At 64.3% G+C, this 57,084-nt stretch carries 57 protein-coding genes (2 of these 57 only partly in view); 37 read left to right on the forward strand and 20 right to left on the reverse strand.

Going from position 1 to position 57,084, the window contains the following annotated elements; genetic code table 11:
* Positions 1-423 carry the 5' portion of an SRPBCC family protein gene (locus CH251_RS15575; protein WP_094614082.1) on the reverse strand. Its footprint begins 42 nt before the window's first position, so only the first 423 of its 465 coding nucleotides appear in the window; the start codon lies at positions 421-423; its stop codon lies beyond the left edge, outside the window.
* A gap of 161 nt (positions 424-584) precedes the next feature.
* Entirely contained in the window at positions 585-1,361 is a 777-nt protein-coding gene (locus CH251_RS15580; RefSeq protein WP_256979095.1) for a DUF1206 domain-containing protein, read from the reverse strand.
* A 445-nt stretch (positions 1,362-1,806) separates the two neighbouring features.
* Between CH251_RS15580 and CH251_RS15585 the strand changes: the two genes are divergently transcribed.
* Genes CH251_RS15585 through CH251_RS15610 form a run of 6 tightly spaced genes read left to right on the forward strand, consistent with a single transcriptional unit; the run spans position 1,807 to position 6,951 of the window.
* Complete coding sequence (locus CH251_RS15585) at positions 1,807-3,462, forward strand: FAD-dependent oxidoreductase (protein ID WP_094613943.1); 1,656 nt, start codon at positions 1,807-1,809, stop codon at positions 3,460-3,462.
* Entirely contained in the window at positions 3,459-4,904 is a 1,446-nt protein-coding gene (locus CH251_RS28145; RefSeq protein ID WP_094613944.1) for an ATP-binding protein, read from the forward strand. The genes CH251_RS15585 and CH251_RS28145 overlap by 4 nt, the downstream gene beginning before the upstream one ends.
* Positions 4,901-5,245 (forward strand): UBP-type zinc finger domain-containing protein, encoded by a 345-nt coding sequence (locus tag CH251_RS15595; protein WP_045198761.1) that lies wholly within the window; start codon positions 4,901-4,903, stop codon positions 5,243-5,245. Before CH251_RS28145 ends, CH251_RS15595 begins: the two co-directional genes overlap by 4 nt.
* On the forward strand, positions 5,242-5,661 hold the full coding sequence (locus CH251_RS15600) for a DUF1801 domain-containing protein (RefSeq protein ID WP_094613945.1): 420 nt from the start codon (positions 5,242-5,244) through the stop codon (positions 5,659-5,661). The genes CH251_RS15595 and CH251_RS15600 overlap by 4 nt, the downstream gene beginning before the upstream one ends.
* A complete protein-coding gene (locus CH251_RS15605) occupies positions 5,658-6,335 on the forward strand; it encodes a GPP34 family phosphoprotein (protein ID WP_094613946.1) in 678 nt (225 codons plus the stop codon). Before CH251_RS15600 ends, CH251_RS15605 begins: the two co-directional genes overlap by 4 nt.
* 10 nt (positions 6,336-6,345) lie before the next feature.
* Positions 6,346-6,951, forward strand: a complete 606-nt coding sequence (locus CH251_RS15610; protein WP_094613947.1) for a DJ-1/PfpI family protein — start codon at positions 6,346-6,348, stop codon at positions 6,949-6,951.
* On the opposite strand, the gene CH251_RS15615 is transcribed toward CH251_RS15610, so the two are convergent.
* Positions 6,931-7,278, reverse strand: coding sequence for a DoxX family protein (locus CH251_RS15615; RefSeq protein ID WP_094613948.1), 348 nt, complete (start codon positions 7,276-7,278; stop codon positions 6,931-6,933). The genes CH251_RS15610 and CH251_RS15615 overlap by 21 nt on opposite strands.
* Before the next feature lie 79 nt (positions 7,279-7,357).
* Between CH251_RS15615 and CH251_RS15620 the strand changes: the two genes are divergently transcribed.
* The gene (locus tag CH251_RS15620) at positions 7,358-7,687 is read left to right on the forward strand and encodes a helix-turn-helix domain-containing protein (RefSeq protein ID WP_094613949.1); all 330 of its coding nucleotides are present in this window, start codon (positions 7,358-7,360) and stop codon (positions 7,685-7,687) included.
* A gap of 42 nt (positions 7,688-7,729) precedes the next feature.
* Here the strand turns inward: CH251_RS15620 and CH251_RS15625 are convergent, their stop codons facing one another.
* On the reverse strand, positions 7,730-9,595 hold the full coding sequence (locus tag CH251_RS15625; protein ID WP_179273314.1) for a BCCT family transporter: 1,866 nt from the start codon (positions 9,593-9,595) through the stop codon (positions 7,730-7,732).
* Between the two features lie 242 nt (positions 9,596-9,837).
* Here CH251_RS15625 and CH251_RS15630 point away from each other — a divergent pair, with 242 nt between their 5' ends.
* From CH251_RS15630 to CH251_RS15640, 3 genes are read left to right on the forward strand one after another with little or no spacing between them, the layout of a single operon-like run.
* The gene (locus tag CH251_RS15630) at positions 9,838-10,752 is read left to right on the forward strand and encodes a serine/threonine-protein kinase (protein WP_094613950.1); all 915 of its coding nucleotides are present in this window, start codon (positions 9,838-9,840) and stop codon (positions 10,750-10,752) included.
* 46 nt (positions 10,753-10,798) lie between these two features.
* Positions 10,799-11,173, forward strand: a complete 375-nt coding sequence (locus CH251_RS15635) for a TetR/AcrR family transcriptional regulator (protein WP_094613951.1) — start codon at positions 10,799-10,801, stop codon at positions 11,171-11,173.
* Positions 11,170-11,523 carry a PH domain-containing protein gene (locus CH251_RS15640; RefSeq protein WP_094613952.1) on the forward strand — a complete coding sequence of 118 codons (354 nt, stop codon included), beginning with the start codon at positions 11,170-11,172 and terminating at the stop codon, positions 11,521-11,523. The genes CH251_RS15635 and CH251_RS15640 overlap by 4 nt, the downstream gene beginning before the upstream one ends.
* 37 nt (positions 11,524-11,560) lie before the next feature.
* Here CH251_RS15640 and CH251_RS15645 read toward each other — a convergent pair whose 3' ends face one another.
* Complete coding sequence (locus CH251_RS15645; protein WP_094613953.1) at positions 11,561-13,042, reverse strand: amino acid permease; 1,482 nt, start codon at positions 13,040-13,042, stop codon at positions 11,561-11,563.
* A 407-nt stretch (positions 13,043-13,449) separates the two neighbouring features.
* On the opposite strand from CH251_RS15645, the gene groL reads away from it, so the two are divergent.
* The 3 genes from groL to CH251_RS15660 all read left to right on the forward strand — a co-directional run bounded on the left by groL (position 13,450) and on the right by CH251_RS15660 (position 16,962).
* Positions 13,450-15,075: a chaperonin GroEL gene (gene groL, locus CH251_RS15650; RefSeq protein WP_008713461.1), complete on the forward strand. Its 1,626-nt coding sequence runs from the start codon at positions 13,450-13,452 to the stop codon at positions 15,073-15,075.
* Between the two features lie 155 nt (positions 15,076-15,230).
* On the forward strand, positions 15,231-16,019 hold the full coding sequence (locus CH251_RS15655) for an RsiV family protein (RefSeq protein WP_094614084.1): 789 nt from the start codon (positions 15,231-15,233) through the stop codon (positions 16,017-16,019).
* A 40-nt stretch (positions 16,020-16,059) separates the two neighbouring features.
* On the forward strand, positions 16,060-16,962 hold the full coding sequence (locus tag CH251_RS15660) for an alpha/beta fold hydrolase (protein WP_094613954.1): 903 nt from the start codon (positions 16,060-16,062) through the stop codon (positions 16,960-16,962).
* Here CH251_RS15660 and CH251_RS15665 read toward each other — a convergent pair.
* The 4 genes from CH251_RS15665 to CH251_RS15680 are packed head-to-tail and all read right to left on the reverse strand — an operon-like array spanning position 16,959 to position 20,185.
* Positions 16,959-17,282 carry a putative quinol monooxygenase gene (locus CH251_RS15665; protein WP_032382260.1) on the reverse strand — a complete coding sequence of 108 codons (324 nt, stop codon included), beginning with the start codon at positions 17,280-17,282 and terminating at the stop codon, positions 16,959-16,961. The genes CH251_RS15660 and CH251_RS15665 overlap by 4 nt on opposite strands.
* Positions 17,283-17,326: 44 nt before the next feature.
* The gene (locus tag CH251_RS15670) at positions 17,327-18,352 is read right to left on the reverse strand and encodes an NAD(P)-dependent alcohol dehydrogenase (RefSeq protein WP_094614085.1); all 1,026 of its coding nucleotides are present in this window, start codon (positions 18,350-18,352) and stop codon (positions 17,327-17,329) included.
* A gap of 5 nt (positions 18,353-18,357) precedes the next feature.
* Entirely contained in the window at positions 18,358-19,140 is a 783-nt protein-coding gene (locus tag CH251_RS15675) for an iron-sulfur cluster assembly protein (RefSeq protein ID WP_094613955.1), read from the reverse strand.
* 1 nt (position 19,141) lies between these two features.
* The gene (locus CH251_RS15680) at positions 19,142-20,185 is read right to left on the reverse strand and encodes an amidohydrolase family protein (RefSeq protein WP_037148819.1); all 1,044 of its coding nucleotides are present in this window, start codon (positions 20,183-20,185) and stop codon (positions 19,142-19,144) included.
* Between the two features lie 155 nt (positions 20,186-20,340).
* Between CH251_RS15680 and CH251_RS15685 the strand changes: the two genes are divergently transcribed.
* Both CH251_RS15685 and ligD read left to right on the forward strand, forming a co-directional pair.
* On the forward strand, positions 20,341-21,801 hold the full coding sequence (locus CH251_RS15685) for a GAF domain-containing protein (RefSeq protein WP_094614086.1): 1,461 nt from the start codon (positions 20,341-20,343) through the stop codon (positions 21,799-21,801).
* An 18-nt stretch (positions 21,802-21,819) separates the two neighbouring features.
* Entirely contained in the window at positions 21,820-22,773 is a 954-nt protein-coding gene (ligD, locus tag CH251_RS15690) for a non-homologous end-joining DNA ligase (RefSeq protein WP_094613956.1), read from the forward strand.
* Positions 22,774-22,908: 135 nt separating this feature from the next.
* Here the strand turns inward: ligD and argG are convergent, their stop codons facing one another.
* Both argG and CH251_RS15700 read right to left on the reverse strand, forming a co-directional pair.
* Positions 22,909-24,324 (reverse strand): argininosuccinate synthase, encoded by a 1,416-nt coding sequence (argG, locus tag CH251_RS15695; protein ID WP_094613957.1) that lies wholly within the window; start codon positions 24,322-24,324, stop codon positions 22,909-22,911.
* A gap of 19 nt (positions 24,325-24,343) precedes the next feature.
* Positions 24,344-25,051, reverse strand: a complete 708-nt coding sequence (locus CH251_RS15700) for a FadR/GntR family transcriptional regulator (RefSeq protein WP_094613958.1) — start codon at positions 25,049-25,051, stop codon at positions 24,344-24,346.
* Positions 25,052-25,151: 100 nt separating this feature from the next.
* Here CH251_RS15700 and aspA point away from each other — a divergent pair, with 100 nt between their 5' ends.
* The 3 genes from aspA to CH251_RS15715 are packed head-to-tail and all read left to right on the forward strand — an operon-like array spanning position 25,152 to position 28,948.
* The gene (aspA, locus tag CH251_RS15705; protein WP_094613959.1) at positions 25,152-26,591 is read left to right on the forward strand and encodes an aspartate ammonia-lyase; all 1,440 of its coding nucleotides are present in this window, start codon (positions 25,152-25,154) and stop codon (positions 26,589-26,591) included.
* A 4-nt stretch (positions 26,592-26,595) separates the two neighbouring features.
* Positions 26,596-28,035 carry an amino acid permease gene (locus CH251_RS15710; RefSeq protein WP_094613960.1) on the forward strand — a complete coding sequence of 480 codons (1,440 nt, stop codon included), beginning with the start codon at positions 26,596-26,598 and terminating at the stop codon, positions 28,033-28,035.
* Positions 28,028-28,948, forward strand: coding sequence for an asparaginase (locus CH251_RS15715; protein WP_256979096.1), 921 nt, complete (start codon positions 28,028-28,030; stop codon positions 28,946-28,948). The genes CH251_RS15710 and CH251_RS15715 overlap by 8 nt, the downstream gene beginning before the upstream one ends.
* A gap of 54 nt (positions 28,949-29,002) precedes the next feature.
* Here the strand turns inward: CH251_RS15715 and CH251_RS15720 are convergent, their stop codons facing one another.
* On the reverse strand, positions 29,003-29,809 hold the full coding sequence (locus tag CH251_RS15720) for an MOSC domain-containing protein (RefSeq protein ID WP_094613961.1): 807 nt from the start codon (positions 29,807-29,809) through the stop codon (positions 29,003-29,005).
* A gap of 21 nt (positions 29,810-29,830) precedes the next feature.
* Here CH251_RS15720 and CH251_RS15725 point away from each other — a divergent pair, with 21 nt between their 5' ends.
* Positions 29,831-30,403 carry an isochorismatase family protein gene (locus CH251_RS15725; protein WP_094613962.1) on the forward strand — a complete coding sequence of 191 codons (573 nt, stop codon included), beginning with the start codon at positions 29,831-29,833 and terminating at the stop codon, positions 30,401-30,403.
* Here CH251_RS15725 and CH251_RS15730 read toward each other — a convergent pair.
* From CH251_RS15730 to CH251_RS15740, 3 genes are all read right to left on the reverse strand, one after another.
* Positions 30,400-30,735: a cupin domain-containing protein gene (locus CH251_RS15730; protein ID WP_094614088.1), complete on the reverse strand. Its 336-nt coding sequence runs from the start codon at positions 30,733-30,735 to the stop codon at positions 30,400-30,402. The genes CH251_RS15725 and CH251_RS15730 overlap by 4 nt on opposite strands.
* Positions 30,732-31,973 (reverse strand): globin domain-containing protein, encoded by a 1,242-nt coding sequence (locus CH251_RS15735; protein ID WP_256979097.1) that lies wholly within the window; start codon positions 31,971-31,973, stop codon positions 30,732-30,734. The genes CH251_RS15730 and CH251_RS15735 overlap by 4 nt, the downstream gene beginning before the upstream one ends.
* Positions 31,974-32,086: 113 nt before the next feature.
* Positions 32,087-32,689 carry a hypothetical protein gene (locus CH251_RS15740; RefSeq protein ID WP_094613964.1) on the reverse strand — a complete coding sequence of 201 codons (603 nt, stop codon included), beginning with the start codon at positions 32,687-32,689 and terminating at the stop codon, positions 32,087-32,089.
* A gap of 60 nt (positions 32,690-32,749) precedes the next feature.
* Here CH251_RS15740 and CH251_RS15745 point away from each other — a divergent pair, with 60 nt between their 5' ends.
* Positions 32,750-34,156: a glucose-6-phosphate dehydrogenase (NADP(+)) gene (locus CH251_RS15745; RefSeq protein ID WP_094614089.1), complete on the forward strand. Its 1,407-nt coding sequence runs from the start codon at positions 32,750-32,752 to the stop codon at positions 34,154-34,156.
* A gap of 158 nt (positions 34,157-34,314) precedes the next feature.
* Complete coding sequence (locus CH251_RS27550; protein ID WP_179273313.1) at positions 34,315-34,467, forward strand: hypothetical protein; 153 nt, start codon at positions 34,315-34,317, stop codon at positions 34,465-34,467.
* A gap of 57 nt (positions 34,468-34,524) precedes the next feature.
* Here CH251_RS27550 and CH251_RS15750 read toward each other — a convergent pair whose 3' ends face one another.
* Complete coding sequence (locus tag CH251_RS15750) at positions 34,525-34,728, reverse strand: PspC domain-containing protein (protein WP_094613965.1); 204 nt, start codon at positions 34,726-34,728, stop codon at positions 34,525-34,527.
* A 297-nt stretch (positions 34,729-35,025) separates the two neighbouring features.
* Here CH251_RS15750 and ppk2 point away from each other — a divergent pair, with 297 nt between their 5' ends.
* The 3 genes from ppk2 (at position 35,026) to CH251_RS15765 (ending at position 38,955) form a co-directional block, all read left to right on the forward strand.
* Complete coding sequence (gene ppk2, locus CH251_RS15755; protein ID WP_094613966.1) at positions 35,026-35,970, forward strand: polyphosphate kinase 2; 945 nt, start codon at positions 35,026-35,028, stop codon at positions 35,968-35,970.
* A gap of 957 nt (positions 35,971-36,927) precedes the next feature.
* Entirely contained in the window at positions 36,928-37,761 is an 834-nt protein-coding gene (locus CH251_RS15760) for an alpha/beta fold hydrolase (RefSeq protein ID WP_094613967.1), read from the forward strand.
* A 198-nt stretch (positions 37,762-37,959) separates the two neighbouring features.
* The gene (locus CH251_RS15765; protein ID WP_094614090.1) at positions 37,960-38,955 is read left to right on the forward strand and encodes an alpha/beta hydrolase family protein; all 996 of its coding nucleotides are present in this window, start codon (positions 37,960-37,962) and stop codon (positions 38,953-38,955) included.
* Between the two features lie 3 nt (positions 38,956-38,958).
* On the opposite strand, the gene CH251_RS15770 is transcribed toward CH251_RS15765, so the two are convergent.
* The gene (locus CH251_RS15770; protein ID WP_094613968.1) at positions 38,959-40,992 is read right to left on the reverse strand and encodes a prolyl oligopeptidase family protein; all 2,034 of its coding nucleotides are present in this window, start codon (positions 40,990-40,992) and stop codon (positions 38,959-38,961) included.
* Positions 40,993-41,107: 115 nt separating this feature from the next.
* Here CH251_RS15770 and lpdA point away from each other — a divergent pair, with 115 nt between their 5' ends.
* Positions 41,108-42,523, forward strand: coding sequence for a dihydrolipoyl dehydrogenase (gene lpdA, locus CH251_RS15775; protein WP_032393809.1), 1,416 nt, complete (start codon positions 41,108-41,110; stop codon positions 42,521-42,523).
* A 78-nt stretch (positions 42,524-42,601) separates the two neighbouring features.
* Here lpdA and CH251_RS15780 read toward each other — a convergent pair whose 3' ends face one another.
* Entirely contained in the window at positions 42,602-43,651 is a 1,050-nt protein-coding gene (locus CH251_RS15780; protein ID WP_094613969.1) for a M48 family metallopeptidase, read from the reverse strand.
* Positions 43,652-43,986: 335 nt separating this feature from the next.
* Here CH251_RS15780 and CH251_RS15785 point away from each other — a divergent pair, with 335 nt between their 5' ends.
* Genes CH251_RS15785 through CH251_RS15825 form a run of 9 tightly spaced genes read left to right on the forward strand, consistent with a single transcriptional unit; the run spans position 43,987 to position 52,289 of the window.
* Positions 43,987-44,727 carry an ABC transporter permease gene (locus CH251_RS15785; RefSeq protein ID WP_094614091.1) on the forward strand — a complete coding sequence of 247 codons (741 nt, stop codon included), beginning with the start codon at positions 43,987-43,989 and terminating at the stop codon, positions 44,725-44,727.
* 1 nt (position 44,728) lies between these two features.
* On the forward strand, positions 44,729-45,601 hold the full coding sequence (locus CH251_RS15790) for an ABC transporter permease (RefSeq protein ID WP_094613970.1): 873 nt from the start codon (positions 44,729-44,731) through the stop codon (positions 45,599-45,601).
* A 2-nt stretch (positions 45,602-45,603) separates the two neighbouring features.
* On the forward strand, positions 45,604-46,641 hold the full coding sequence (locus CH251_RS15795; protein ID WP_094613971.1) for an MlaD family protein: 1,038 nt from the start codon (positions 45,604-45,606) through the stop codon (positions 46,639-46,641).
* Positions 46,638-47,645, forward strand: a complete 1,008-nt coding sequence (locus CH251_RS15800; RefSeq protein ID WP_094613972.1) for an MlaD family protein — start codon at positions 46,638-46,640, stop codon at positions 47,643-47,645. Before CH251_RS15795 ends, CH251_RS15800 begins: the two co-directional genes overlap by 4 nt.
* On the forward strand, positions 47,642-48,652 hold the full coding sequence (locus CH251_RS15805; RefSeq protein ID WP_094614092.1) for an MlaD family protein: 1,011 nt from the start codon (positions 47,642-47,644) through the stop codon (positions 48,650-48,652). The genes CH251_RS15800 and CH251_RS15805 overlap by 4 nt, the downstream gene beginning before the upstream one ends.
* Entirely contained in the window at positions 48,652-49,761 is a 1,110-nt protein-coding gene (locus CH251_RS15810) for an MCE family protein (RefSeq protein ID WP_143537800.1), read from the forward strand. The genes CH251_RS15805 and CH251_RS15810 overlap by 1 nt, the downstream gene beginning before the upstream one ends.
* The gene (locus tag CH251_RS15815; protein WP_179273311.1) at positions 49,758-50,777 is read left to right on the forward strand and encodes an MlaD family protein; all 1,020 of its coding nucleotides are present in this window, start codon (positions 49,758-49,760) and stop codon (positions 50,775-50,777) included. The genes CH251_RS15810 and CH251_RS15815 overlap by 4 nt, the downstream gene beginning before the upstream one ends.
* On the forward strand, positions 50,774-51,718 hold the full coding sequence (locus tag CH251_RS15820) for an MlaD family protein (protein ID WP_094613975.1): 945 nt from the start codon (positions 50,774-50,776) through the stop codon (positions 51,716-51,718). Before CH251_RS15815 ends, CH251_RS15820 begins: the two co-directional genes overlap by 4 nt.
* A 16-nt stretch (positions 51,719-51,734) precedes the next feature.
* Entirely contained in the window at positions 51,735-52,289 is a 555-nt protein-coding gene (locus tag CH251_RS15825) for a hypothetical protein (RefSeq protein ID WP_094613976.1), read from the forward strand.
* 8 nt (positions 52,290-52,297) lie between these two features.
* Here CH251_RS15825 and CH251_RS15830 read toward each other — a convergent pair whose 3' ends face one another.
* Together CH251_RS15830 and CH251_RS15835 are read right to left on the reverse strand one after the other, a co-directional pair.
* Positions 52,298-53,407 carry a DUF4873 domain-containing protein gene (locus CH251_RS15830; protein WP_143537799.1) on the reverse strand — a complete coding sequence of 370 codons (1,110 nt, stop codon included), beginning with the start codon at positions 53,405-53,407 and terminating at the stop codon, positions 52,298-52,300.
* Between the two features lie 4 nt (positions 53,408-53,411).
* On the reverse strand, positions 53,412-54,185 hold the full coding sequence (locus CH251_RS15835) for a TetR/AcrR family transcriptional regulator (RefSeq protein ID WP_094613977.1): 774 nt from the start codon (positions 54,183-54,185) through the stop codon (positions 53,412-53,414).
* A 132-nt stretch (positions 54,186-54,317) separates the two neighbouring features.
* Between CH251_RS15835 and CH251_RS15840 the strand changes: the two genes are divergently transcribed.
* The 3 genes in view from CH251_RS15840 to CH251_RS15850 are tightly spaced (each overlapping or abutting the next) and all read left to right on the forward strand, a layout consistent with a single transcriptional unit that may run on beyond the window.
* A complete protein-coding gene (locus tag CH251_RS15840; protein ID WP_179273321.1) occupies positions 54,318-55,274 on the forward strand; it encodes a diiron oxygenase in 957 nt (318 codons plus the stop codon).
* Positions 55,271-56,134 (forward strand): diiron oxygenase, encoded by an 864-nt coding sequence (locus CH251_RS15845; RefSeq protein ID WP_094613978.1) that lies wholly within the window; start codon positions 55,271-55,273, stop codon positions 56,132-56,134. The genes CH251_RS15840 and CH251_RS15845 overlap by 4 nt, the downstream gene beginning before the upstream one ends.
* Positions 56,131-57,084, forward strand: the 5' portion of a protein-coding gene (locus CH251_RS15850) for an NAD(P)/FAD-dependent oxidoreductase (protein ID WP_094613979.1). 561 nt of this gene lie beyond the right edge of the window; 954 of the gene's 1,515 nt are visible here — the first part of the coding sequence; its start codon is at positions 56,131-56,133; its stop codon lies beyond the right edge, outside the window. Before CH251_RS15845 ends, CH251_RS15850 begins: the two co-directional genes overlap by 4 nt.

Consider the following 57,084-nt stretch of genomic DNA (forward strand, 5'->3'; position numbering starts at 1 on the left):
CAGAGTCTTGTTCATGCCGTCGATCAACTCCACGTCGAATTCGTCGATGCCACCGAGGACGCGTTGCACCAGGAACGACGACACAGCCGACGTGCCCGTCGGCGCTTCGCGCTTCTCGACCACGGTCGTTCCGGTGGCGGTCGGGGTGAGGGTGTAGGACCAGATCGTCTTGTTCTCGGCGACGCGGAACGCGAGTTCACGGTTGGGCTCGAACGTGACGACCTTGGAGGTGGTCGGCCACACGAGCATTCCCTTGCGATTGACGTTGAGCGTCTTGGTGCCCTTGCCGACCGGTCCGCCGAAGACCTTCATCTTCTTGCACTGTGGGCTCCACTCACCCATGCGCTGCAGGTCCGAGACGACGGACCAGACGGTCTCGGGGCTCGCGGCGATGTCGATCGTGGCTTCGAGAGTCTTGCTCAACGTGGGCCTCCAGGTAGTGAAGTAGATGCAACTGAATGTCACACTCAATCGTGCGCATCCTATGTGTCAACGGACACAGTTGGCTACGCAGGTGAGCAGAAGTTCGTAGCCCACTACGAATTACCGCTCACCTGGGGTCGTTCCGCAGGCTCCACTCCCGCTCACATGCGAGCGAAGCGAGCCAGAACGAAGGCATAGAGCCCGTAGAGCGCGATGCCCACCCCGGCGAGGACGAGCAGAACCTGACCGTAGGGCTGCGAGCCGAGGGTCTTGACGGCACCGTCGATGCCGGTGGCCTTTGATGGATCGGATTGCAGAACGGCCACCACGACGAGGAGTCCGGCCCCGACGAGGGCAGTGCCCTTGGCGGCGTAACCGGCGATGCCGAGTTTGACGACTGCCCCGCTCTGGTGCCCTTCGAGGTCGTCGAGGAAGTTCTTCGAGACGCCCTTGTAGACGTGGTATCCGCCGACGCCGATGACGACCAGCGCGACGGCGATGAGCACGAGCTTGCCGCCGCCCGACTCCATCAACCGGGCCGACCAGCCGGCGTTCTGCTGCCCGCTCGACTTGCCCGAGCCGGTAGCGAAGCCGTAGGTCGAGAAAGCGAACGCGATGTAGACGACGGCTAGCGCTGCCGCTTTGAGACGATCCATCGCACTGCCGGCGTCGGCGTCGGATTTCTTGCCGACGATCGCTTCGACGATCCGCCACAGCGCCAGCGCCACGAACGCGACCACCGCCACCCAGAGTGCGATCTTTCCGCCGGGCTTCTCGGCCAATTCGGCGAGTGCACCGGATTGGTCTGCGTTGCCGGCCTGGCCGAACGCCAACCGAACCGCGATGTATCCGATCAGAATGTGCAGCACTCCGCTGACGAAGTGGCCGGCTCGCGCCGCTTTCTCGAATGCTCCGTTGTTCTGTACGGAACTGGCCACAGAATTTCCCGACGTGTTCACTATCGTTCCCCGATCAGTAGATTTGGGCTCCCGTTTACCCCGAGCGAGGACGGAGGAAACTGTCTCGAGCTGCGAAACGCCGCACGAGATCCCACCGAGGCGTTAACACCGGGCGGACACTGATCGATGTAGCAAGCGGAGTGTCGGGACCAACGAAGAAATTGTTCGGAGTGATCCACCGTGAAATTACAGTCGATAATGCGTCGTACCAGCAGTGATCTACCACTGTTGAAGACCGCCAGGATGAGCGGCAGCCCGCGTACGTGGCCCGCCGAGAAGCTCGAGCGACTGCTCACCCCGCAGGAACTCGATCTGATTCGACGCGGCCGAATCTGACCCCACTGTTTCCAGGACTGCTTGCCTCCCATTCGGGGCGACGCGGTGGCATGCTCATGAGGTTGACGAGCACCAGTCCTGGAGGGTCATGAAACCGGTCATTCTCAGCGTCGACGACGATCCCGGAGTATCGAGATCGGTCGCCCGCGATCTGCGTCGTCGCTACGGGGAGCAGTACCGCATCGTGCGCGCGGAGTCCGGTGCCGGGGCGCTCGACGCCCTGAAGGAACTCGCGTTGCGCGGCAACCCGGTCGCCGTTCTGCTGGCCGACTACCGCATGCCGCAGATGAGCGGCATGGAATTTCTCGAGCAGGCCATGGATATCTTTCCGACGGCCCGTCGCATTCTTCTGACCGCGTACGCGGACACCGATGCGGCGATCGACGCGATCAACGTCATCGATCTCGACTACTACCTGCTCAAGCCGTGGGATCCCCCCGAGGAAAAGCTCTACCCCGTGCTCGACGCCCAACTCGAGGCCTGGTGTGCGTACGACCACCGGGCCGTCGAGGACACCAAGATCATCGGCCATCGTTGGTCCGCGCGCTCGTCGGAGATCCGCGAGTTCCTCGCTCGAAATCAGCTGCCCTATCGCTGGTACATGTCCGACGAGTCCGAGGGTGCCCGGCTGCTGGCCGCCGCGGGTGTGGACGACACCCGCTTGCCGGTGGTGATCACCACCGAGGGCGATGCGTTGATCGAACCGTCCGACGCCGAACTCGGCAATCGGCTCGGGTTGACGGTGTCGCCGTCCGAGGAGTTCTACGACCTGGTCGTCATCGGCGGCGGACCGGCGGGATTGGGAGCCGCGCTCTACGGTGCGTCGGAGGGCCTGCGGACCACCCTGATCGAACGGACCGCAACCGGCGGCCAGGCGGGTCAGAGTTCTCGCATCGAGAACTACCTGGGCTTTCCCGACGGTGTGTCGGGCGCTCAGCTGGCCGAGCGGGCACGCCGGCAGGCGTTGAAATTCGGTGCCGAGGTCGTCACCACGCAGGACGTCGTCGGCCTGGAAACCAACGGTGCCGCGCGCACCGTACGGTTCGCCGACGGCCGCAGCATCAGTGCCCAGACGATCATCCTGTCCACCGGCGTCGCCTATCGCCGGCTGGACGCTCCCGGAATCGACGACTTCACCGGACGCGGCGTGTTCTACGGATCGGCGATGACCGAGGCGGCGCGATGCGCCGAGCAGGACGTCTACATCGTGGGCGGCGCGAACTCGGCGGGTCAGGCGGCGGTGTACCTCTCGCGCGGGGCGAAGTCGGTGACCATTCTGATTCGGGCCACCTCCCTCGAAGCGTCGATGTCGTACTACCTGATCAAGCAGATCGAAGAGAATCCGAAGATCAGTGTTCGACCGTGCACCGAGGTCGCGGGCGTGTCGGGCGACGGTCACCTCGAGTCGATCACGCTGCGGAACCGGGCAACCGACGAGACGACGACTGTCGACGCGCAGTATCTGTTCCTGTTCATCGGGGCGGCACCGCGCACCGAGTGGCTCGACGGGGTGCTCGTGCGGGACGACCATGGATTCGTGGTCACCGGGCCGGATCTCGTCACCGACGGACGGGGACCTGCCGGATGGACGTCCGCTCGACTCCCGCATCACCTCGAGACGAGTGTGCCCGGCGTCTTCGCAGCCGGCGACGTTCGATCCGACTCGGCCAAACGCGTCGCGTCGGCAGTGGGAGAGGGAGCGATGGCCGTGATGTTGGTGCACAGATATCTGGCGAACCCGTGAGTGGGCTCGCGTGTGATCCGGAGGAGTTGCGGACGCTGTTCCTGTTCGAGCAGCTCACCGACGCACAGTTGGCGGAGCTCTGTCGAGACGGGCGTATCGAGACGATCGAGCCGGGGCCGGTGTACTCGGAGGGTGATCCGGCGACGTGTTTCTACGTGTTGATGGACGGTGCCGTGGTGCTCTCGAAGCTCTCGGGCGGGGAGGATCTGGTGGTCAACCGGACCTCGCAACGCGGGGTGTACGCGGGGGCGTGGCAGGCGTACCTGGGTGATCGGGTGCCGCAGACATATCAGGGTTCGATGCGGGTGACCGAGCGCTCCCGGTTCTTCGTACTCGACGCCGAATGCTTCGCGTCCATCGTGCGGGAGTGGTTCCCGATGGCGCTGCACCTGCTCGAGGGTCTGTTCTTCGGTAACCAGAACACCAAGCAGATAGTGGAACAGCGAGAACGCCTGTTGGCGTTGGGTTCTCTGTCGGCCGGGTTGACGCACGAGCTGAACAATCCGGCCGCGGCCGCGGTGCGGGCGACGTCGGCGCTGCGGAATCGGGTGGCGCACATGCGGCAGAAGTTGGCGATGATCGCCGGCGGCACTCTCGATCGCGGCAGCATGGCGCATCTGGTCGGACTGCAGAACGAAGCCGTCGAGCTGGTGGCCAAGGCTCCGAAGCTGACCGCGATGGAGGCGTCGGACCGCGAGGACGAACTCGGAGAGTGGTTCGAGGACAAGGGCATCGGTGACGGTTGGGACTTGGCTCCGACGTTCGTCTCGGCCGGTCTGGATGTGCCGTGGCTCGACAAGGTTGCTGCGACGGTGGACGATCCGACGATGCTCGAAGGTGCGATCCGGTGGCTCAACTACACCGTCGAAACCGAGTTGCTGATGAACGAGATCGCAGATTCGACCACCCGCATCTCCACGCTCGTCGGTGCCGCGAAACAGTATTCGCAGATGGACCGCGCGCCGTACCAGACCGTCGACGTGCGGGAATTGCTCGACAGCACTCTGATCATGTTGGGCCGCAAGATCGGTGACGACATCCGGGTGGTCAAGGACTACGACCCCGCGGTGCCGCCCATTCCGGCATACGCAGCCGAACTCAATCAGGTGTGGACCAATCTGATCGACAATGCAGTGCAGGCGATGGCGGCGACCCCCGAGGAGAAGAGGGTGTTGACGGTGCGGACATCGTTGGACGAGGATCAGGTTCAGATCGAGATCTGCGATACCGGACCCGGTGTGCCGCAGGAGATTCGGTCGCGGATCTTCGAGCCGTTCTTCACCACGAAGCCGGTCGGCGAAGGCACGGGTCTCGGCCTGGACATCTCGTGGCGGATCGTGGTGAAGAAGCATCAGGGTGATCTTCGGGTGGTGTCGGAGCCCGGTGACACGCGATTCATCGTGCGACTGCCCGTCAGCCCGGCCATAGAGGAGGCATCATGACCATCGAAGGCATCGACCCGAAGGTCCCACCGTCGGGTCCGGGGTGTGTCGAGTGCACGCAGACGCAAGGGTGGTGGGTGCATCTGCGTCGGTGCGCGCAGTGCGGTCACATCGGATGTTGCGACTCCTCGCCGTCGCAGCACGCCAGTAAGCATGCCGAGTCCACCCGGCACCAGTTCGTGCGCAGCTACGAGCCCGGCGAGGACTGGTTCTACAACTACGCCGACGAGCAGATGTACGACGGTCCGGAATTGGCTCCACCGCAACATCATCCACTCGATCAGACAGTTCCAGGTCCGCGTGAGCGAGTGCCGTCGAACTGGCAGGCCCTGATCAATTGAACGAGAACCTGACGCGACCCACCGACGTGCCGGCCGAGGATTTCCTGGCCGCCGTGCAGCATCCGGTTCGCCGCGCGGACGGGCTCGTGCTCGCCGAGATGATGGGTCGGGTGACCGGGCAGCCGGCGGTGATGTGGGGGCCGACCATGGTGGGTTTCGGCACCTACCGATACACGACGGGCAGTGGCCGTCGGGGCGAGTATTTCGTCGTCGGGTTCTCCCCACGCAAGGCGAATCTGTCGGTGTACGGCGCGACGTACGCCCCGGAATCGGACTCTTTGCTCGAACGATTGGGCAAGCACAAGCGAGGCGCAGGTTGCCTGTACGTGAACAAGCTCGCCGATGTGGACATAGTGATTCTCGAGCAACTGGTGGCTCACAACTACCCGTACATCCTGGGTAATCTCGCGTCATGACCTTGATCGCGGAGGACCTCCTGTTGCTGTTGCTCGACGACGAGTCGGGCAAGCCGCTGGCCGACAGCACCAAGTTGCCGCGCGTACTGGCCGGTGCATTGGTGGTCGAGCTCGCGATGGACGGTTCACTGCGCATCACCGGCCCCGGTGAACAGATCAAGAAGGATCATGTGGTCGTCGCAGGAGCGCCCCCCGCCGACGTCCTGCTGCGTCGAGTGTTCGATCTCGTGGCGTCGGCGTCGCGGCCGATGAAGCCGCAGAAGGTGATCGAGAAGTCGCAGAAGAATCTGTCGAAGGAGTTGGTTGCGCGGCTGGTGGCTCAGGGCTTCGTCACCGAGAACAAGGACAAGGTGTTGGGGCTGTTCCCGACCACGACGTGGCCTGCTCGTGACACCTCGCACGAGAAGGTGTTGCGAGATTCCTTACGCAGCGCGCTGGTCGACGGGACGACGCCGTCGCCCCACACGGCTGCGTTGATCTCGTTGATTTCGGCGGTGGACCTGACGCACAAGGTGATCGTGGATGCGGACAAGAAGCTGCTGAAACAGAGGGCGAAGCAGATCGCCGAGGGAGAGTGGGCAGGCGCGGCGGTGCGCAAGGCCGTCTCGGATGTGAACGCTGCGGTGATGGCCGCGGTGATGGTGCCCGTCATCGTGTCGACTACGAGCAGCTGAAAGTCAGGGTATGAGTAGAAGTGTTGCAATTCTGATGTTCGACGAGGTCGAGGTACTCGACGCGTGCGGGCCGTTCGAGGTGTTCTCGGTGGCGAATCGAGTGGCCGAACGTGCCGGGAGTGCACGACCTTTCGAGGTGACGCTCGTCGGGATCGACGACAGGGCGGTGGTCGCCCGGGGCGGTATGAGGATCGGCGTCGACACCACGATCGAGGATCCGCGGGGATACGACGTCGTCGTGGTTCCGGGTGGCGTCGTCGACGCGGTCTCGGACGACAGTCGAGTGCTCCAGTGGTTGAAGGGCCTTCGCTCCGACGCCGAGTTGGTGGCGTCGGTGTGCACGGGTGCGTTCGTGCTGGCGGCGGCGGGACTGCTCGACGAGCGTCCGGTCACCACGCACTGGGAGGATCTGGAACTGCTGCGGGAGAGCTGGCCTGCGCTGGTGGTGCACGAGGGCGTTCGGTACATCGACCACGGCGATCTGGCGACCTCGGCCGGTATCAGCGCCGGTCTCGATCTGGCACTGCACCTGGTCGCGCGGTGGGCGGGAGCGGATCATGCTCTCGCCACCGCGGGCCAGATGGATTACGACTGGTCAGGCGCTGAGCACCCGTAGCACCAGGGCGACGACGGCGAACACGGCCAGTCCGGCGGCGGGTGCGAAGTCCTTGTCCTTGGCGCGCAGGTGGGCGGCAACGGCCCCGACGAAGTACAGGATGACGCCGACGGCAGCAGCGACGCCGATGGGCCAGACGGCCAATCCCACCAGCAGGCCGACGGCTCCGAGCAGTTCCGCGTAGGCGAGCCAGGGAATCTTGCCGGCGGGAACGCCGACCTGCTCGAGCATCGGGATGACGGATGGATTCTTCGTCAGTTTCCCGACGGCGGAGAACGTGAGCGCGACGGCGAGCAGAACCGAGACGACGACGGTTGCGATGAACATGAGCCCTTCTTTCATTTCCGAGGCCACTAGTAATTCAGAAGTAGCAAGGCGGACTGTAGCACCTCGGTAGGGTGGACGTATGGTCACGAACGAGCAGCCTCACGATCCTCGGGCCTGCGACGGGGCGCTGACCAAAGCCTTCGGCTTCCTCGGCAAGAGATGGAACGGAATTCTTCTCGCGACGCTGATGAACGGGCCGATGGGATTCTCGGACCTGCGCCGTGCCGTCGGTGGTATCAGTGACTCGGTGTTGTCCGAGCGACTCGGCGAACTCGCCAAAGCGGGCCTGATTGCGCGCACCGTCGACGACGGGCCACCCATCTCCGTGGGGTACAGCCTGACGTCGTCCGGCGAGGCGCTGCTGCCGTCGTTGGAGGCTCTCACCGACTGGGCTTCGAAAAACCTCTGACCCCCGCAACATCGTCACGAGGGTCAGAGATGGATCGAACGGTCAGTCGGTGTGGTTGCTGTCTTTCTGCCCCTCGGCCGAGTCGGCGAACTCCTGGGTGTCGAAGACCTCGCCGCCGAGTGGGTCCACCGGAGCGTTGTCTCCGGAGTACTCGACTGCCCCGGTCTCGGGATGAACCTCGAGCTGTTCGTTGGGCACCTCGTGCACCGCGAGTACGACGCTTCCGTCGGCGCGCGAGGATGTCAGTCCCTCCCGCGACGGCGACAGTCCGGAGAACGTCGAGGAGATCCCGGCCGTCGCTCGCTTTCGAGGTGCGGCAGGTGTGGACACCGTCGGTTCGTCGCCTGCGACGTCCGAGGTGGTGGTCACGCGCACGTACCGAGGTGTGGTGGCGACGTCGTAGCGGAACGCCTTGAGCATAGACACACATGCCAGTGCCAGCACTATCGAGAACGGCACGGCCGTGGCTATCGACATCGTCTGCAGCGCCGTCAGTGAACTCGTTCCACCGACGAGCAGCAGCACGGCCGCAGCCACGCCCTGCAGCACGGCCCAGTAGACCCGGGTGATCTTGGGGGTCTCCAGTTCGCCACCGGTCGAGAGGATGTCGATGACCAACGATCCCGAGTCCGAGGACGTGACGAAGAAGAACACGATCACCGCGATGGCGATGACGCTGGTGATCACCGCGATCGGGAGGCCGTCGAGCACCTGGAAGAGGCTGGTGTTGTTGTTCACCGCGCCCTCGGCGTCGAGCAGATCTCCCTCGTTGCGCTGCCGCAGGATGCCGGTGTCGCCGAAGATGGTGAACCACAGCGAACCGACGATGGTCGGAGCGAGCAGCACACCGAACACGAATTCACGGATGGTGCGGCCGCGGGAGATGCGCGCGATGAACATGCCGACGAACGGTGCCCAGCTCATCCACCAGCCCCAGTAGAAGATGGTCCAGCCGCCGGCCCAGCCGTCGTCGGAGAACGGTGAGGTGCGCAGGGCCAATTCGGGCAGAGCCTGGACGTAGCCGCCGAGGTTCTGTACCCAGGACTGCATCAGGAACAGTGTCGGGCCGAGAAGCAGCACGAACAGGGCGAGCGCAGCTGCCAGGACCATGTTGATGTTCGAGAGCCACTTGAGTCCCTTGGAGACTCCACTGACCACCGAGAAGGTGGCGATACCGGTGATCGCGGCGATGAGCAGGATCACGAACCAGTTGGTGGTTTCGACCCAGCCGAGGTATTCGAGGCCCGCGGAGATCTGCTGGACACCGAACCCGAGTGAGGTCGCAACGCCGAACAGGGTGCCCACGATCGCGACGGTGTCGATTGCGTGGCCGATCGGACCTTCGATGCGCTTGCGGCCGAGCAGCGGCTCGAGCAGCCAGCGGACGGTCAGCGGGCGACCCTTGCGGTAGGTCATGTACGCCATGCCGAGGCCGACGACGACGTAGATGGCCCAGGCGTGCAGGCCCCAGTGGAAGAGGGTGAGTTCCATCGCCTGGCGCGCGGCCGGGTCGGTGCTACCGGGGACGCCACCGGCCTCGGGTGGTGTCACGTAGTGCGAGAGTGGCTCGGCGACGCCGTAGAACACCAGGCCGATGCCCATGCCCGCGCTGAACAGCATGGCGAACCACGACAGGACGCCGAACTCGGGCTTCTCGTCGTCGCGACCGAGTCGGATGTTGCCGACCTTGCTCAGTCCGCAGTACAGGGCGAACAGCACGAATCCGGTTGCGGCCAGGATGTACCACCAACCGATGCCTGCGGTGATGGCCTCGTTGAGCTTGTCGAACGAATCTGCCGCCGTGCTCGCGTAGATCACGGAGAAGGCGATCATGACGAAAATGATGATCGATGCGGGGACGAAGACCGGCTTGAGCAGGCCTCCCCAGGCTTCTTTTATTGCTTTCACTTACTTGACTTCCTTAGAACTCGAGTCACCGTGATCGGCTGACCTATTGGTTTGCCGTTCTTTTTCTCTTGTTTCGGTCAAGTACCGGCTATCACCATAAACGACATCGGCGCTGGTGGCGAAACTGTCGAGTCGCCTCGAGCCCTGGAACGGACTACAGTTCTGCCGATGCTGCGGACGTTTCCTGTCGTCTCACCCGTCGGCTATTGCGGCGCGAGTGTTGCTGTGCGGCAGGCGTTTCCGTGACGGGGCGGTTGCAGCCGGGTTCGGAGTTCGCGGGCTTTCGGGTCCAGCGTCGCCTCGGAGTGGGCGGCATGAGCGAGGTGTATCTGGTTCTCGGGCGCGGTCACGATCGGCTGGAGGCTCTCAAGATCCTGGACCGGGATGCGTCGCGATCGCCGAGGTTGCGCAACAAGTTTCGGATGGAAGCGGCCGTCGCCGCACAACTGGTGCACCCGAACATCGTGTCGGTGCACGAGCACGGTGAGTTCGACCACCAGCTGTGGATGTCGATGCACTACGTGGACGGGTACAGCGCCGCGCGGCTGGTCGCCCGCGGCCAGATCGCGCTGGACGTGTCCCGGGTGGCGCGCATCGTCGCCGAGGTGGCCAAGGGGCTCGACTATGCCCACTCGCAGGGCGTCGTGCATCGGGACGTCAAGCCGGCGAACATTCTCATCTCCACCGAGCGAATCGACGGCTACGAGCAGGTGTTGTTGTCCGACTGGGGAATTGCACGCCTACTGGGGGATTCGACTCCGCTGGCTGCGGGTGGGACGGTGATGGCGTCGATCCCGTACGCGGCACCGGAACTGCTGCGCGGGGGAGTGCTGAGTGCGCAGACCGACGTCTACGGTCTGGGGGCGACGCTCGTCGAACTGGCGACCGGCCGGACGCCGTATCCGCTGGCCACGCCGTTGGCCATCACCGCCGCACACCTCACGGCCGAGCCGCCGTCGGTGACGCGTCGTCGACGCTCGTTGCCGCGGGGCCTCGACGCCGTGGTCGCGCGCGCGTTGGCGAAGGACCCGGCGGATCGTTTCCGCACCTGCGCCGAGCTCAGCGATGCGGTGGCGGCAGCGGTGAAAGCCGGAGTTCCCGAACCGCCGCCGCGGCGGTCACCGTTCACACGGTCACGGTGGCTGAAATTTTCTTGACCGATCGTTCTTGACTGATCGGTCATCAATCTGCCATGCTCGATGCATGGGACGAGCCAGAAGCTTCGACGAGGCCACCGTCGTCGCGTCGGCCGCCGAGCAGTTTCGATCGGGCGGCTACGAAGGAACGTCCCTGGACGATCTACTGCGCGTCACGGGACTGCATCGCGGCAGTCTCTACCAGGCGTTCGGTAGCAAGCGAGGCCTGTTTCTCGCGGCGTTGACCAGGACCGAGTGGGATGTGGATCTACTGCTGGTGGCATTGCTCGAACTCGCACCGTTCGACGACCACGTCCGCGAAATCTGCTCCGCCACACTGCTCGACAGTGGCGTCGAGAACATTGCCCACGTGCTCGGTGAACGTCTGCTGGGGCGGGCACTCATCGACCCGAACGTTGCTATCGAAGGAGAACACGCATGAACTCCGTGACCATCGTCGACGCCACCCTGATCGTCGAACCGAGGGGACTGGACAAGCTGTGGTCGTTCACCCGCCGTCTCGAGATCCCTCTCGCATACGTGCGCGGTGCCACCCACGACCCGGGAGCGAGCAAGGAGCCCAAGGGAATTCGCGCACCCGGTCTCGGCCTGCCGGGAAAGACCGCGGGCACCTTCCATCGAGACGGCGTCAAGACGTTCTACAACGTCACCGGCACGGCCGACACGATCGTCATCGAGCTCGAACAGCAGGAATACCAGCGCCTCGTCCTGACGGTGGAGGATCCGCGCGCGGTGGTGCAGTCGGTCAACAACGCAGCAGCCGCCGCGTGACGGGCCTCCGGTTCGGAAGGCCCGCCACGCGAGAGGGTTACTCCTCGGGTTCGGTCGGACGGTTCGCCACCACCGGGTATTGACCGGTGTAGCCGAGGCGTTCCTCCGCGACGGCGAGCACCTTGGTGCGCACCAGGAACCAACCGCCGATCAGTGCGGGGATGATGACCACCAGGGTGGCGATGGTCCAGCTGCCGATCGGGGCGTCGAAGGCCATCAGCACCAGCACGCCGAACAGGAACACCAGGGTTGCGTAGCTGGTGTACGGCGCACCGAACAGCCGGAACTTGGGCCGCTCGAGGATGCCCTTCTTGGACCAGCGGAACAACTGGATCTGGCACAGCACGATGGTCGCCCAGCTGGCGATGATGCCCAGCGCGGACATGTTCAGCACGATCTCGAAGGCCTCGCCTGGGGCGATCGCATTCAGGGCGACACCGAACAGCGTGATGAAACAGGTGAGCAGGATGCCGCCGAACGGGACGCCGCCCTTGGTCATCTTCTTGGTGAACTCCGGGGCGCTGCCGTTCATCGCCATCGAGCGCAGAATGCGGCCCGTCGAGTACAGCCCGGCGTTCAGGCTCGACAGCGCTGCGGTGAGCACCACGATGTTCATGATGGTGCCCGCGCCGCCCAGGCCGATACTCGAGAAGAACGTCACGAACGGCGACGTCCCGGCCTGATACGCGGTGTACGGCATCAGCACGGCCAGCAACACCAGCGAGCCGACGTAGAACAGTGCGATACGCGCGATGACCGAGTTGATCGCGCGCGGCATGATCTTCTCCGGGTTCTCCGTCTCACCCGCGGCCGTACCCACCAGTTCCACTGCGGCATAAGCGAACACGACGCCCGAGATCACGATCACCAGCGGCCATGCGCCGGACGGGAACAAGCCGCCGTTGTCGGTGATGAGGTTGATACCCGGCACCTCGGTGCCCACCGGAATGCGGCCGGCGAGGAACACGATGCCCACGATCAAGAAGGTCACCAGCGCGACCACCTTGATCATCGCGGCCCAGAACTCCATCTCACCGAACCAGCGGACCGAGACGAGATTGATGGACATGACGATGACGAGGGCGATCAATGCGATGACCCACTGCGGGATCACCTCGAAGCTGCCCCAGTAGTGCATGTACGTCGCGATGGCCGTGACGTCGACGATGGCCGTCATCGCCCAGTTCAGGAAGTACATCCAGCCCGCGACGAACGCTGCCTTCTCGCCGAAGAACTCGCGCGCGTAGGACACGAAGCTGCCCGACGACGGACGATGCAGGACCAGCTCGCCGAGGGCGCGCAGGATGAAGAACACGAAGATGCCGCACAGGGCGTAGGCGAGGAACAGGCCTGGCCCGGCACTGGCGAGGCGTCCGCCCGCGCCGAGGAACAGGCCGGTGCCGATTGCGCCGCCGATCGCGATCATCTGCAGCTGACGAGGTTTGAGGCCCTTGTGGTAGCCCTCCTCCTCGTGATCCATCGCCGAATTGTCGTACGAGGTGTCGACCGTATCGGACATGTTTCGATCCTTACTGTCGCTTTTGTGGGGGTATGTCCGAATTGAAATGACCTGAAAACTACTGTCCCAGAACGATATTAGCGCTCGGCGTTCGTACGGAAGATGCCGAATGTTAACAATGGCCCCCGATGTGAACAGTGTGTGAAGGACCCTCGCCACGGTGAGCATCTGCTCGCGGCTTTCGCCGGGCGGTGGCGTCGGGCATGGGGGTGGCGGTGGTTCGCTCGAGGCGGACGACCTTGCACTCGCCATGGTCGAGTGCTAGAAATGCAGTTGGCACTCTCGACACGTGAGTGCCAGGTCGGGACACGGTGAGGCCGGGGAATCAACGACACCCCTGGTCGTCCGTCGCGGGCACCGAGCTCGGCCAGCAATGTGTCACCCCCAATCCGGAGGATCACTTCGCAATGGCCAAGATCATCGCGTTCGACGAAGAGGCACGCCGTGGCCTCGAGCGAGGCCTCAATGCCCTCGCCGACGCAGTAAAGGTGACGTTGGGCCCCAAGGGTCGCAACGTCGTACTCGAGAAGAAGTGGGGAGCTCCCACGATCACCAACGATGGTGTTTCCATCGCCAAGGAGATCGAGCTCGAAGATCCCTACGAGAAGATCGGTGCCGAGCTCGTCAAGGAGGTCGCCAAGAAGACCGACGACGTCGCAGGCGACGGCACCACCACCGCTACCGTTCTCGCTCAGGCACTCGTCCGTGAAGGCCTGCGCAACGTCGCAGCCGGCGCGAACCCGCTCGGCCTCAAGCGCGGCATCGAGAAGGCTGTTGCAGCCGTCACAGAGTCGCTGCTCGCGTCCGCCAAGGAGATCGACACCAAGGAGCAGATCGCTGCTACCGCTGGCATCTCCGCAGGCGACCCGTCCATCGGCGAGCTCATCGCCGAGGCCATGGACAAGGTCGGCAAGGAAGGCGTCATCACGGTCGAGGAGTCCAACACCTTCGGCCTGCAGCTCGAGCTCACCGAGGGCATGCGCTTCGACAAGGGCTACATCTCGGCGTACTTCGCCACCGATGCAGAGCGTCAGGAAGCCGTCCTCGAAGACGCGTACATCCTGCTCGTCAGCTCCAAGATCAGCACCGTCAAGGACCTGCTGCCGCTGCTGGAGAAGGTCATCCAGTCCGGCAAGCCGCTCGTCATCATCGCCGAGGACGTCGAGGGCGAAGCTCTCTCCACCCTCGTGGTGAACAAGATCCGTGGCACCTTCAAGTCCGTCGCCGTCAAGGCTCCCGGATTCGGTGACCGTCGCAAGGCGCAGCTCGCCGACATCGCAATCCTCACGGGCGGCGAGGTCATCAGCGAAGAGGTCGGCCTCTCCCTGGAGACCGCCGGACTCGAGCTGCTCGGTCAGGCACGCAAGGTCGTCATCACCAAGGACGAGACCACCATCGTCGAGGGCTCGGGAGATTCCGACGCCATCGCCGGTCGCGTCAACCAGATCCGCGCCGAGATCGAGAACTCCGATTCCGACTACGACCGCGAGAAGCTGCAGGAGCGCCTGGCCAAGCTGGCCGGTGGCGTTGCAGTCATCAAGGCCGGAGCGGCAACCGAGGTCGAGCTCAAGGAGCGCAAGCACCGCATCGAAGATGCCGTGCGTAACGCCAAGGCAGCCGTCGAAGAAGGCATCGTCGCCGGTGGCGGCGTGGCACTGCTCCAGGCAGCGCCTGCACTCGACAACCTCAAGCTCGACGGTGACGAGGCAACCGGCGTGAACATCGTTCGCGTTGCACTGTCCGCTCCGCTCAAGCAGATCGCATTCAACGCAGGCCTCGAGCCCGGCGTCGTTGCGGACAAGGTCTCCAACCTGCCCGCCGGTCACGGCCTCAACGCCGCGACCAACGAGTACGAGGACCTGCTCGCTGCAGGCATCAACGACCCGGTCAAGGTCACCCGCTCGGCACTGCAGAACGCAGCGTCCATCGCGGCTCTGTTCCTCACCACCGAGGCCGTCGTCGCCGACAAGCCCGAGAAGGCCGGAGCGCCCGCTGGCGATCCGACCGGTGGCATGGGCGGCATGGACTTCTGAGTCCAGCCCCTCGCTGAAAAAGCCCGGCACCTTTTCAGGTGCCGGGCTTTTTCGTGCTGCGGGGCTTCGAATCGGGTGCAATGGGCCGCGCTGAGCGCGGTCAGCTGCACCCGATTCTCGGTGCTGGCCGTCGAGGTTTGTGGTTAGGGTCGGTCATGACTCGCATTCGCTCGATGGCTGCCGCAGTGGCCGTGACCGCGGCCCTGGCGAGCTGCTCGACCTCGGGAACTGCCACGCCGGCGTCGGCACCGACGATCACCGCTGCGCCGGCCACGACCGAGCGAGCCGACCCGACGACCACCGCTGCGCCCACGTCATCCGATGCCGCCGAGCCGTACGTCGTCGGGAGCACTCGGGTCACCGGATCCACCGTGCGTGCGACCTACGACGTCGCAATTCCGCAGCTCAGTGGTGGGGATCCCGCCGTGACGTCGGAATTCAACGAGTCGATGCGCGCTGCATTGCAGGATCAGATCGACCGCGACTACGGTTACGACTTCGCTCTCAGCGACGGCTACTCGGCGGGTACGACCTACGTCGGTCGGCGCGTGATCAGTGCCGAGCAGATCACCGGTTGGATCGCCGTGCCGCCAGGAGCGCACGGTAATTCACTGATTGCGACCGTGACGATCGACGCCGACACCGCGCAGCCGATCTCCCTCGGCGATGCGTTCACCGATCTCGACGCAGGCCTGGCCCGGCTGTCGGACCGAGCTGCGGAGATTCTGCCGACCACCCGGGCAGGCGAGAGCTTCGAGCGCTCGGGCATCGAGCCGACGGTGGCCAACTTCGGCAACTGGACCGCATCTCCGGAGGGAATGAACATTCACTTCGGGGACTACCAGGTGGGGGCCTACGGCATCGGCCTCATCACGATCACCGTCCCGTGGACCGACCTGTCCGATGTCCTCGCTCCCGGCATGCAGGATGTGCTGAGCAGCTGACTGTCTGCACTGCCTGCTGCCGCAATGCGAGCATGGAGCCATGATGATTCGCGCAGGGGTGCTGGATGTGGCGTTCGACCGCTTCGGTGATCCGTCCGGTCGTTCGGTGGTGCTGCTGCACGGGTTCCCCTACGACCCACGCGGTTACGACGACGTCGCGAGGCTGCTCGCCGAATCCGGCTACGACGTGGTGGTGCCGTACCTGCGGGGCTTCGGGCCGACCCGGTTCGTCGACGCCGACACGATGCGCTCCGGTGAGCAGGCGGCGATCGGCCACGACCTGCGCGAGTTGATCCTTGCTCTGGAACTGGACCAACCCATCGTCGCCGGCTACGACTGGGGTGGGCGAGCGGCGTGCGTCGTCGCCGCGCTGTGGCCCGAGTTGGTATCGGGCCTGGTGAGCGTGTCCGGATACCTGGTCCAGGACATCGAGGCGGCAGTGTCCACACCGGTGCTGCCGCACCTAGAGAAGCGGTACTGGTATCAGTACTACCTGCACTCCGAGCGGGGCCGGGCCGGGCTCGCGGCCCACCGCGCAGAGATCGCACAGACTCTGTGGACGGATTGGTCGCCCACCTGGCGGTTCGGTGACTCCGAATTCGCGGCTACCGCACCCTCGTTCGACAACCCCGACTTCGTGGACGTGTCCGTGCATTCCTACCGGCACCGCTACGGCATCGAGGCCGGGGACCCGGCCTATGCAGCCACGCAGGAGTTGCTCACCGAACAACCGAGGATCACGGTGCCCACGGTCGTGATCGATCCGACCGAGGACACCGTCGCCTCGTTGTACGGCAGCCCGGACCACGCGGCGCACTTCACCGACCTGATCGACGTTCGACAGATCGACTGCGGCCACAACCCGCCTCAGGAACTGCCGGGACAGTTCGCCGACGCCATCGTGACGCTGGGCCAGGTGGTCCGGGATCGCGCTTCGAACTAGTCGACGGCGAGTTCGCCCAGTTCGTTCCAGTCGGTGCCGTCCACCTCTTGGCTGATGATCTTCGGCGTCTCCTGCAGGTACGGCGGGAGATCCTTCTGCGCCTGCTTGAAGTGATCCGAGTTCACGTGCGCCGCACCGGCATCGGGGTCCTTGAAGGCCTCCACCAAGACGTACTCGGTGGGGTCGTCGAGGGTGCGTGACCAGAAGTACCAGAGGCACCCCTCCTCGGCCTGGCAGGCTTCGGTGAAGTCGCGCGAAATCTCGGGCCAGTTGTCGGCATGCTCGGGCTTGACCTTGAACTTGGCGGTGATGAAGATCAACGTTGCTCCTCATTGTTGGGATTGTCGGTGGTTACTACCCGATTTCAGGGTACGAGAATCGCGCGGCCGCGAACCCGTCCGTTGTCGAGGTCGTCGATGGCGCTCTGGAAGTCGTCCAACGAGTAGGTCTGCGTATGCAGATTCACCGCGCCTCGGGCGGCAAGCGACATCAGATCGCACAGGTCGTTGTAGGACCCGACGAGGTTGCCGACGATGTTCTTCTCCGCCGACACCAGGTCGATCGTCGGCACGTCGACGTTCTCGCCGTAGCCGATCACGTGATAGTCACCGGCCCGTCTGGTCATCGCCAATCCCTCTGCGGTGGAACCGTTCTCGCCGACGAAGTCGAGTACCACCTCGGCACCGAATCCGCCCGTGAGCTCCATGACCTGGTCGACCTGACTGCCGTCCGCTACCACCGCATGATCGGCACCCAGAGTGAGCGCCAGCTTGACGGCATCGGCGTTGCGGTCGATGACGATGAGCTCCGCGGGCGACAGCGCCTCCAGCACCTGGATACCGATGTGGCCGAGGCCGCCCGCACCGATGACGACGCACTTGTCGCGTGGAGTCAGCCGTCGGGCCGCTTTGGCTGCCGCGTGGTACGCCGTCAGACCGGCGTCGGCAAGTGCTGCCACCGCGGACGGTTCGAGTGAATCGTCGATCTTCACGACGGTCCTGGCATTCGTCCGCAGATAGTCCGCATACCCGCCGTTGGTATCGATACCGGGGAAATCGCTTGTCTCGCAATGTACGTCGTCACCGGACCGGCACGCACGGCACAGTCCGCACGTGACCAACGGATGCAGGATCACCTTGTCGCCCTCGCGAACGTTGGTGACGGCCGATCCGACCGCGTGCACCCATCCGGCGTTCTCGTGCCCGATCGTGTACGGCAGTGTGACACCGGACTTCTCGGCCCACTGGCCTTCGAGGATGTGCAGATCGGTGCGGCACACGCCTGCCCCGCCGATCTTCACGATCACGTCGAGAGGGCCTCGAACCTCGGGAATCGGTACCTCGGTCATCTCCAGATTCTTGTGGTACCCGACCACCTGGACGGCGCGCATCGTGCTCATCGTGACTGCTCCTGTGTTGTGCTGTGCTGGACGGTGAGGGTGGCGAGGGGGATGAACGCGCCTTCCTGGCGAGGGACTTGCTGTTCCTCCGCGCCGGGGTAGCGCGTCTGCAGCAATCCGCGGCAGAAGTGCGCGTTGCCGTCGATCGAGACACGGGTGGCGCGGGCACGCCGCATCACCATCGTCAGATCACCGGTGTGTGGTCGACCCGAGTGATCGACCAGAGCCGGAGCGGCCGGATCGACCCGCAGGCCCAGTGCTTCACGACGCCTGAGCAGAGCGTCGGAGTTGCGATCGTCCGGCAGATCTCCGAGCACCAGGGTGCCGAGATCGCTCTCGGTCGCATCGGTGTTCGCCTTCAGCCACGCGGTGAGCGACCGTTCCATCGCGGCCACGTACGCCTTGCGGCGGAACGTCGCTCGCAGCTCCTCGAGGTCCTCGTCGGCCTCGTGGCCGAAGGTGCCTCGGTATCCGGCGTCGGCTGCGAGGCCGGCGTTGATCTTGTCCGAGTCGTGGTGATCGTCGAGTTCGACCAGCACGCGCTCGGTCCACGGCAGAGCGTTCAGCACGTCCTTCGAGTCGCCCGCCATCAGATACGCGAAATTCGGCGAGCAGAACGACGTCGGAAGTCGGAGATGAACGTGCACCGCGCCGTCGTCTACCTCGAGAGATCGCACGAAGCCGAGATCGGTGATGGGCTCGTCGAGTTCGGGGTCGAACACGCCGCCGAGTGCGGCGTAAGCCTCGTCGTGCCTCGACAGGGTTGTAACTACCGTCATCTCACACCGCCGCCAGGTCGGCGCGTTCGGGCTGACGCGGTCCGGTCTCGGTCTCGTCGGCGTCGGGCAACTGGAGTTCTGCCGGCACCGGGATGTCGTAGAGCTTGGCGGCGTTGAGTCCGAGCACCTTCTTCTTCTGCTCGAGCGTGATGGGTGCGTACTCGTCCAGGGACTCGTGGATCTGGAAGTCGACGAATCCTTCGACCAACCACTTGGGCGTCCACAGCGCGTAATCGGAGGAGAAGAAGATGCGGTCCTCGCCGAGCCAGTACAGCAGCTCGCCCATGATCTGTCCGAAGTACTTCGGGCGGGTGTGCATGAACGGAATGGCGACGGCCAGTCCCGCATACACGTTGGGTTCCTGCGTGGCGATCCAGCAGAAGTCCTCGAGCCGGGGCAGTCCGCAGTGCTCGACGACGAAGTTCAGATCGGTGAAGTCGGTGGCCACATGGTCGACGTCCGCCACGTCGAACGCGTCACGATCGAGCGGACGAATCGTCGGACCCTTGTGCACGTGGATGTTCTTGATGCCCACTTCGCGACAGACCTCGAGGTAGCGCCGCGTCCAGTCGTCGTCGAGCTTGTAGCCACGAGAATCGCCGTGCCACTCGGCGGTGTAGAGCTTGACGCCCTTGAGTCCGAAGCGCTCGGCGTCGGCTCGCAGCTGATCGAGGCCACGTTCGCCGTTGCGCGGATCGAAGTGGTGGTTGTAGGTCAGCTTGTCGGGGTGCGCGGCGGCCAACGCCGACGCCTCCTCGGTCTGCCCGAACCCGTTGTTGTAGAACTCGCCGAGGTGAGCGGGCTGGAAGATGGCGTGGTCGACGTAGCCGATCTCGAACAGATCGTGCATCAGGCGCTCGCCGCCCTGGTAGAGGTACTCGTCGTACGTCCACAGCTCGCTCTCGGGAGAGAGGTTGCGGTGGTAGTCGTAGAAGCAGTCGATGAACTGCTTGCCGTGGATGTTGCGTTGGTTCTGCTCCCGCGCATCCCACAGCGCGACGTGGGCGTCGACGATGAAGAAGTTCTCGCCGTTCTTGGTGTACATGCTGTGTGCCTCCCGAGTGTTGCGATACGTGACGTGCGTCACGTCGTTGTGGGAACGACGGTAGGTCCGCGGCGAGCCGCCGTGTCGGCCTCGGCGTCTCAATTCGAGACACTGCCGCGGCACAGATGGCGACATGCGAATGTAACCTGGATCACATGGCAGATTCCGGGGGTCTCTCGCGGGCCCGACTCCACTCGGAGCCCCTCGCTGCCGTCTCGCATCGACTCCTCGCGTCGTGGCATCGAAGCCAGCGGTACGGGGTGTCGCTCGACGAGGTTGCGCCGGTCTTCTCGGGAACCTTCGACGACGAGTCCCTGTTCTACCGATGCGGCCGCGAAGTGTTGAACGGGTTGCGCGACACGTTGGCGAACGAACCGGTGTCGATGATGCTCACCGATGCCGATGGTCTCGTGTTGGATCGGGTCAGCGCCGACCGGGAACTGCTGGCTGCACTCGATCGCGTGCACCTTGCCCCCGGTTTCTCGTACGCGGAGGACCAGGCCGGTACCAACGGCCTGGCGCTGGCGCTGGCGGATCAGGTCCCCGCGGTGGTGCGGGCGGACGAACACTATTCGCTCTCGCTCGCCGGATACACGTGCGCGGCCGCCCCGGTCCTCGATCCCCTCACCGGCCGGGTTGAGGGCTGCGTCAACCTCACCACTTGGTCGGAGTCGTCGTCGGATCTGCTTCTGGCCCTTGCGCAGTCGGCGGCGGGCAACACCTCGGCGATGATGCTCGCGCGGTCGCAGGGCCAGCATCCGCGGCCGGCCCCGCGCGGCGAGGTGTTCCGGGTCGAAACCGCGCACAGCGGGCCGGGATCGGGCATCCTCGACGACCTTTCGCCTGGCTGGCGTAGCGCGCTCGGGTCTGCGGAAGCTGCTCTGGCCGAGCATGGTTCGGTTCTGATGGTCGGTGAGCCGGGATCGGGCCGAGCCACCGTGCTCGCACGCGCACTGCGCGCAGCCCGCCCGCGCGGCCGCATCCTCAGCGCCGGAGCTCCGGCCGCCCGGGATGTCGACGCTTGGCTCGACCTCTGGACACCCGAGCTGCCGAAACCCGATACGGCAGTGATCATCCGCGATGTCGACAGGCTTCCCGCGCGTGCGGCCGATGCCCTCGCCGAACTGATCCGCCGTGCCGGCCATGGGGTACCTGTCACCGTCACGGCCTCGAACTACGACGATGTACCCCCGGCACTCGCGGGACTGCTGCGCACCGTGGTCGAGGTACCGCCGCTGCGAAACAGGCCCGACGACATCGCCCCGCTCGCCCTCCATCTGGCCGGGCGAGTGCGCGGCCGAAAGGTCACGCTCACCCCCGCTGCCGAGCGAGCGCTGCGCGAACATCCGTGGCCGGGCAACGTCGGCGAGCTGGCCACGGTGATGCACAAGGCAGCCGTCCGCGCCGACGTCATCGGGGTCGACCATCTGCCGCCGGAGGTGCTCTCACGCACCACCCACCGGCTCACCCGCATCGAGACGTTCGAGCGCGACGAGATGATCCGCGTGCTCTCCCGCCCCGGCATCACCATGAACGACGCGGTCGAGGAACTGGGGATGAGCCGAGCGACCATCTATCGCAAACGAGACCGATACGGCATCACGCTTCGTTCTTGATCGCTTACCCTCGACCTCATGGCCAGTAGCTCTCCGTCGATCGAGTTACCGGTCGGTGACCGCATCGTCCGCATCTCCAATCCCGATCGGGTGTATTTCCCCGAGAGCGGTGCCACCAAGCTGGATTTGGTGAACTACTACCTGAGCGTCGGCGACGGGATAGTGCGCGCGCTGCGGGAACGACCGTGCATGATGCATCGCTTCCCCAAGGGCCTTGCAGGCGACAAGGTGCACCAGAAGCGGGTGCCCAACGGTGCGCCGCCGTGGCTCGAGACGGTGCAGGTGACGTTTCCCCGCTACAACCGCACCGCGGACGAGCTGTGCGTGACCGAACTGGCGCACGTGGCCTGGGCGGTGCAGATGTCGACCGTGGAGTTCCATCCGTGGAACAGCCGCCGCGCCGACGTCGAGATGCCCGACGAATGGCGCATCGACCTCGATCCGATGCCCGACTGTTCCTTCGACCGGGTACGACGCGTCGCCGGGGTCGTACAGGAAGTACTGAGCGATCTCGGGGCCGTCGGTTGGCCCAAGACCTCCGGTGGACACGGTCTGCACATCTACGTGCGCATCGACCCTGCCCACGGGTTCAAGGATTTACGAAGGGCTGCACTGGCTTTCGCGCGTGAAGTGGAGCGTCGCGCACCGGACGACGTGACCACCACGTGGTGGCGCAAGGACCGCGACCCGTCGAAACTGTTCGTCGACTACAACCAGAATGCCCGCGACCACACCATCGCCAGCGCCTACTCCGTGCGCGGAAATCAGCAGGCGACGGTATCGACGCCGATTTCGTGGGACGAGGTTGCAAGCGTCGACCCTCGCGAGTTCACGATGTTCACGGTGCCCGCCAGATTCGCCGAGTCGGGGGACCTGCACGCGGGCATCGACGATGCGGTGTTCGCGATCGACGAGTTACTCGAATGGGCCGAGCGCGACGAGCACGAGGGTTTGACGGAGCCCGAAGAGTAGCCGAACTCGAAGTTTTGGACGGAAATCGGCGGAAATCCGTCCATAACTTCGAGTTCGGCGAGGCAGGAGTGGAGCCGGCGGAACGACCCAGTTGGGCAGGAGTGGAGCCGGCGGAACGACCCAGTTGCGCAGAGATCAGTCGGTGCCGGACTCGATGGCGGCGTGGTCGAGTGCCGAGGAGTCCACGGAACCGTCGGGGCCGCTGGCGGCGATGGCGTCGGCTCCGCCTGCGGGCAGTTCGCCGATCAGCTCGCCCCAGGCCGTGAGTTGGTTCTGGGCGGCGTACTGCTCGAGCTTGCTGCGTGAATCGGCGATGTCGAGGTTGCGCATCGTGAGCTGACCGATGCGGTCGCCGGGGAAGAATGCCTGGCCCTGGCTGCGTTCCATCGACAGCTTTTCGGGGTGGTAGCTGAAGTTGCTGCCCTGGGTGTCGACGATCGTGAAGTCCTGTCCGCGGCGCAGTCGCAGTGTCACGCTGCCGCTCACGACGTTGCCGACCCAGCGCTGCAGTCCCTCACGCAGCATCAGCGCCTGCGGATCGAACCAGCGTCCCTCGTACAGCAGGCGGCCGAGTCGACGGCCCTCGTTGTGGTACGAGGCGACGGTGTCCTCGTTGTGGATGGCGTTGACGAGGCGCTCGTAGGTGATGTGCAGCAGTGCCATGCCGGGTGCCTCGTAGATGCCGCGGCTCTTGGCTTCGATGATGCGGTTCTCGATCTGATCGCTCATGCCGAGGCCGTGGCGTCCACCGATGGCGTTGGCTTCCATGACCAGGTCGACGGGGCTGTCGAAGCTCTTGCCGTTGATGCGGACCGGTCGGCCGCGCTCGAACTCGACGGTGACCTCCTCGGGCGCGATCTCCACCTCGGGATCCCAGAACCTCACGCCCATGATCGGGCTGACGATTTCGAGGGACGTGTCGAGGTATTCGAGCTTCTTCGCCTCGTGGGTGGCGCCCCAGATGTTGGCGTCGGTGGAGTACGCCTTCTCGGCCGAGTCACGGTAGGGGAGGGTGCGCTGGGTGAGCCACTGCGACATCTCGTGCCGACCGCCGAGCTCGGCAACGAACGCCTCGTCGAGCCAGGGCTTGTAGATCCGCAGCTGCGGGTTGGCGAGCAGACCGTAGCGGTAGAACCGCTCGATGTCGTTGCCCTTGTACGTCGATCCGTCGCCCCAGATCGAGACGCCGTCCTCGGCCATGGCGCGCACCAGCATCGTGCCGGTCACCGCACGGCCGAGCGGGGTGGTGTTGAAGTACGTCTGCAGTGACGAACGAATGTGGAACGCGCCGCAGGTCAGCGCCGCCAAACCCTCCTCGACGAGCGGCTCCCGGCAGTCGATGAGTCGCGCCTGCTCGGCCCCGTAGGCCAGGCCGCGTTCGGGCACATCGGACAGATCCGGCTCGTCGTACTGGCCGATGTCTGCGGTGTAGGCATACGGAATCGCGCCGTGCTCGCGCATCCATGCGACCGCCACCGAGGTGTCGAGACCGCCGGAGAATGCAATGCCGATTCGTTCGCCGACCGGGAGAGAGTTCAATACCTTCGTCACGGCAAGCAGCCTAGTAGTACTACTGATCGGCCTGATCGGCGAGCGACTCCACTGCATCCCGGACCGCATCGAGGTGCGCGGTCATGGCGCGCGCTGCGGCGTCGTATTCACCGGATCGGATGCCGTCGACGATGGCGTCGTGTTCGAGGTTCGACTGCTGCTGCCGGTGCGCGACGAGGTTGAGGGTTTCCGACTGCCGCGTCAACGCGTCGCGGATGTCGACGATGATCGACTCGAACACGCGATTCTTGCTCGCTCGCGCGATCGCGGTGTGGAACTGCGCGTCGAGCAGAACCCAGGCCTCGTGGTCGTCCTCGGAGCGCATTTCGTCGGCCAGGCCGGCGAGCACCGTCAACTCCTCGTCGGTACGACGCTCTGCGGCCCAGCCGGCGGCGGGAATTTCCACGTGAGGGCGGGCCTCCATGAGTTCGCGGGCTGCGTAGTTGCCGATGTCCAGGTCGTTTCCGACGCGGTCGCGGATGACGAAAGTACCGAGGCCCGTTTTCGTTTCGGTCAGGCCGAGGGCGTGGCAGGAACGCAGCGCTTCGCGAATGACCGAGCGGCTGACGCTGTGCCGGGTGGCGAGCGCGGCCTCGGACGGCAACTTCTGCCCGACGGGTAGCTCGCCCGATGCGATGGCCGCGCGGAGGTCTGCGAACACCGCCTCGGCTGCGCTCATTCGGGCATTCGTGGGCGCACTGACTGCCCAGCTGTCCGACAGGTTCATGAACGTGATCCTAGCGTGGGGTTGACCGATGAGGTGTTCTCCGCCACACTCTACCTGTCAGACAGCCGGACAGCTGGACACCCTCACATAGGAGAACACCGTGACCGATACCCGCATCGAGAAGGATCTTCTCGGGGAACGTGAAATCCCGTCGAGCGTGTATTGGGGAATCCATACCCTCCGCGCCCTCGAGAACTTCCCCATCACCGGGCGTCCGATCTCCACCAATGCGCACCTCGTTCGCGGACTCGCGGCGGTGAAGTGGGCAGCTGCGTCGGCCAATCAGGATCTCGGAATTCTCGACGCCACCCGCGGGGAAGCGATTCGCACGGCGTGCCAGGAAATTCTCGACGGCCAGTGGCACGAGGAGTTCGTCGTCGACGTCATCCAGGGCGGCGCGGGCACCTCGACCAACATGAACGCCAACGAGGTCATCGCCAACCGCGCGCTGGAAATCCTCGGGCACGCACACGGCGAGTACAGCTTTCTGCACCCCAACGAGCACGTGAACGCCTCGCAGTCCACCAACGACGTGTACCCGACGTCGGTCAACATCGCGACCATCTTTGCCGTCCACGAGCTCATCGCCTCGATGAAGGTGCTGCGAGACTCGTTCGGCCGCAAAGCGAGCGAGTTCGCGACCGTGGTCAAGATGGGCCGCACGCAGCTGCAGGACGCGGTGCCGATGACGCTCGGTCAGGAATTCGGTACCTACGCCATCATGATCGACGAGGACTGCTCGCGACTCGAAGAAGCAGCGCTGCTGGTGCACGAGATCAACCTCGGAGCCACCGCCATCGGTACCGGACTCAACGCCCCCGCCGGCTACACCGAATCGGCCGTCGCGCATCTGCGGACCATCACCGGCCTGCCGCTGGTGACTGCGACCGACCTGATCGAGGCAACGCAGGACGTCGGTCAGTTCGTGCACCTGTCCGGTGTACTCAAGCGTGTTGCAGTCAAACTGTCGAAGATCTGCAACGACCTCCGGCTGCTGTCGTCCGGCCCGCGGGCGGGCTTCAACGAGATCAATCTGCCTCCGATGCAGGCCGGTTCGTCGATCATGCCCGGCAAGGTCAATCCCGTCATCCCCGAGGTGCTCAACCAGGTCGCCTACGAGGTGATCGGCCACGACGTCACGATCACGATGGCGGCCGAGGCAGGGCAATTGCAGCTCAACGCATTCGAGCCGATCATCGTCAAATCCCTGTCCGACGGCATGGCGCATCTGAGTGCCGCGTGCCGAACCGTCGCGCATCGATGCGTCGACGGCATCACCGCCAACGTTGACCTGCTGCGCGAGCGCGTCGAGAACTCCATCGGCCTGATCACCGCGCTGAGCCCGTATCTCGGATACGTGGAATCGACTGCGATTGCGCAGGAAGCGTTGGTCAGTGGCCGCAACGTCGTCGACCTCGTCCTCGAGAAGGGGTTGCTGGCCCGAGACGAGCTGGATCGACTCCTGAGCCCCGAGCATCTCGCGAATCTGCGCGTGGCCCCCGTCGAGCATGCAGATGCTCCCGAAACGTCGACGAGGTAATCCGATGACCACAGAGAATCGGAGTGTCGATACCCGCAAGGCCTTCACCGAAGCAGACCCGGGTTATCGAAAAGAGCTGGCTCCGCGCCAGATTCAGATGATCGCCATCGGCGGTGCGATCGGAACCGGGTTGTTCATGGGTGCGGGCGGACGACTGCGCGATGCCGGGCCTGCCCTGGTTCTGGTGTACGCGCTGTGCGGATTCTTCGCCTTCCTGATCCTGCGCGCACTGGGCGAACTGGTGATGCACCGGCCGACCTCGGGATCGTTCGTCTCGTACTCGCGCGAATTCTTCGGCGAGAAGGTCGCTTTCGCGGCCGGTTGGCTGTACTGGATGAACTGGGCGATGACGGCGGTGGTCGACGTGACGGCCGTGGCGTTGTACATGAACTTCTTCAAGAAGTACTGGGCCCCGCTCGGCGACATCGACCAGTGGGTGTTCGCACTCGCGGGCCTGCTGCTCGTCCTCGGGTTGAACCTGGTGTCGGTGAAAGTGTTCGGTGAGCTGGAATTCTGGTTCGCGCTCATCAAAGTCGTTGCGCTGGTGACGTTCCTGCTGATCGGTACCTACTTCGTCATCTTCGGAACGCCCATCGACGGCCAGGAGCCGGGGCTGAGTGTGCTGACCGACAACGGGGGACTGATCCCCAACGGTCTGCTGCCTGCCATCGTGGTGATCCAGGGTGTGGTGTTCGCCTACGCCTCGATCGAGCTGGTCGGCACCGCGGCCGGGGAGACGCAGAATCCCGAGAAGGTGATACCGAAGGCGATCAATACCGTCATCATCCGAATCGTCGTATTCTACGTCGGCTCGGTGCTGCTGCTCTCCTTGTTGTTGCCGTACACCAGTTATCAGGCCGGCGAGAGTCCGTTCGTCACGTTCTTCGGAGCCATCGACGTCGAGGGCGCGGACGCCATCATGAACCTCGTCGTCCTGACGGCGGCACTGTCCTCGCTCAACGCAGGTCTGTATTCCACCGGACGCATCCTGCACTCGATGGCGGTCGCCGGCTCGGCACCGAAATTCGCTGCGAAAATGAACAAATCGGGTGTGCCGTACGGCGGCATCGCACTGACGTCGGTGGTGACGCTGCTCGGCGTCGTGCTCAATGCAGTCGTACCGGCGCAGGCCTTCGAGATCGTGCTCAACCTGGCCGCTCTCGGCATCATCAGCGCGTGGGCCGTCATCGTGGCGTGTCAGCTCAAGTTCTGGTCGCTGTCCAAGACCGGTGCGGTCACTCGACCTGCGTTCAAGCTCTTCGGTGCCCCGTACACCGGATACGCAACGCTAGGCTTCCTGGCGTGTGTACTCGTGCTGATGGCCTTCGACAAACCGGTCGGTACCTGGACGGTGGCTTCGATCCTGCTCATCGCGCCCATGCTGATCGGTGGATGGTTCCTGTGCCGCAAGCGAATTCGAGAGGTGGCGGCGCGCAGTGACTGAGGAGTGGAGCCTGCAGGAACGACCCGATAGAACTGACCATGTCGCATTGCTGACCACCGGCGGGACGATTGCCAGCAGTCGCGACGAACACGGGGTGTCTCGTCCGGTGGCCGGCCTCGGGATCGATGTCGACGGTGTTCGGGTGCGCGAGGTGATGTCGAAGGACAGCTCTGCCCTGGACTTCGCGGATCTCGACACCATTCGCACGGCGGTCGTCGACGCGCTCGCCGAGGACGGCTGCGTCGGAGTCGTGGTGCTGCACGGGACGGACACCATGGAGGAGTCGGCGCTCTACGTCGATCTGTTCCACGACGACGATCGCCCAGTGGTGTTCACCGGTGCGCAGCGCACGGCCGATCATTCCGATCCGGACGGCCCCGGCAACATTGCTGCAGCAGTAGCTGCGGCGCAGTCCCAGCGTGGTGTGGTGATTGCCTTCGGTGGACGGTTGCTGCCCGCGCGCGGTGCGATCAAGAAGCACACCTCCGAGCTCGACGCGTTCCGGTCTGCCGCGCTGCCGCGACCGAAACCGTTGCAGTGGAAGCCCGTTGCCGGGATTCGGGTCGATATCGTCGCCCTGTATCCCGGGGCCGACGGCCTGCAGATCGATGCGTGCCTTCAGGCCGGGGCGTCGGGCATCGTGCTTCAGGCGCTGGGCTCGGGCAACACCAACGCCCGCGTCGTGCATGCGGTGAAAGAAGCAGTGGCTGCCGGGGTGCACGTGGTCGTCACGACGCGGGTGCCGTTCGGTGAGACCTCGCCGACGTACGGCGGCGGCGGGGGTGGTCACGATCTGGTCGATGCGGGTGCGGTGTTCTCGCGGGAACTGCGAGCGGGGCAGGCACGCATCCAGTTGGCGGCGCTGGTCGCCACCGGAGCAAGTGACGTGGTTGTCCACAATTCCTTCGCATAGGCGGGAAACCGTCTGCGGAGGCAAATAGTGGACACTGAGCGCACCACCCGCGAGCTAGAGCTCCGACTCGCCCCAGGTCTCGACGCGTAGTTCGTCGCCGACGGTCACCGTGCCGTTCTGCAGCACGGAGAACTTCGAGCCGAAGGCGACGCCCTTCTGTCGACCGCGGCGGTAGTCGCCGAGTGTGCGCAGCGGTTCGGGGCCGGTGCGCTCACCGGTGGTCTGCTCCACGGTGGTGACGGCGCAGCGGATGGCGAGTTTGCTGTACGCGAGGCGGGTGGAGCCGATGGTCACGTCCCGCACCTCGTCTTCCCGGTGTGGGGTGTCCCAGCCGTCGACGACGATGTTGGGGCGAAAGCGATCCATCGGCAGCGGTACGTCGAGGCGAGAATTGAGACCGGCCAGAGTGGCCGTCGAGAGGATGTGCACCGCCGAGCTGTCTGCGAATTGTGCTGAACCGGGAGAGATTCCGTCGGTGACGCGGCCGAGGTCGCGTGGTGCGGCGACGAGCCTCGACGTTTCTCCGATCACCTCGGTGAGCCAGACGGCCACCTCGTCGCCCTGATCGATTCCGCGCATCGGGCTACGGAACATCGTGATGTCGCGAGCCTCGGAGTCCCGATCCACCGGCACGGTCACCGAACCGGTCGACGCGTGTGCGAGAGTCAGCGACCCGTCCGTCACCGAGCATCGGACGACCGCGAGAACGGGGTCCGTGCGTTGACTGCGGAAAGCACCGTCCGCATCGACGATCATGAATGCCCGATCGTGTTCGAGGCCGGTAGCGCTCACCTGAGCCGAATGCAGCGTCGAGCCTGCACATCCCTTGACGGGGTAGGTCACCAGAGACGACACGCGCACCCGTCGAGGATACTGGGATCCATGACTCGTGCTCTGTTGGTAGTGGATGTGCAGAACGACTTCACCGAGGGCGGCGCGCTTGCGGTGACCGGCGGCGCGGAGGTCGCGCGCCGGATCAGCGCGTACCTCGCGCGCCACGGGGACGAGTACGACCTCGTGGTGTCCTCGCGCGATTGGCACGACGCGGAAGGCGACAACGGTGGACACTTCGCCACCGACGCCGCCCCGGATTTCGTCACCACGTGGCCGGTGCATTGCGTCGCGGGCACCGTCGGTGCCGAGTATCACCCCGATTACGCGACCGGTTCCGTGGACGTGCACGTCTACAAGGGGCAGGGCAAGCCGTCGTACTCGGCGTTCGAGGGTGTCACCGAGGACGGGACAACCCTCGCCGAAATACTCACCGCCAACGAGGTCTCCGACATCGACGTCGTCGGACTTGCGACCGACTACTGCGTTCTGGCTTCGGCGAAAGACGCTGTGGCCGAGAAGCTCGACGTCCGTGTTCTCACCGACCTCGTCGCGGGAGTAGCACCGGAGTCATCTGCCGCTGCCCTCGAGGATCTGCGGGCATCCGGCGCTTCGGTGGTCTAAGCGGAGGTGACCACCGTCGTCAGTAGAACAGCTGCGTCGGTCGTGGCCCGGAGCGAGTGCGGTGCATCGGGAACGACCAACAGATCGCCGGTCATCCCGCTCCAGACGTCGCTGCCGCTGACCAGCTCGATCCGGCCGGACAGAACGTGAACGGTGGCCTCACCAGGGTTCGTGTGCTCGGACAGTTCGGAACCGGCAGCAAGTGCGATGAGGGTCTGCCGGAGAGCATGCTCGTGGCCCCCGTACACCGCCGACGCCGCCCGGCGCGACGACGCCGAGGTGGCCTTGGCCATCAGCTCGCGCGTGAGGGCGTCGAGCGAGATCTTGTTCACCCGGTCACCGTGACGGGAGACCACAGGTCCGGCCCGAACACCTCGTAGGAGATTCGCTCCGAAGGCACACCACGCTGGAGGGCCGCGAGGCGGACGGCGCGCAAGAACGGCAACGGTCCGCAGCTGAGCACGTGGGTGTCCGCGGTGAAGGCGAGCCGATCGAAATCCATCGATCCGGTGAACGACGTCGAATCGTCCGCGTCGACGGTCTGGTACCAGGCGTGATCGACGACGTGGTCGAGTGCCTCGGTCGCGGTGGCGATCGCCTCTCGCAATGCGTGGTCGGCGCGGCTGCGGTCCGCGTGGGCCAGTATCAGTTTTCGGGCGGGCTGAGTTCGGGCGAGATGCTCGACGAGCGGCAGCACGGTGGTGATTCCGGCACCGGCCGTGGCGATCAGCAGCGGTCCGTCGCCGATGGGCACTCCGAAATCACCTGCAGGACTGCTCACTTCGAGAATGTTGCCGACGCCGACGGCCTCCTGGAGGTGTGTCGAGACCTGTCCGGGTGGACCGTTGCGTACCTGCGCCACGGTGATCTGGAGGCGGGTATCGGAGGCGATGGACGAGACGCTGTACTGACGCGGCTGCCGAGTGCCGTCGGCGAGGTCGACGAACACGGTGACGTACTGGCCGGCCTCGAGCGTGGGAAGGGGAGCGCCGTCCGCGGGTTCGAGGACGAGCGAGACCGCGCCTGGGCTTTCCTGCGTCCGCCGCACGACGCGGTACGGGCGCAGCGGATTGTGGGGGTCGATGTCCGCCGCTGCGTACAGTCGCGCTTCGGTGGCGATGAGCTGCGTGGCGAACAGCCAGTAGACCTCGTCCCACGCGGCGGCGACGGCGGGAGTGACGGCAGCGCCGAGGATGTCGGCCACGGCACCGAGCAGGTGTCGGCCGACGAGGGTGTACTGCTCCGGGGTGATGCCGAGCGTGATGTGCTTGCCGGCGATGCGGCGCAACACCGGCTCGAACGACGGTGCGTCCGGGTCGATCAGCTGTACGGCGTAGCCGACCACCGATGCGGCCAATGCCCGACTCTGCTCTCCGGTTTCCTGATTCGCGCGATTGAACAGACGCCACAGCTCGGGCCGTTCGCCGAGCATCGTTTCGTAGAAGCGGGCGCTGATCGTTTCGGAGTGTTCCGCCACCACACCGGCCGTGGCGCGGACGACGGCCTCGGCGGCGGGAGACAGAACGGGATGGGCGGCGGGCACGGGACGTGCGGGTGCGGTCAGGGTCACGCCGCAATCCTGTCCGCTGTGGGGCCGCGAAAGCAGCCTATTACGTCCTTACCCAGAGGGACCTTCGTCCCTCCGGCTGGGGATACCGCGTCGACGAACTACGTGTCGGTGGATCAGGCGTCGATCGTCGTGGTGATCGAGGTCACCGACGGTGCCGCCGGGGTGCTGCCGAAGCCGAACGTCACCGGGGGAGTGACGGGGGTGAGCGATCCGAGGTCCTCGCCCTGCCACGATGCCGAGACATCGGTGACGCGATGTTGGTGGCGCGCACCGTAGTACTCGCGTCGGTCGTTGCCCGCGCTGCCGCGGGTGCGGACTCCGCGCAGTATCACTCGTGCGATGGGGTCGCTGATCGCGCAGAACCACGGTGCCGTCGAGACCGCGTCGGGAACCAGGCTCAAGGCTCTTCCCAGGACGGTCGGTCCGGCGACTCGGATTCTCACGGATAGATCACCCGCTGTCACCGATCGCCAACCGTCCGGTTCCACGGCGAACGTCACCGGGACCAGTTCGGTGTCGTCGAAGGTGTATGTGGCGGTGACGAATTCGCGTACGTGCTCGTCGGGGGCGAGCAGCAGGCGTCGCCCGTCGGCGAATTGGATCATGACGTCGGTGAATTCTCCGAGCGGCGATCGCGTCCAATGTCCGACGACGATGCGCACACCGGACGTTGTACCTACCCCGTAGATCTCACCGTGAAACCGTGATCTGGTCATCGTGCACCCTCACTCGTCGACACTGTGCGCTCCCAAACTGTGCGGTGCATAGTGGAGGTCATGGCGTCCTCGCAACCCACTGTATTCGTCCTGTTCGGCGCAACCGGAGACCTCGCGAAGCGAATGGTCCTGCCGTCGTTCTACCAACTCCACCTCGAAGGTCTGCTCCCGGAGAAATGGGTCCTGATCGGCAACGGCCGCAAGGACTCCTCCGACGACGAGTTCCGCGATCACGTCCGCAGCGTTCTCGACGAGTTCGCCGAGAACGTGGCAGAGGACGATTGGTCGGCATTTTCCGAGCGAATCCGCTTCGCGGGCAACGGCTTCACCGTCGACGATCCCGGCAAGTTGCCCGAGGTCGTCGCCGACGCCAAGAAGGACATCGGTGACGACGCCCAGCTGGTGCACTACATCGCTCTGCCGCCGAGCACTTTCGTCGACTACACGAAGGCCCTGGGTGCACACGATCTCGCCGACGGCTCCCGCGTGGTCTACGAGAAGCCCTTCGGCACCTCGCAGAGCAACTTCGAGGAGCTCGACAAAGCCGTGCACGAGGTTGTCGAGGAAAACCAGGTCTATCGCATCGATCACTTCCTCGGCAAGGAGGCGACGCAGAACCTCCATGTGCTGCGGTTCGCCAACGGCATGATCAGCGGCATCTGGAACTCCGAGCACGTCGCGCAGGTACAGATCGACGTCCCCGAGACGCTCGACATCGACGACCGCGCCGAGTTCTACGACGCCACCGGTGCCGTGCTGGACATGCTCGTCACCCACCTGTTCCAGGTTGCCGCGGAGGTCGCGATGGAGCCGCCCGCATCGCTGAAGGCAGAGGATCTGCAATCGGCGCGCGAGACGGTGATCGGACAGTTCCGCCTGCTGGACACCGACGAGGTGGTACTCGGTCAGTACGACGGTTACCGCGACGTCGAGGGCGTCGCCGATGATTCGAAGGTCGACACGTTCGTCGCGGCGAAGCTGTGGGTCGACACCGACCGGTGGCGCGGAGTCCCGTTTCTGCTCCGGACCGGAAAGATGTTGGGGGTGAGCCAGCAGCGCGTGTCGTTGGTGTTCGGTAAACCGGCCGACAGTCCGCTGACCGAACTGCCCGAGGACGGCACTGTGCTCTCGTTCGACCTTTCGGGTGACGGCAGCATCGACATCGCCATGACGGTCAAGGAGCCGGGCCCGGATTTCGATCTGTCGGTCGGGCATCTGGCGCTGCCGTTGAAGTCGGTGCCCGACGCCGAGCCGCTGAGTCCGTACGCGCGCTTGATCCTCGATGTGCTCAGCGGAGACCGCTCGTTGTTCACCAGGCCGGACGGCCTGGCGCACGTCTGGGATGTCGCCGCTCCGTTGCTGAGCAACCCGCCCGAGGTGAAGAGCTACGCGCCCGGTTCGATGGGACCCGCCGAGGCCGACGAGCTCGCCGGACCGTGCGGATGGTTGATCACCGGGCAGGAGTAGTTCGGGCGCAACCGCGCGGAAGGTTTTTTCGAGCAACAAACGGGGAGCAGGACTTTTTCGGTCAAACGGCGGATCGGACAGAACGGGCGCGTTATATTTCTGCCGCCTGGTCAAACATTCAACCCCGGGCCTCGACGTTCTCCGAAAGGTAACCCCTCATGTTCCTCGAACTTCTCGGCACTCTCCTCGGCGGCGGCGCTGAAGGCGGCATCGGCGGAATCATCGCCGACGGCATCTCCGCAGGCATCGCCGACGCGATCTCCGAACTCTTCACCGGAAGCGCCGAGGGACTCTCCAGCGTCGCCGAGTAGTCGGTCGCGGGGCCCCGGACCTGTTGTCGAGGTCCGGGGCTTCGTCGCGTTCGGGCTTCACCGGAGCGGCATCAACATCAACGCCGCGAGGTAGATCAGCACGACGGTGCCGCCGGTCAGGACTGTGCCGGCAACGGTCGCGAGTCGGACGATGTTGACGTCCCAGCCGAAATATTCGGCAACTCCGCCGCATACACCTCCCATCATCTTCTGCGAACTCGACCGGGTGAACTCTCTGGGGGAACCGCTCTCGAATGTCATGGTGAAAAGTCTGCATCAGCAATGCCTTTCGGCGCATCGGGGACTTCACCCATATCGACCCCGACAAACGAACGGTTCGAAAACCGCGCTCGAACAAGATCGTCGACTTTTCCGGGCCGACCCCTGGACCCAGGGCTGCGATGCCCGCTACGGTCGCACGTGATCGGCGAGTGCACGACCGGCGCTACCCGGTCCGTCCCCCTTGCGGACCGGGTAACGCCCGCTGTGAAACCGGATGCATCGGGTGTTCACCGAATCGCCATGGATTGGTCACCGATGAGCACTAACTTTCGGCCCATGACCGACAACGATCTCCGCAACGGCACGGCTGCGCGTACCAACCTGAGCGACTTGCTCGACATCACGACAGCCGTGAATCTTGCCGACACGTCGGGCTTCGCCGTCGACGACTCCGATGACGACGATCCGGTACTGCTGACCGTCCCCGACGGCCACATCGTCGACACCTGGCGCGAGAACTACCCGTACGACGAGCGCATGACGCGTGCCGAGTACGAGCTCGAGAAGCGTCTGCTGCAGATCGAACTCCTCAAGTTGCAGATGTGGACCAAGGAGACCGGGCGACGGCACGTCATCATCTTCGAGGGCCGAGATGCCGCCGGTAAGGGCGGCACGATCAAGCGATTCATGGAACACCTCAACCCTCGTGGTGCCAGCGTCGTCGCGCTGGAGAAGCCGTCTGCTCGTGAGTCGACCGAGTGGTACTTCCAGCGCTACATCGCACACCTTCCCGCGGCCGGGGAGATCGTGATGTTCGACAGGTCCTGGTACAACCGCGCCGGCGTCGAGCGGGTCATGGGCTTCTGCACCGACGAGCAGCACGCCCAGTTCGTCCGGCAGGCACCACTGTTCGAGCAGATGCTGGTGGACGAGGGCATCAGCTTGACCAAGTTCTGGTTCTCGGTGTCGCAGCACGAGCAGCGCACCCGCTTCGCCATCCGGCAGGTCGACCCGGTGCGGCAGTGGAAGCTCTCGCCCATGGACCTTGCCTCGCTGGACAAGTGGGATGCCTACACCGCGGCGAAGGAAGAGAATTTCCGCGCCACCGACACCGATGTCGCGCCGTGGACGATCGTCAAGAGCAACGACAAGAAGCGAGCCCGCATCAACGCGATGCGTTTCGTGCTCAACAAGTTCGACTACGCGAACAAGGATCCCGAAATCGTGGGCGAAACCGACCCGCTGCTCGTGGGCCGCGCGAAAGACGTGATCGGCGAATAGTTTTGGCCGGTCAACCGGTGAAATTTCCGCTGAACCGTTGCGGCACCACCTCTTCGGGATCTCGAGTTGGTACCGGGTGCTGCGCCAAACCTTAGCGTGCGGTAAGAACGAGGGAGGTCGTATCGCTTACGGCTGTCCTTGCACACGAGCATCAGGAGTTCTCATGGGTTCAGCAGCACAGTTCATCTCCGACATCGCATCGGGCGTCTACGACGGAATCGTCGACGCGATCGTCGATCAGATCGTCGGCGTGCTGACTTCGGGTAGCGCCGCGTAGTCGTCCGTCATTGTCGCGGTCGCCGTCGGGGGGCGGCCGCGACATCTCGGCTCCGTGGCCGATTTGTGATGTCACATCAAGATTTTCGACTTTTACTGTCTTTTCCGTATACAGACCGTGACCTTCTGAGGTAGAAATCTTCTTGCAGAGATCATCGCGTGACATAAGTCACAGCAGATCTGCACACCCCCTCGATGAAGGAGCAATTTCCATGTCCGCTGAACTCGGTGACATCCTCACGATCCTCCTCCAGCTGTTCTCCGGTATCAGTTCCTCCTCGGACTGACGTACCTCGGTTCCGCGCCTCGGGCCTCGCGTTCGTGAGCATCCGGTCGGAGCCCTTGCCCGATCCACCCGCGACATCGGCGCGGTATTCGCGATGCTGAGTCGGCATCGAATCCCACTCTCGTCAAGGAGAATTCATGGAATTGCTCGCGATCTTGCTTCAGCTGCTCGCGCTGGGTAGCTCGGAAGGTAGCGGCTCGGGCACCATCGAGATCCCCAGTTAGCCCACCTGACCCACGACCCGAGCCGGGCCCGACGCATCGTCGGGCCCGGCTTTCGTGGTTCGAAATGGCACTGACTGTCGGAAATTCCTGCGAGCCAGAATGATTCGGTAGCAGGTCGGAGCGCCTGGGGCGTCGGGACGGGCAGGTGAGTGGTCGGCATATGGTTGCCCCATGCAGACGGTTCCGATTCAGATGCCCGACGGTTCGACGGTGCCGGTGTCACTGTTTCCCGGCGAAGGCCGCGACGATGCACCCGTGATCGTCGTTCTTCCCGGCCTCGGCATTCCCGGTGGCTACTACCGGTTGTTCGCCGAGGCTCTCGTCGCTCGCGGTTTCCATGCCGCGATCGGCGACCTGCGGGGCCAGGGGGACAGCGTGCCGAAGCCGAGTTCGGCCAGTCGCTACGGCTACCAGGAACTGGTCTCGGTCGACTTCCCGGCGATATTCGAAGTGGTTCGCGAGCAGTTCCCGGAAGCAACGCCGTATCTGCTCGGCCACAGCATGGGCGGCCAGCTCGGTGCGATGTACGCCGCCCGCATCAGGGGAAGGCTCGGCGGATTGATCCTGGTGGCGTCGGGGTCGCCCTACCACCGCGGATTCGGCACGACCCGCGGCGTCCCGCTCTACGTGGGTGCCGCGGCGATGGCGATCACCAGCAGCATCGCCGGGTTCTGGCCGGGAGATCGAATCGGCATCGGCGGCTTCGGCCGGCAGTCGAGGGTTCTGATCGACGACTGGTCCCGGTTCGCGCGGACCGGATCGATCGAGCCGGCGGGGGCGGACATGGACTACGAGGAACGGATGGGCCGTCTGACGCTTCCGGTGCTCGCAGTCACCATCGAGGGCGACGACCTCGCGCCCCGTGGCTCGATGGACAACCTCGTGCGCAAGCTCGCCCGTGCCGATGTCACCTCGGTGCACGTCGACGAGCCGCTCGGACACAACGGGTGGATCCGTAACCCCACGGCGGTTGCTGACCTCGTGACGGAGTGGATGCACAAGTAGTTCACTCGAATTAACTTTCAGTTGTTTCGCTCGCTATTGGTCATTTCTGCATACTCCTGGTTGGTTTTGGTGTAGAAAGCTTTTGAACCAACAATTGTGTGGACGACGTTAGCGAGCACGACTATGAACGGCCTGGGGGATTCGGTTCGTCGAATAGGTGTCGGGGAGCAGTTTCTCCGATCGACGGCACTACGCAGGCTGGTCGTCGTGTGCGTCGTGGCATGCATCGCCACAGCGGCGCACCCGCTCGCCTCGGCGGCCCCGGCCGACCAGGTGTCCGGCCCGACGGAGTCGTACGTGGTGCGCACCGAGGTGGCCGACGACACGGCCATGACGGCATTCGTTCACTCCGCCGCGATGGACCGGACGATCCCACTGAAGATTCTGCGATCTCCCGATCGGACGGCTCCGAGCCCCACGCTGTACCTGCTCAACGGTGCGGGCGGCGGACTCGACGGAATGGACTGGTACACCCAGACCGATGTCGTGTCGTTCTTCGCCGACAAGAACGTCAATGTGGTGACCCCCGTCGGCGGGGCCTACTCCTACTACACCGACTGGCAGCACGACGATCCGAGGCTCGGGCGCAACAAGTGGGAAACCTTCCTGACCGCCGAACTGCCACCGCTCGTGGACGATCTGCTCGATACCAACGGCCGCAACGCAATTGCCGGAATCTCGATGGCCGCCACCTCGGTCCTGAACCTGGCCGCTCACCATCAGGGGCTCTACCGTGCCGTCGGTTCCTACAGTGGATGCGCGTCGACCACCGACGCGTTGGGACGGGCATACGTCAAGACGGTCGTGTCCATGGCGCTCGGCGCGAACGTGACGAACATGTGGGGGCCGGACGACCATCAGGACTGGGTGCGCAACGATGCAGTGGTCAATGCCGAGAAGTTGCGTGGCACAGCGCTGTACATCTCCAACGGCAGCGGACTGGCCGGGGCATCGGACACCCTCGACGGCACCAATCCCAACGGACCCGGCTTCGTGTTGCTCAACCAGATGGTCGTGGGCGGTGCCATCGAGGTGGCGACCGGAGACTGCACCCGCAGGCTGAAGACGGCCCTCGAGCAGCTCGACATCCCGGCCCACTTCGAGATGCGTGAGCGCGGCACCCACTCGTGGGGCTACTGGCAGGACGACCTGCACGATTCCTGGCCGATGTTCGAGGACGCGCTCGCCGGCTGACCGTCAGCTGCGAGCGAGGTGGCGCCACAGAAATTCGTAGGTCAACGCCGTCTTGAATGCCAACTGCGCGTTGTCCGACGCCCCGCCGTGCCCACCTTCGATGTTCTCGTAGTAGCTGACGTCGTGGCCGAGTTCGGCCAATCGGGCCGCCATCTTGCGAGCGTGTCCGGGATGCACGCGATCGTCGCGGGTGGACGTGGCGATCAGGATCGGCGGATACCGACGTTCGGACGCGGCGACGACGTTCTGGTACGGGGAGTACTGCGAGATGAACTCCCACTCGTCGGGGTCGTCGGGGTTGCCGTACTCGGCCACCCAGGACGCGCCCGCGAGCAGCAGGTGGTACCGCTTCATGTCCAGTAGTGGGACCTGACATACCAACGCGCCGAACAGTTCCGGGTACTTCGTCACCATGATGCCCATCAACAGACCACCGTTGCTCCCGCCCTGCGCGGCCAACTGCTCGGTGGTGGTGATGCCTCGGGTGACGAGGTCGCGTGCGACAGCGGCGAAGTCCTCGTGCACCAGATGGCGTCCGGCGCGCAGTACCTGGGTGTGCCAGGACGGCCCGTACTCACCGCCGCCGCGGATGTTCGCGACGACGTAGGTGCCACCACGTTCGAGCCACGCTCGTCCGGTTGCGCCGCTGTAGCCGGGCGTCATCGAGATCTCGAAGCCGCCGTAACCGTAGAGCAGTGTGGGTCCGGGGCCGGAATCGGCGCGTCGGACGACGAAGTACGGGATGTCGGTACCGTCGTCGGACCGTGCGAAGAACTGTTCCACCGTCAGGCCGTCGGCGTCGAAGAATGCCGGAGCCTGCTTGAGGACTTCGAGCTCGCCGCCCACGGTGCCCACCAGCAGTGTCGCCGGAGTGAGATAGCCGGACGAGGAGAGGAAGAACTCGTCGCCGTTCTCCTCGGCGTCGGTGCCGATGATCTCGGTGGAGGTCAGGTCCGACAACCCGTCGATCGTGTCGGCGTCCCACTCCTGCTCGCCGGGGGTCAGGACGTGCAACTGCGTCCGCACGTCCTGCAGCGTCACCAACAGCAGGTGATTCTCGGTCCAGGCGTACTGGTGCAGTGACGTGTGCGCGTCCGGGGTGAACAGAACGGTGAGAGCGATTGTGCCGGAAACGAACTCGTCGAAATCCGCAGCGAGCAATGCGCCGGCCGGATAGGTCTCGTCGCCGACCGTCCACGGCGTCATCGTGCGAACCAGCAACCAGTTCTCGTGCACCGAGGTCGACGCATCGGTCGGCGTCAGGATCCGGGTCAACGCAGATCCTTCGAGCACGTAGGTCTCGGAGTTGTAGAAGTCGGTGGCACGTTGGACGAAGTCGCGCTCGAATCCCGGGGTGCGATCGTGCCAGGCGGAGATCGAGATGTCCTGTGCTGCACCTTCGTACACGGTCTCGGCGTCGTCGAGCGAGGTGCCGCGATGCCACCGCTTGGCGATTCGGGGGTAGCCCGATTCGGTCAGCGAACCGGGCCCGAAATCCGTTCCGACGAAGACGGTGTCGGCGTCGATCCACCCGGTGTCGGTCTTGGCCTCGGGTAGGGCGAATCCGCCGTCCTCCGGGGCGCGGAAGGTGCGGGAGTCCAGATCGAACTCGCGGACCACCGTCGCGTCGGCCCCACCGCGGGAGAGTGTCACCAGAGCGAGTCGTTGATCGGGGCGCAGTACCTGCGCGCCACCCCACACCCAGTTCTCGTCCTCGCCTGCGGCCAGCGCATCGAGATCGAGCAGCACGTCCCACGCCGGGTTCTCGGTTCGGTATTCGGCCATCGTCGTTCGACGCCACAGGCCGCGGACGTGTTCGGCGTCGCGCCAGAAGTTGTACAGAAACTGCCCGCGACGACGGGCGTACGGAATGCGGGCGTCGGTGTCGAGAATCTCTCGGATGCTCGCCTCGGTGGCATCGAAGGCCGTGCCGCTCAGCGCCTCGACAGTCACCTCGTTCTTCTCGCGCACCCACGCGAGCGCAGCGTCGCCGGTGACGTCTTCGAGCCAGAGGTACGGGTCGTCCGAGATTGCCATTCCACAGTTCTAGCAGCACTCGGGCCGTCGGGGTGGTCGGTGCTGGCATGGCTACCGGCTGGTAACGAAGACCAGGTCGAGACAGCGTCGGACGGCACGACTACGCTGGGGACTCGTGACCTCACACTATGACGTCGTTGTCCTCGGAGCCGGTCCCGGTGGGTACGTCGCTGCTATCCGCGCGGCACAACTCGGACTCAGCACTGCCATCATCGAGAAGAAGTACTGGGGCGGTGTGTGCCTGAACGTCGGCTGCATCCCCTCGAAGGCCCTTCTCCGTAACGCCGAGCTGGCGCACCTCTTCACCAAAGAGGCCAAGCTGTTCGGCATCTCGGGTGAAGCGTCCTTCGACTTCGGTGCCGCGTTCGATCGGAGCCGCAAGGTTGCCGACGGCCGCGTCAAGGGCATCCACTTCCTGATGAAGAAGAACAAGATCCCCGAGTACGACGGCAAGGGCACGTTCACCGATGCCAACACCATCGAGGTCGAGCTGACCAAGGGTGGCACCGAGACGATTACGTTCGACAACGCGATCATCGCGACGGGCAGCACCACCAAGCTGCTTCCCGGCACCGAACTGAGCGAGAACGTCGTCACGTACGAAGAGCAGATCATGACGAAGGATCTGCCGGGTTCGATCCTCATCGTCGGTGCAGGCGCGATCGGCATGGAGTTCGGCTACGTCCTCAAGAACTACGGTGTCGACGTCACCATCGTCGAGTTCCTCGATCGCGCGCTCCCCAACGAGGACAAGGACGTCTCGAAGGAAATCGAGAAGCAGTACAAGAAGCTCGGCGTCAAGGTCATCACCGGCGCAGGCGTGCAGAGCATCGACGACGACGGCTCCAAGGTCACCGTCGCGATCAAGCACAACAAGTCCGGTGAGAGCGAGACCTTCACCGTCGACAAGGTGATGCAGTCCGTGGGCTTCGCGCCCCGAGTCGAAGGATTCGGCCTCGAGAAGACCGGCGTCGAGCTCACCGATCGCGGTGCCATCGGCATCACGAACACGATGCAGACCAACGTGCCGCACATCTACGCCATCGGCGACGTCACCGCCAAGCTGCAGCTCGCCCACGTGGCCGAGGCTCAGGCAGTCGTGGCTGCCGAAACCATCGGCGGCGCAGAGACATTGCCGATCGACGACTACCGCATGATGCCGCGTGCGACGTTCTGCCAGCCGCAGGTTGCCAGCTTCGGTCTCACCGAGGACCAGGCTCGCGAAGAGGCTCAGGCCCGCGGTTCGGACATCAAGGTCGCGAACTTCCCGTTCGCCGCCAACGGCAAGGCACACGGACTGGGTGACGCCACCGGCTTCGTCAAGCTCATCGCCGATACCGAGCACGGCGAACTGCTCGGTGGACACCTCATCGGACCGGACGTGTCCGAGTTGCTGCCCGAGCTGACGCTGGCCCAGAAGTGGGACCTCACGGTCAACGAACTGGCGCGCAACGTGCACACGCACCCGACGCTGTCGGAGGCACTGCAGGAGGCCATCCACGGTCTCGCGGGCCACATGATCAACTTCTGATCCTCTTCACGGACGAGAAAGGGCGGCGACCACTTCGGTGGTCGCCGCCCTTTCTCGTTCGTGGGTCCTGCTCCGGCGCTACGACTTTCGCCAGTGATCGAAGCGCCCCTTGATGTCCGACGCCACGTCGCCGATTCCGTTACCGACGGCGTCGACGGCACCGGTAAAGCCGCTGCCGATGTCGCGAACGGTCTTGATCAGCGGATCCTCCGACGTGTCGAAGTTGTTCTTGTACGTGCGCGCTGCGTTGCGGAACTCCTCCGAGACCTTGGCCTCGTGGTCGGTGGACCTGCGCGGGTAGTCGCCGCGAAGTACCGCCGCGTACTCGCCGTTGTCGACCCATTTCTTCAACTCTGCGGCGCGTAGCACCGAGAAGGGGTGCGAGAGGAGTTCGAGGTTGAGCAGTTTGAGCACGCCGTCGCGCAGATCCCCACTGGCCTCGTACTCGGCGGCCTGAGCGAGGAAGGCGTCGACGTCGATTTCGCTGATGCGTGCGCCGCCCGCCAGCTTCAGTTGCACGCGGATCGCGGTGTGCACATCCTGCCCGCACAGCAAACCTGCTCTGTCGCCGGACAATTCGGATTTGCGCTGCCATTCCATCAATCCTGCGATCACCGCGCGTAGGGCCCAGCCGCCCACCGGAACCCAGCCGACGGTGCCGGCGAGGCGCATCAGATGCATGAGCACGGTGCGATACACCGCGTGACCGGACAGCGCATGGCCCAGCTCGTGACCGACGACGAAACGCTGTTCCTCGTAGGTCATGATGTCGAGCATGCCGGTGGTCAGGACGATGAACGGGCGGTCCATTCCGATGGTGAACGCGTTGACCATCGGCGACTGAACCACGAACATCTCGGGTGTCTCCTCGGCACCGAGAATGCTCACGCAGTCACTGCGCAGGTCGTTCAGGTCCTTGAACTGCCGCTCGTCGACGCGTACTGCCGTGGCGAGGTACATCAGGCGATGTTGTCGTTCGCGCAACAACCCGGACAGAGTGCGCAGAACGGTGTCGAAACCTTTGAGGGTGCGCAGTGTGACCAGAGCAGCGCGATCGGACGGGTGTTCCCAGGTGCGAGAGGAGATGTCGGGAAATTCGATGCGGGTGCGATCCGGGGCGGATGTCAATCTGTTCTCCCAGCGTCGATGAGAATCCAAAGTATCAGTAAAGCGGGGCACGCGGTCCGAACTCGAACCTCATCGGGCCCGCGCCTCACTGTGATGTCCGAACGCTCGATCGCCGTTCCGAGCCCCGATCGACCCACCGAAAGTCTGTGATCAGTCATAGCCCACCAAGTGAGGAAAACGTCACTTGGTCGTTTGTCGACTGGTAGTTTTCGTTTTCTGCGCGAGGGGAGTCGCGCCGAACACAAGCTGGGGGTGGGAAATTGTCGTCGCCGATATCGACGTTCGCACGCGTCAGCGACGGGGTTTCCGGTGGATTCAGGACGTTCGGTCAGACGATGGAGCTGGGCGTACTGGCCTTCGTTCACCTCGTGCGCGATATCGCCACGCTGCGTCATCCGTGGCGTGACACCGTCGATCAGGCGTGGTTCGTCGTCACCGTCACGGTGGTCCCCGCAATCCTGGTATCCATTCCGTTCGGCGTCATCGTGTCCGTCCAGGTCGGCAGTCTCACCGATCAGATCGGCGCGACGTCCATCGCAGGAGCAGCGGGTGGACTCGGGGTGATCCGCCAAGGTGCCCCGATCGTTGCGGCACTGTTGTTGGGCGGTGCCGCAGGCGCGGCGGTCGCTGCCGATCTGGGGGCACGCACCATCCGTGACGAGATCGACGCGTTGTCGACGATGGGAATCGACCCGGTTCGCAGGCTTGTCGCGCCGCGGCTGGCGGCCATCCTTCTGGTGGCCCCGTTCCTGTGCATCCTCATCATCTTCATGGGCTTGGCCGCAGGCTATGCGATCAACGTCGGCTTTCAGAGTGGGACGCCCGGAAGCTACATCAGCTCGTTCGCGTCCTTCGCCTCGGTGGCGGACCTCGTGGTAGCCCTGGTGAAGACCGAGATATTCGGCGTCATCGTCATCGTCGTCGCCTGCCAGCGCGGGTTGTCCGCCGCCCACGGACCCCGCGGGGTCGCGAACGCGGTCAACGCCTCCGTGGTGCTCGGTGTGGTGTCCGCGTTCACCGTCAACGTCGTGATCACGCAGGTGGTCGCGATGTTCATGCCACAGAAGCTGGGCTGAGATGGCAACTCCTTCTCGCTACACCGTGCACGGCACCGCTCACCTCACCCGCAGTGTCAGGTACCTCGGGCGTAGGCCGTTCGATGTACTCGAGATGTTGGGTCATCAACTGACGTTCTGCGTCAAGGTACTCGCCGCCATACCGCATACCGTCCGCTCCTATCGGCGGCAGATGCTGCTCATCCTCAGTGATATCACCTGGGGCAGTGGAAGACTGATCGTCGGTGGCGGAACGGTGTCGGTTCTCGTCGTCCTGGGTGTCGCGGTGGGTGCATCCGTGGGAATCGAAGGGTTCAATTCGCTCGGCATGGTGGGTATGGAGCCGCTGACGGGCTTCATCTCCGCGTACGCCAGCACCCGCGAGCTCGCCCCGATGATCGCGGCCATCGGGTTCGCGACGCAGGCAGGATGTCGGATGACGGCCGAGATCGGCGCAATGCGGATCTCCGAGGAAATCGACGCCCTCGAAGCTCAAGGGATTCAATCGATGCCGTTCGTGGTGACCACGCGGGTGATCGCGGGAATCGTCACGATCGTGCCGCTCTATCTGCTGACACTCATTCTGAGCTACCTGTCGTGCGCCGTGGTGGTTCGCGTGGTCGGCGGGCAGTCCTCCGGCACCTACGACCATTACTTCAGTGCATTCCTGCAGCCGATCGACGTTCTCTTCTCGCTGCTGAAAGCCGCTGTGTTCGTCGTGACGATCATCCTGATCCACGGCTATCAGGGGTACTACGCCTCGGGCGGTCCGGAAGGTGTCGGCCGCGCGTCGGGACGCGCCATCAGAGCCAGCCTCGTCGCGGTGGTGGTCCTGGACATGATCATGACGTTGGTCCTGTGGGGATTCGACTCGGGCATAAGGATTTCGGGGTAGAGATGGCAGTGTTCGACGATCTGACGGGTCGATCGGCGGGTCCCGCCGCGCTCCGTGTGCGCGGGCTGGCGGTCGCCGTGGCCATGGCTGTAGTGGCCGGCGGACTCACCGCGTATGCACGCGGGGCCTTCGAGTCGCCCTTCGAGTTGACGCTCGATGCGGCGTCGGTCGGGGACGGGCTGACCCCCGGGTCGGAGGTGAAGTTCCGTGGTCTGTCGATCGGCACCGTGGACCACATCGAGACCGTCGGCTTCGGCCATCAAAGACTGGAACTCGAGATCGATCCGAGTCAGGCCGGCGAGCTTACCGACACCATGCAGGCCCAGTTCTCGTCCTCCAACGTATTCGGTTCCACGGCAATCGAATTGCTTTCCGACGGGACCGGCAATCCGCTCGCCTCCAACTCGACCCTGGCAGTGTCGAGTGAGTTGCGAGGCGCAACGGTGACCGGAGTGTTCCGGCGAGTTGCCGAACTGACCGAGGTACTCGACACCGAACAAGTGCAGAACCTTCTCGATCTCATCGCGAACACCTCCGTCGAGGTGAGTCGAAACCTGAAGCCGTACTTCGATACTGCGCAGATGATGGCGAACAACCAGATCGACCCGCTCGCCTGGAAGCTGCACCGAGGGGCAGAACTCGGTGACGGAATTGCCGACTTGGTTCCACCCCTTCTCGATCTGGTGGTGGGAGTGGTGGACAAGAGTGTGTACGTCGAAGCACCAGCCGACAGAGCCAGGACCATCGCGGCCAACGACGGTCTGAGCGACCAACTGATGGTTCCGGTGGGCGACTTGTTGAAGAAGAACAATCCGAACCTGACGAAGCTGCTGTCGACCGTCCTCGATCTGCTGGTGCCGATCACGGCATCGATCGGCACGTTCGCGCCCACCTACAACCGCGTCCCGCAGGTGATCGACGGCGTTTCCGACGCGTTCCCCATCGTCGACGGCAAACCGCAGTTGCAGCTCGACCTGATAGTCCGGACCATGCCCAATCTGGCCGGAGCCGTTGCCGCGCACGAGGAGGCGAACGGGTGAAGAAGGTAGCCGGACCTGCGATCAAATTGCTCGTCTTCTTCACGGTGACCGCGGTGTGCGCCGTGATCATCGTGGCTGCACTCCGTACCCCGGTCGGCGGACCGCTCACGTCTTACGGCGCGGAGTTCGACGACGTATCCGGCCTGTACGTGGGTGACGACGTGCGCATGTCCGGGGTGCAGATCGGCAAGGTCTCCTCGGTCGACCTCGAAGGAGGCATTGCGCGCGTCGGATTCGAAATCGAGGACAGGCGACCGATCTTCGCGAACACTCAGACAGCTGTCCGTTACCAGAACCTTCTCGGCCAGCGTTACGTCGAACTCATCCAGAAGGACGCGGCCGCTGGTGCTCCTCTGGCATCGGGTGAGACGATCCCGGTGGATCACACGATTCCGTCGTTCGATATTTCCACACTGTTCAACGGATTCAAGCCGATCTTCGACACGCTCGACACTGCGCAGCTCAATCAGTTCACCGAGAACATCCTGCGCATGGTGCAGGGTGACGGGTCCGGCCTCGGTCCGGTGCTCCGCGACGTGGACCGCATCACCCAGTTCGCGGTTCAGCGGGAGTCGATCATCGGCCTGCTGATCGACAATCTCGGCCAGATCTCGGACTCGATCGGCGGCCAGTCCTCCTCCGTCGCCGAACTTCTCGAACAACTACACGGTCTGGTGTCCAAGCTCAGTACACAGATGGACGGGGTGCTCGCCTCGTTGGATCAGGCCAACTACGGGCTCGCTCCGTTGGTCGGTTTGATGGAGGGCTTGGAAAGCGCGTACGACAACAGTTACGCACCGGTCGACGGAGCCCTGCGGCGACTGCTTCCGCAGACGGAACAGGTGACCGAGATGCTCGCCCTTGCCCCCGCATTGTTGACCGGCCTCAACGCGAGCATTCCCGCGCCGGGTGCCCAGACCTACTCGTGCAGTCAGGGCCAACAAGACATTCCTGGGATCGGGCAGATAGTGCTCGGCGGACAGAATCTGGTGGTGTGTCGATGAAACGCGTGCTGCGCAAGGGTGTTCGTGACGAGCAGTCGGAGAACAAGACACATTTCTTCTGGGGTGCAGTCGGTGTCGCCTTCTCTCTGGTCCTCCTCCTCGTCGCGGCCGTTCTGTACACGATCCCGTTCGGCGATCGCACCTACACCGCGGAGTTCGGCTCGGCCGCAGGAGTGAAGCCGGGTGACGAAATCAGGATCGCCGGAATTGCCGTCGGCTCCGTGCGCTCGGTCGAGCTCGCGGGTGATCACGTCGACGTCGAATTCAGTGTTCGATCGGACGTTTTCGTGGGCGACGCATCGACGCTGACGGTGAAGTTGCTGACGCCGATCGGTGGTCACTACGTGATGCTCGCCTCGCACGGCGACGGCGAGCTCGACTCGGCACCGATTCCGGCGGAGCGGGTCGCGCTTCCCTACGAGCTGTCCGACGCGATCCAGCAGGCAACTCCGTTGGTCCGCGATATCGACGGCCCGACATTGCGAGAGACCGTGGCGGAACTGGACCGGGCAGTGAGCACGCAGCCGCAGTCGACCCGTGCCATCGTGGACAATCTGTCCTCGCTCACCGACGTGATCGCCACCCGCTCCGAACAGCTCGAACGTGGGCTCGTGGTCTCGGACGAGTACGTCGGCGCGTTGGCAGCCGATCGGGTGATGCTCGTCGAACTGGTTCGCGAACTCGGCACCCTGACAAAGGGGTTCGGCGACAAGCGCGAGGAAGTGGTCAATGCTTTCGACCTGCTGGGACGAATGTTCGAGCTTTTCCATCGGCCCGTGGTCGCATTCGAGAAGGGGCTGGAGCCGTCGATCGTCCAGCTCGAGGAGATCACTCAGAAGCTCTTCGCGCAGCTGGGTGATTTCGACGGGGCGATCACGACGATGCAGCAGAGTACGGACGGTCTCGCCGCCCTGATCGGCGGTGGTCAAGGGCCCGTGATCGATCAGTCGCAGGACACGGTCGTCGGTGCCGGCGTCTGCATTCCGTTGCCAGGGAGGGCGTGCTGATGAGGCGCAGAGCGGTGAAGGTCGCTGTGGCGGCGGCTGTGGTGGTCACTCTCGTCGGTTCGGTTGCGTCGGCGACCTCGGTGATCGATTCCGGTGCCGGCACCTCGTCGGTGTGCGCCGAGTTCACCGATACGGTGGGGTTGTACGAGGGAAATTCGGTCATGATGCTGGGTGTTGTCGTCGGAACGGTGACGCACATCGAGAACACCGACGCCTCCGTGATGGTCACGATGGATGTCGACGACAGCCTCCAGCTGCCTGCCGAGGTCGGTGCAGTGACACTGTCGAGTTCCATCGTCACCGATCGGCACGTCGAATTCACCGAGCCGTACACCGGCGGGTCCCCATTCGATCGCGCGCAGTGCATTCCGTTGGAACGCACCAGAACTCCGCTGGGAATCAGCGATACTCTCAACGCAGTGTCGGGCCTGACTGCGGACCTGCTCGGTCCGGCCGATGCCGACGGCAAGCACGAGGAAGTTCTCGGCGACACACTTCGTGCGGTCGACGGTTCGCTCCGCGGATCCGGTGCGCAGCTCAACCAGAGCCTCCAGCAGCTGGCGCAGCTGGTCGGCGATCCAGCCGACCGAGACACCACCGTGCGGCGGCTGATCGACAATCTCGACGGTCTCATCGACACCTTCGTGGTGAGCTGGCCCGAGGTGGCGAAGCTACTGGACAACCTGAAGCGGGGAATGATCACGCTGTCGGAGTTCACCCAGTCGTTCGGGACCACGGTCGCTCTGACCACCGAGTTCATTCCGCCACTGGCGCGCAACGTCGCGAAATACGACGACAAGGTCTATGGATTTCTCGACCAGGCGGCCCCTGTGGTCGATGTTCTGCTCGGGCGAGTGGGCGATATCAAGGACATTCTGGAGCAGGTGCCGACCGTAGGGCAGAACTTGATGACGATGTACGACAACGATTCCAGGAGCGGGCGCGTGATCTATCACCCGCCGCAATTCGAGATCGACACCAACTCGCCGAACGAGGTCTGCGCTCTGCTCAACAAGTACCGTCCGACGTGTTCGGCCGATCAGCAACGAGGTGACGTGATCGACGTCGGTCTCGTGCAGCTGGTGCTGGGTTCGGCAGGATGGCGATGAGGCGCACGATCATCGGGCTGTTCTGTGTTGTCGCCTTGTCGGCATGCAGCGTCGACCCAGCAGACCTCCCGATTCCGGGAAGTTACGTGTCCGGGGACAAGTACTCGCTGAGAATCGAATTCGCGAGCGTGCTCAACCTCCCCGAGAAGGCGAAAGTCATCGTCGAGGGCGTCGACGCGGGTGTTCTCGACACCGTCGAGTTGGTGGGTTCCACCGCAGTGGCGACGGTCGATCTGTCGGCCGACGTTCAGCTACCCACCGATACCGTCGCCGAGCTTCGACAGTCGTCGATCCTGGGTGAGATCTACATTTCGCTGCAACCGCCGTCCGACACCGACGCGAGCTCGAGCGGGCCATATCTTCGGGACGGCGACGTCATTCCGGTGGAGCGGACGGTCCCGGCAGACAACGTCGAGGACGTGTTGCGAGGATTGTCGAATCTCGTGACCGGCGGTCGCTACGTGCAACTGCAAGAGGCGGTGAACAACGTCAATGCCGCCGTTCCGCCCGATCCGGCCGAGGTCGACAAGATCAATCTGGCCGCTCGGACCGCACTGACCGACATCGGCGACAACACCGGCGAGATCGATCGCATTCTTGCTGCGGCAGAGGGCATCTCGAATACCGTCGTGACGCAGCGCGACGGCCTCGAACGCGTTCTCGAACTGGGCCCGAGACGATCGGACGGGTTGTCCGAGGTTCTGTTCAGCGTCGTGCACATGATCTTCATGCTGGGGTACATGTCGCAGAACGTCGGTGACGTTCTCGCCGGCCCGTATCCGGAACTCAGAGGTGCCATCGACATCATCGCGCCGGCATTGATCACGATCTCGAATGCCGACACCACGGTGCCCATGAACGTGGAGAAAGCGAACACCCTCTTGCGAGAGCGCCTGATTCCGTACTTCGAGTCCACACCCAACATCGCGGTGCGGTCGGTGTCGACCGATCAGGGGGCCGGAGCACTGGCCGACGAGATGATCGGGATCCTGCGCGGCATCGGCATCGTCCGATGAAGCGCGGCACACTCGTCTCACTCGTGGCCCTGACGGCCATGACCGTTGCGAGCATCGGCTACCTGGTCGTGGGTGTGCTCGACTTGAACCCGACCAGAACGACCGACCACGTCGTGGTTCACATGGAATCCTCCGGCGGGCTGATGGACACCTCGCAGGTCACCTCGAGGGGAATCCAGGTGGGCCGAGTCGAGGCCATCGCAGTGGTGCCGGGCGGCCTGGACGTCACACTCGCGCTCGACGCCTCCCACCGCATACCGGCGGACTCCGAGGTCGTCGTCGCGAACCTGTCCGCAGCGGGGGAGCAGTACCTCGACCTGCGGCCTCGCAGCGCCGGAGGGCCGTACCTCACGGACGGGGATGTCCTCGGTAGCGACCACGTGCTTCCGTCGGTCACCGTCAGCGAGGCCCTCGGCCTGGGCGATTCCCTTGCCTCGCAACTCGATACGAATGCCCTGAGGGGACTGACCGATACGGCGTCGGCCGCCGTCGAAGGTCGCGGTGCCGATATCGATCGTCTGGTGGAGGCATTCCGATTCCTGGCAGCGACGCTGCGGGACAAGAGCGGAGAGATTCGTCGCCTGTACGACAATGCGCAGCAGGGTGGACGCAACGCGTACGGATACGGGCCGGTGATGACCGACGCGGCACCGTATGTCGGTGCGACAGGCTCGGGTGTGGCCAACCTGCTCGAGGGCTTCAACGACTACTCGTACGTAGGCGCGGACGTCTGGGACGATCCGCTCGGGAAGATCGGGCCGAAGATCGACGAGTACCTCACGCCGCTGTCGCCCGATCTCGCGTTGATCGCGACGCTTCTGAAGCCGTATACCGCACCCATCAAACCGATGCGGGTCGACGCCGGGTCCATCGTCGACGTACTGCAGACCGTCTTTCCTCCCGGCGGGCCGGCGAAACTTTCCGTAGAAATTCCGAACTGATTGGAGCTACCCCCTCATGGTCGAAGTAGAAGAAACGCGGACCGAGGAAACACCGGTGTCCGCCGAGCCCGCCCGACGTCGCCGTATTCGGTGGACCGTGGTCGCTGCCGCGGTACCCGGCGTCGCGCTCGCGGTGGTGTTCGGAGTGTTGTGGCGTTCCGCAGCAGGCGATCTGGCCGACGAGCGTGCACACGATCAGGATCGACAGATGGCGTTGAACACGGCGACCGAATACACGGCGCGGTCGCTGACCTACGACTATCGCAACCTCGACGCGTTCTTCGACGGCGTCGACCAGGGGGCATCGCAGTCCCTGCAGGATAGGTACAGCGGAGTTCGTGAGGCACTCACCGCGATCATGAACGAGTCCCAGGTGGTCGCCAACGGCGAGGTGCTTTCTGCCGCAATCGATTCCGAATCCGGAGGCGAGTACAAGGTGGCGGTGTTCGCTCAGCAGACCACGCAGAACGTGCAGCAGCCGGATCCCGGCAAAGTGCCCAACCTCCTGCTCGTGACGGTCACCGAGCAGGACGGTCAGTGGATCGTCAGCGACTACGGTCCCAAGACCTGACCCCACGGTCAGGAGGCGTTGGTAGCGCTGACGAACTGGGCCAGTCGGCGCACCTCCTGCTCGATTTCGGTCATCCCGCATGCCTCGAAGATCGAGGTGAACTGCTCCTTGTCGAACATGCGGACTCCGATACGCCCCGACACTGCTCCCACGACCGACCTCACCGGCGCGGTGTTGCGGCCGTAACTGGTCATGATCGCGATTCGACCACCCGGCCGAAGCACTCGGACGAGTTCGTCGACCACGGTCAGCGGGTTCGGCATCAGGTACAGAGCGGCGAAGCAGCACACGGCGTCGAATGTGTTGTCGGCAAACGGTAGTGACTGCGCATCACCGCGCATGTAGGCGGCGTGGGGGCCGCGGTTGTCTCGGACGGCACGCCTGATCATCTGCTCGGAGATGTCGAACCCGATGGCTACACCGTCTCCGCTCAGGTGGTCGGAAAGGTACTTGGTGAAGTTTCCCGGTCCCGATGCCACATCCAGCACACGCATGTCCCCGGACAGTCGTAGGTCGTCGACGGCCTTGTCGCGTTCGGCGGACATCGAGATGCCGCCTACTCCCATCATGGCGACACCGGCAGGACGCCAGAGCTTTTCGTAGATCGAGGCCACCAGAGGGTTGTTCATGGCTCGACTCGCAGCCGTCGGTGACGGGGCAGGAGTACCGCCCAGCAGCTCCACATAGCCGTCGGTGGTGACCGCAGCCGTACGAAACTCGGGTTCGAGCAGCTCTGCGGCGCGCTGGAGGGCCTGGTCCTCGGGGGAAGGCGCGACAACGTCGCCGGACTCGCTGCCCGAGTCTTCCTCGGGTACGAGCGGATACGGCGGCATCCCGGTGCCTTGCAGGCGGTATCGGCCCCAGAAGTCCACGTCGCTCACCAGGACTGGCACATCACCGCTGTCAGTACTCAGCCTGCCCTCGCGGCGGCTGCCGGCAGCCGCCATGAAACCCTGCAGTGCCTCGTGTGGCCGGACGCGGCCGTACCAGCGGAAGATGCCGTCGATGGGTTGGGAGTGTCCGCGCAGATCTACCTGCACCTCGAACTCGGCAGGAGGGGCCTCGAAAGTCAGAGTTGCCGGTCCGCGGAAATCGGGCTTACCGGATAGATCACTCACAGGTTCACTCCTCCTGGTCGCGAACGAACGCGAGATGAATGGGCCGGTCGAACTCGATGCGGGTGCCGAGGAGTGCACTCGAGGACTCCACGAGCCCTCGCACCACGGCCGCCAGATGCTCGGTGAATGCGTCGATGTTCATAGCGGATTCATGGTCGTCGGAGCTTCCGAGCCACCAGTCCGTGGCAGTCGCTACTGCGCCGAAGGCCGAGTACGAGATCAACTCCACCGTTGCCCTGTTCACTGCTGGTCCCTGTACGGCGTCGGCCAGAACGCGCGCCACGGTGTCGGTTGCAGCACGGGCCGACTCCAAGGCCGGATCCGACGACGACGTCTGCGACTTTCGGCCGACGGTGCGGGCCAGAAAGTGGCCATGGACGAGGAACCGGAACAGATTGGGATGGTCTGCGACCACTGCCGCGTATCCGGCTGCGCTGTGATCGATGAGTTCGGCCACCGAGTCCGCGAACAGATCCGCCTTGGTCATGATGCTCGCCAACAGCATTTCCTGAACGTGCTGGACTATCGCAGCATAGAGATCGGACCGGTCGGCGAAATGCCGATACAACTTGGGTTTGGCGGTGCCTGCAGCCTTGGCGATATCGCCCATGCTGACGCTCGGTCCGTGCGTATCGATGGCGACCAGAGCGGCCGCGACGAACTCTCGTCGCACCGCGAGTCGGTGCTCACGCCAGCGTTCGGTGCGCGCATCGATCCTCTTGCACTGTGGCTTGCGCCGTCCATCTTCTGGGTTGACACGTCCGGTGACCTGAACCACACTTTGTCACATTACCTACTACCGCCGGTACTGGCTACCGTGAGTTTCGGGTAGACGAAGTCTCGGGGGAGTCGTCGATCGCGAGGGGGATCGGTTGTGAAGCGTGCAGTTGTCGGTGAACGAAACATTGATGTGGGGACGTCGAGGCGCGCTGCGCTGGTGACCGAGGACCTGTCGGCTACGCGGGCGCGGGCGGTCGGCCCTCGCGAGAAGACTGCCCGGCGGCTGCTGAAGTCGACGGCCGACAAGTTCTACGACGGCGAGGTCGACATCGATTGGGACGCTCCGGTGGTCGACGGCATGCGGTGGATGCCCGAGCATCGAGTGTCACTCTATCGAACCAAGTTGTGGGACAAGCTGTCCGAAGAGCAGCGCCGCGAACTGGGTCGACACGAGATCGTCAGCATTCTCTCGTTCGGCATCTATGCCGAGGGTTTCCTCAGTGCGAACTTGCTTCGGGTGTTCGGGAGGGGCACGTTCTCCGATCATTCGATGTACTCGATAGCCGAGGTGGGCGAGGAATCGCGCCACTCCATCATGTTCGGAAAGTTGATCGAGAAGGCGGGCCTGAAGCCCTACCTCCTGCCCAAAGTGGGTCTCGTCCTCGCAAGGATCGGTCAGTTTCTCCCTCTCGGACCGGCCACGTACGGCGGGACTCTGCTCATCGAGGAGGTGCTCGATCGGGCGCAGCGAGAAGCGCAGAACGATCCCGAAATGCAGCCGCACCTGCGCCAGATGATGCGCATCCACGTGATCGAAGAATCGCGTCACATCACCTACGCCCGTGAAGAAATGGTGCGCGCGATGCAATCGACCAATCGGGTGAATCGTGCGGTCCACCGCGTCATCCTTGCCACGATCGCCAACTTCACGTACATCGCACTCATCAATCCGCGCGTGTACAGATCCGTCGGCATCAACCCCATTCGCGGAATCGTCACCGCAATGGCGAGTCCCACCTACAAGACCAACATGCAGTTCTTCTCCGAGCCCATGATTCGGTTCTTCGCCGACGCCGGTATGTGCGACGGTTTCGTGACCCGTCGCCTGTGGAAGATGACCCGCGCCATGCCGGACGATCTCGCATGAGCCGACGCTCGTCGGCGGTCCAGTACGATCCGCATGTCGACATCGACTGGGAATCACCCTGGCAAAGTGAGGCGTCGGCGTTGCCGCGAGACTCGGTGACGTTGTACGGGACCCGCCTGTGGGGCAGGTTGGCCGAGCAGGATCGGCGTACCTTGGCTCTGCACGAGGCAGTGAGCAGATGGAGCACGGTGTCGTATCTGTCGGCCATGCTGATCGGTAACCAGCTCAGGCGGGCGGCGGAAGAAGGGCTCAACAGCCCGGCGTCCCGCAATGCTCTGGCAGAGGTTGCGGGTAGTTCGCGGACCACCATCACCTTCGGACGGCTCGTTCGGGCCGCGGAAGTTCCGCCGTACAGGCTCCCCAAGGGCACGACGACGGCAGTCAAATTTCTGGGTTTCCTGCCCCTCGGTGTTGCATCGCATGCGTCGACCCTCCTGGTCGAGGAGACCTTCGCCCGGTCGATGCAGGGCGCGGTGACAGAACCAGGAATCGAGCCCCATGTTCGGCAGGCGGTGAAGATCCATCGACTCGAGAGCGCCGACCGCTTCGCCTTCGCCCGATCGGAAGTGGTGGCCGCGCAGGAGAAGTCGAACAGACTGACCCGCGCACTCAACCGGTTGCTCCTCGCTGTACTCGCCAACGTGATTCTTCGTCTCGGTGTCTCGTTCCAGGTCTATCGATCCATCGGTATGTCCCCGGTTCGGGGCGTGCTCACCTCGCGCCGTCGACGGGCAGCGATCAGGCGCCGGGACGCATCGAACACCGTCGCCTTCCTGGATTCGGTCGGGTTGCTCGAGGGCACGGTCACTGCGGCGCTGTGGAGAATGACCGGCGTCGTGCCCTCGGAGGGTCGGCGATGACCGTTCATCACACCGGGGTTCTGGTCATCGGCAGTGGCTTCTCCGGGTTGGGGATGGCGATCTCGCTCCGCACCCGCGGTCGCGACGACTTCCTCGTTCTGGAGAAGGCGCAGTCCGTCGGTGGCACCTGGCGAGACAACACCTACCCGGGCTGCGCGTGCGACGTCCCCTCGCACATGTATTCGTACTCGTTCGAGCCCAACCCCGAGTGGTCGCAGATGTGGTCTGCCCAGCCGGAAATTCTGAGCTACCTGCAACGCCTCTCGGTCAAATACCGCCTGGACGACAACATTCGGTTCGGGGTCGAGTGCGACGGTGGCTACTGGAACGAGAGCGAACACCGATGGCACATCACCACGACGAACGGTGACGAATACGTCGCCCAGTTCATCGTCTCCGGCATCGGAGCGCTGCACGTTCCCAACACTCCGAAGCTCGCAGGCGTCGAGTCGTTCACGGGTGCGGCCTTTCACTCGGCGCGATGGGATCACCAGGTGGATCTGACCGACAAGAAGGTCGCAGTCATCGGAACCGGAGCGAGCGCTGTGCAGTTCGTTCCACAGATCGCCGAGACGGTCGGCGAACTGCACCTGTATCAACGATCTCCCGCGTGGGTGCTCCCGCGGCGGAATTTCGCCATCCCGACTGCTCTCCGACGCCTCTTTCGTCAATCGGCAGTGGCACGCAAGGTGTTCAGAAATTCTATCTACTGGTCTGCGGAGTCTCTGGCGATAGGCCTCAACGGACATTCCAATCTCCTGCGTCCGGTCGAGGCAGCTGCACGTAGGTTCATCGAGCGGGAGGTAGAAGATCCCGAGCTCCGCAAGAAATTGACCCCGAACTATCGCATCGGGTGCAAGCGACTGCTCGGATCCAATACCTACTACCGGGCGTTGACTCGACCCGACGCGGACGTGGTCACCGACCCGATCGCGGAGGTGCGCGAACGG

Source organism: Rhodococcus sp. 06-462-5 (assembly GCF_002258315.1).
GTDB lineage: Bacteria > Actinomycetota > Actinomycetes > Mycobacteriales > Mycobacteriaceae > Rhodococcoides.

Coding starts and splice junctions, on each gene's coding strand:
- CH251_RS15710 (WP_094613960.1), top strand. CDS start 26,596: ATGACCACAGAGAATCGGAGTGTCGATACCCGCAAGGCCTTCACCGAA.
- CH251_RS15700 (WP_094613958.1), bottom strand. CDS start 25,051: ATGAACCTGTCGGACAGCTGGGCAGTCAGTGCGCCCACGAATGCCCGA.
- CH251_RS15680 (WP_037148819.1), bottom strand. CDS start 20,185: ATGTACACCAAGAACGGCGAGAACTTCTTCATCGTCGACGCCCACGTC.
- CH251_RS15790 (WP_094613970.1), top strand. CDS start 44,729: ATGGCAACTCCTTCTCGCTACACCGTGCACGGCACCGCTCACCTCACC.
- CH251_RS27550 (WP_179273313.1), top strand. CDS start 34,315: ATGTTCCTCGAACTTCTCGGCACTCTCCTCGGCGGCGGCGCTGAAGGC.
- CH251_RS15795 (WP_094613971.1), top strand. CDS start 45,604: ATGGCAGTGTTCGACGATCTGACGGGTCGATCGGCGGGTCCCGCCGCG.
- CH251_RS15615 (WP_094613948.1), bottom strand. CDS start 7,278: ATGTTCATCGCAACCGTCGTCGTCTCGGTTCTGCTCGCCGTCGCGCTC.
- CH251_RS15750 (WP_094613965.1), bottom strand. CDS start 34,728: ATGACATTCGAGAGCGGTTCCCCCAGAGAGTTCACCCGGTCGAGTTCG.
- CH251_RS15645 (WP_094613953.1), bottom strand. CDS start 13,042: ATGTCCGATACGGTCGACACCTCGTACGACAATTCGGCGATGGATCAC.
- CH251_RS15595 (WP_045198761.1), top strand. CDS start 4,901: ATGACCATCGAAGGCATCGACCCGAAGGTCCCACCGTCGGGTCCGGGG.
- CH251_RS15610 (WP_094613947.1), top strand. CDS start 6,346: ATGAGTAGAAGTGTTGCAATTCTGATGTTCGACGAGGTCGAGGTACTC.
- ligD (WP_094613956.1), top strand. CDS start 21,820: ATGGCCAGTAGCTCTCCGTCGATCGAGTTACCGGTCGGTGACCGCATC.
- CH251_RS15685 (WP_094614086.1), top strand. CDS start 20,341: ATGGCAGATTCCGGGGGTCTCTCGCGGGCCCGACTCCACTCGGAGCCC.
- CH251_RS15740 (WP_094613964.1), bottom strand. CDS start 32,689: ATGACCAGATCACGGTTTCACGGTGAGATCTACGGGGTAGGTACAACG.
- CH251_RS15620 (WP_094613949.1), top strand. CDS start 7,358: ATGGTCACGAACGAGCAGCCTCACGATCCTCGGGCCTGCGACGGGGCG.
- groL (WP_008713461.1), top strand. CDS start 13,450: ATGGCCAAGATCATCGCGTTCGACGAAGAGGCACGCCGTGGCCTCGAG.
- CH251_RS15745 (WP_094614089.1), top strand. CDS start 32,750: ATGGCGTCCTCGCAACCCACTGTATTCGTCCTGTTCGGCGCAACCGGA.
- CH251_RS15820 (WP_094613975.1), top strand. CDS start 50,774: ATGAAGCGCGGCACACTCGTCTCACTCGTGGCCCTGACGGCCATGACC.
- CH251_RS15640 (WP_094613952.1), top strand. CDS start 11,170: ATGAACTCCGTGACCATCGTCGACGCCACCCTGATCGTCGAACCGAGG.
- CH251_RS15815 (WP_179273311.1), top strand. CDS start 49,758: ATGAGGCGCACGATCATCGGGCTGTTCTGTGTTGTCGCCTTGTCGGCA.
- ppk2 (WP_094613966.1), top strand. CDS start 35,026: ATGACCGACAACGATCTCCGCAACGGCACGGCTGCGCGTACCAACCTG.
- CH251_RS15670 (WP_094614085.1), bottom strand. CDS start 18,352: ATGCGCGCCGTCCAGGTGGTCGGGTACCACAAGAATCTGGAGATGACC.
- CH251_RS15660 (WP_094613954.1), top strand. CDS start 16,060: ATGATGATTCGCGCAGGGGTGCTGGATGTGGCGTTCGACCGCTTCGGT.
- CH251_RS15585 (WP_094613943.1), top strand. CDS start 1,807: ATGAAACCGGTCATTCTCAGCGTCGACGACGATCCCGGAGTATCGAGA.
- CH251_RS15655 (WP_094614084.1), top strand. CDS start 15,231: ATGACTCGCATTCGCTCGATGGCTGCCGCAGTGGCCGTGACCGCGGCC.
- CH251_RS15760 (WP_094613967.1), top strand. CDS start 36,928: ATGCAGACGGTTCCGATTCAGATGCCCGACGGTTCGACGGTGCCGGTG.
- CH251_RS15725 (WP_094613962.1), top strand. CDS start 29,831: ATGACTCGTGCTCTGTTGGTAGTGGATGTGCAGAACGACTTCACCGAG.
- CH251_RS15845 (WP_094613978.1), top strand. CDS start 55,271: ATGAGCCGACGCTCGTCGGCGGTCCAGTACGATCCGCATGTCGACATC.
- CH251_RS15635 (WP_094613951.1), top strand. CDS start 10,799: ATGGGACGAGCCAGAAGCTTCGACGAGGCCACCGTCGTCGCGTCGGCC.
- CH251_RS15805 (WP_094614092.1), top strand. CDS start 47,642: ATGAAACGCGTGCTGCGCAAGGGTGTTCGTGACGAGCAGTCGGAGAAC.
- CH251_RS15605 (WP_094613946.1), top strand. CDS start 5,658: ATGACCTTGATCGCGGAGGACCTCCTGTTGCTGTTGCTCGACGACGAG.
- CH251_RS15770 (WP_094613968.1), bottom strand. CDS start 40,992: ATGGCAATCTCGGACGACCCGTACCTCTGGCTCGAAGACGTCACCGGC.
- CH251_RS15675 (WP_094613955.1), bottom strand. CDS start 19,140: ATGACGGTAGTTACAACCCTGTCGAGGCACGACGAGGCTTACGCCGCA.
- CH251_RS15810 (WP_143537800.1), top strand. CDS start 48,652: ATGAGGCGCAGAGCGGTGAAGGTCGCTGTGGCGGCGGCTGTGGTGGTC.
- CH251_RS15785 (WP_094614091.1), top strand. CDS start 43,987: ATGGAGCTGGGCGTACTGGCCTTCGTTCACCTCGTGCGCGATATCGCC.
- CH251_RS15825 (WP_094613976.1), top strand. CDS start 51,735: ATGGTCGAAGTAGAAGAAACGCGGACCGAGGAAACACCGGTGTCCGCC.